The organism is Marinitoga sp. 1135 (assembly GCF_013363245.1).
Classification (GTDB): Bacteria; Thermotogota; Thermotogae; order Petrotogales; family Petrotogaceae; genus Marinitoga; species Marinitoga piezophila.
In genome coordinates, this window is sequence record NZ_LBEZ01000019.1 from 1 (window position 1) to 57,671 (window position 57,671).

53 protein-coding genes, 2 tRNA genes, 1 pseudogene and 1 other annotated feature (1 of these 57 running past the window's edge) are annotated in these 57,671 nt (G+C 30.6%); of the genes and pseudogenes, 42 read left to right on the forward strand and 14 right to left on the reverse strand.

Features of this window, described 5'->3' with window-relative positions:
- Positions 1-282 precede the first annotated feature (282 nt).
- A complete protein-coding gene (locus XO10_RS08260) occupies positions 283-2,154 on the reverse strand; it encodes a DUF1858 domain-containing protein (RefSeq protein ID WP_175421386.1) in 1,872 nt (623 codons plus the stop codon).
- 302 nt (positions 2,155-2,456) lie between these two features.
- Between XO10_RS08260 and rplU the strand changes: the two genes are divergently transcribed.
- The 9 genes from rplU to XO10_RS08305 all read left to right on the forward strand — a co-directional run bounded on the left by rplU (position 2,457) and on the right by XO10_RS08305 (position 9,835).
- Positions 2,457-2,768 carry a 50S ribosomal protein L21 gene (gene rplU, locus XO10_RS08265; protein WP_014297125.1) on the forward strand — a complete coding sequence of 104 codons (312 nt, stop codon included), beginning with the start codon at positions 2,457-2,459 and terminating at the stop codon, positions 2,766-2,768.
- Between the two features lie 8 nt (positions 2,769-2,776).
- Positions 2,777-3,073, forward strand: coding sequence for a ribosomal-processing cysteine protease Prp (locus XO10_RS08270; protein ID WP_014297126.1), 297 nt, complete (start codon positions 2,777-2,779; stop codon positions 3,071-3,073).
- Complete coding sequence (gene rpmA / locus XO10_RS08275) at positions 3,070-3,345, forward strand: 50S ribosomal protein L27 (RefSeq protein WP_014297127.1); 276 nt, start codon at positions 3,070-3,072, stop codon at positions 3,343-3,345. The genes XO10_RS08270 and rpmA overlap by 4 nt, the downstream gene beginning before the upstream one ends.
- Before the next feature lie 12 nt (positions 3,346-3,357).
- On the forward strand, positions 3,358-3,888 hold the full coding sequence (locus XO10_RS08280) for an ECF transporter S component (RefSeq protein ID WP_041638581.1): 531 nt from the start codon (positions 3,358-3,360) through the stop codon (positions 3,886-3,888).
- Positions 3,889-3,905: 17 nt separating this feature from the next.
- The gene (gene rplM / locus XO10_RS08285) at positions 3,906-4,352 is read left to right on the forward strand and encodes a 50S ribosomal protein L13 (RefSeq protein WP_014297129.1); all 447 of its coding nucleotides are present in this window, start codon (positions 3,906-3,908) and stop codon (positions 4,350-4,352) included.
- 14 nt (positions 4,353-4,366) lie between these two features.
- On the forward strand, positions 4,367-4,774 hold the full coding sequence (gene rpsI / locus XO10_RS08290) for a 30S ribosomal protein S9 (RefSeq protein ID WP_175421387.1): 408 nt from the start codon (positions 4,367-4,369) through the stop codon (positions 4,772-4,774).
- A gap of 88 nt (positions 4,775-4,862) precedes the next feature.
- A complete protein-coding gene (gene dnaG, locus XO10_RS08295) occupies positions 4,863-6,587 on the forward strand; it encodes a DNA primase (RefSeq protein ID WP_175421388.1) in 1,725 nt (574 codons plus the stop codon).
- Complete coding sequence (gene rpoD, locus XO10_RS08300; protein ID WP_014297132.1) at positions 6,587-7,846, forward strand: RNA polymerase sigma factor RpoD; 1,260 nt, start codon at positions 6,587-6,589, stop codon at positions 7,844-7,846. Before dnaG ends, rpoD begins: the two co-directional genes overlap by 1 nt.
- Positions 7,847-7,858: 12 nt before the next feature.
- Positions 7,859-9,835, forward strand: a complete 1,977-nt coding sequence (locus XO10_RS08305; RefSeq protein ID WP_175418480.1) for an ATP-dependent helicase — start codon at positions 7,859-7,861, stop codon at positions 9,833-9,835.
- 44 nt (positions 9,836-9,879) lie between these two features.
- On the opposite strand, the gene XO10_RS08310 is transcribed toward XO10_RS08305, so the two are convergent.
- Together XO10_RS08310 and arcA are read right to left on the reverse strand one after the other, a co-directional pair.
- A complete protein-coding gene (locus tag XO10_RS08310) occupies positions 9,880-11,289 on the reverse strand; it encodes a basic amino acid/polyamine antiporter (protein ID WP_075780698.1) in 1,410 nt (469 codons plus the stop codon).
- A gap of 28 nt (positions 11,290-11,317) precedes the next feature.
- Entirely contained in the window at positions 11,318-12,532 is a 1,215-nt protein-coding gene (arcA, locus tag XO10_RS08315; protein WP_041638584.1) for an arginine deiminase, read from the reverse strand.
- A 293-nt stretch (positions 12,533-12,825) separates the two neighbouring features.
- Here arcA and XO10_RS08320 point away from each other — a divergent pair, with 293 nt between their 5' ends.
- The 10 genes from XO10_RS08320 to XO10_RS08365 all read left to right on the forward strand — a co-directional run bounded on the left by XO10_RS08320 (position 12,826) and on the right by XO10_RS08365 (position 25,791).
- Positions 12,826-15,246 carry a hypothetical protein gene (locus tag XO10_RS08320; RefSeq protein WP_175421389.1) on the forward strand — a complete coding sequence of 807 codons (2,421 nt, stop codon included), beginning with the start codon at positions 12,826-12,828 and terminating at the stop codon, positions 15,244-15,246.
- Between the two features lie 287 nt (positions 15,247-15,533).
- Complete coding sequence (locus tag XO10_RS08325) at positions 15,534-16,400, forward strand: xanthine dehydrogenase family protein subunit M (RefSeq protein ID WP_014297137.1); 867 nt, start codon at positions 15,534-15,536, stop codon at positions 16,398-16,400.
- Between the two features lies 1 nt (position 16,401).
- Complete coding sequence (locus tag XO10_RS08330) at positions 16,402-16,872, forward strand: (2Fe-2S)-binding protein (RefSeq protein ID WP_014297138.1); 471 nt, start codon at positions 16,402-16,404, stop codon at positions 16,870-16,872.
- Positions 16,872-19,220 (forward strand): xanthine dehydrogenase family protein molybdopterin-binding subunit, encoded by a 2,349-nt coding sequence (locus XO10_RS08335; RefSeq protein WP_075780699.1) that lies wholly within the window; start codon positions 16,872-16,874, stop codon positions 19,218-19,220. Before XO10_RS08330 ends, XO10_RS08335 begins: the two co-directional genes overlap by 1 nt.
- Positions 19,221-19,319: 99 nt before the next feature.
- Positions 19,320-20,567, forward strand: a complete 1,248-nt coding sequence (locus XO10_RS08340) for a uracil-xanthine permease family protein (RefSeq protein ID WP_041639044.1) — start codon at positions 19,320-19,322, stop codon at positions 20,565-20,567.
- On the forward strand, positions 20,560-21,291 hold the full coding sequence (locus XO10_RS08345; RefSeq protein ID WP_014297141.1) for a DUF2877 domain-containing protein: 732 nt from the start codon (positions 20,560-20,562) through the stop codon (positions 21,289-21,291). The genes XO10_RS08340 and XO10_RS08345 overlap by 8 nt, the downstream gene beginning before the upstream one ends.
- A complete protein-coding gene (gene fdrA, locus XO10_RS08350; RefSeq protein WP_014297142.1) occupies positions 21,254-22,795 on the forward strand; it encodes an acyl-CoA synthetase FdrA in 1,542 nt (513 codons plus the stop codon). Before XO10_RS08345 ends, fdrA begins: the two co-directional genes overlap by 38 nt.
- The gene (locus tag XO10_RS08355; protein ID WP_014297143.1) at positions 22,792-24,195 is read left to right on the forward strand and encodes a DUF1116 domain-containing protein; all 1,404 of its coding nucleotides are present in this window, start codon (positions 22,792-22,794) and stop codon (positions 24,193-24,195) included. The genes fdrA and XO10_RS08355 overlap by 4 nt, the downstream gene beginning before the upstream one ends.
- 12 nt (positions 24,196-24,207) lie before the next feature.
- Positions 24,208-25,002, forward strand: a complete 795-nt coding sequence (locus XO10_RS08360) for a cyclase family protein (RefSeq protein WP_014297144.1) — start codon at positions 24,208-24,210, stop codon at positions 25,000-25,002.
- A 66-nt stretch (positions 25,003-25,068) separates the two neighbouring features.
- The gene (locus XO10_RS08365; RefSeq protein ID WP_014297145.1) at positions 25,069-25,791 is read left to right on the forward strand and encodes an N-acetyltransferase; all 723 of its coding nucleotides are present in this window, start codon (positions 25,069-25,071) and stop codon (positions 25,789-25,791) included.
- A gap of 110 nt (positions 25,792-25,901) precedes the next feature.
- Here XO10_RS08365 and trxB read toward each other — a convergent pair whose 3' ends face one another.
- From trxB to XO10_RS08400, 7 genes are all read right to left on the reverse strand, one after another.
- Positions 25,902-26,855: a thioredoxin-disulfide reductase gene (trxB, locus tag XO10_RS08370; RefSeq protein WP_014297146.1), complete on the reverse strand. Its 954-nt coding sequence runs from the start codon at positions 26,853-26,855 to the stop codon at positions 25,902-25,904.
- A 3-nt stretch (positions 26,856-26,858) separates the two neighbouring features.
- Positions 26,859-27,539 (reverse strand): thioredoxin family protein, encoded by a 681-nt coding sequence (locus XO10_RS08375; RefSeq protein ID WP_014297147.1) that lies wholly within the window; start codon positions 27,537-27,539, stop codon positions 26,859-26,861.
- Between the two features lie 20 nt (positions 27,540-27,559).
- Complete coding sequence (locus XO10_RS08380) at positions 27,560-27,919, reverse strand: PadR family transcriptional regulator (protein WP_014297148.1); 360 nt, start codon at positions 27,917-27,919, stop codon at positions 27,560-27,562.
- Positions 27,920-28,077: 158 nt separating this feature from the next.
- On the reverse strand, positions 28,078-30,510 hold the full coding sequence (locus XO10_RS08385; RefSeq protein WP_175421390.1) for an HD domain-containing phosphohydrolase: 2,433 nt from the start codon (positions 30,508-30,510) through the stop codon (positions 28,078-28,080).
- A 12-nt stretch (positions 30,511-30,522) separates the two neighbouring features.
- Positions 30,523-32,181, reverse strand: coding sequence for a GGDEF domain-containing protein (locus XO10_RS08390; protein ID WP_014297150.1), 1,659 nt, complete (start codon positions 32,179-32,181; stop codon positions 30,523-30,525).
- Positions 32,182-32,191: 10 nt separating this feature from the next.
- Positions 32,192-33,208 carry an alpha/beta hydrolase gene (locus tag XO10_RS08395; RefSeq protein ID WP_014297151.1) on the reverse strand — a complete coding sequence of 339 codons (1,017 nt, stop codon included), beginning with the start codon at positions 33,206-33,208 and terminating at the stop codon, positions 32,192-32,194.
- Positions 33,198-34,181, reverse strand: a complete 984-nt coding sequence (locus XO10_RS08400) for an alpha/beta hydrolase (RefSeq protein ID WP_198029610.1) — start codon at positions 34,179-34,181, stop codon at positions 33,198-33,200. The genes XO10_RS08395 and XO10_RS08400 overlap by 11 nt, the downstream gene beginning before the upstream one ends.
- A 48-nt stretch (positions 34,182-34,229) precedes the next feature.
- Between XO10_RS08400 and XO10_RS08405 the strand changes: the two genes are divergently transcribed.
- From XO10_RS08405 to rpsO, 9 genes are all read left to right on the forward strand, one after another.
- Complete coding sequence (locus XO10_RS08405) at positions 34,230-35,219, forward strand: hypothetical protein (RefSeq protein ID WP_075780701.1); 990 nt, start codon at positions 34,230-34,232, stop codon at positions 35,217-35,219.
- Between the two features lie 30 nt (positions 35,220-35,249).
- The gene (gene pepT / locus XO10_RS08410) at positions 35,250-36,473 is read left to right on the forward strand and encodes a peptidase T (RefSeq protein WP_014297154.1); all 1,224 of its coding nucleotides are present in this window, start codon (positions 35,250-35,252) and stop codon (positions 36,471-36,473) included.
- A gap of 169 nt (positions 36,474-36,642) precedes the next feature.
- Entirely contained in the window at positions 36,643-37,779 is a 1,137-nt protein-coding gene (locus XO10_RS08415) for a sodium ion-translocating decarboxylase subunit beta (protein ID WP_014297155.1), read from the forward strand.
- 28 nt (positions 37,780-37,807) lie between these two features.
- Positions 37,808-38,029 (forward strand): ferredoxin family protein, encoded by a 222-nt coding sequence (locus XO10_RS08420; RefSeq protein ID WP_014297156.1) that lies wholly within the window; start codon positions 37,808-37,810, stop codon positions 38,027-38,029.
- Positions 38,022-39,182 (forward strand): 2-oxoacid:acceptor oxidoreductase subunit alpha, encoded by a 1,161-nt coding sequence (locus XO10_RS08425; RefSeq protein ID WP_014297157.1) that lies wholly within the window; start codon positions 38,022-38,024, stop codon positions 39,180-39,182. The genes XO10_RS08420 and XO10_RS08425 overlap by 8 nt, the downstream gene beginning before the upstream one ends.
- A gap of 134 nt (positions 39,183-39,316) precedes the next feature.
- A complete protein-coding gene (locus tag XO10_RS08430) occupies positions 39,317-39,613 on the forward strand; it encodes a stage V sporulation protein S (protein ID WP_014297158.1) in 297 nt (98 codons plus the stop codon).
- A 17-nt stretch (positions 39,614-39,630) separates the two neighbouring features.
- Entirely contained in the window at positions 39,631-39,885 is a 255-nt protein-coding gene (locus XO10_RS08435; RefSeq protein ID WP_014297159.1) for a hypothetical protein, read from the forward strand.
- Positions 39,863-40,747 carry a DUF1385 domain-containing protein gene (locus XO10_RS08440; RefSeq protein ID WP_014297160.1) on the forward strand — a complete coding sequence of 295 codons (885 nt, stop codon included), beginning with the start codon at positions 39,863-39,865 and terminating at the stop codon, positions 40,745-40,747. The genes XO10_RS08435 and XO10_RS08440 overlap by 23 nt, the downstream gene beginning before the upstream one ends.
- Positions 40,748-40,861: 114 nt before the next feature.
- On the forward strand, positions 40,862-41,137 hold the full coding sequence (rpsO, locus tag XO10_RS08445; protein WP_014297161.1) for a 30S ribosomal protein S15: 276 nt from the start codon (positions 40,862-40,864) through the stop codon (positions 41,135-41,137).
- A 31-nt stretch (positions 41,138-41,168) separates the two neighbouring features.
- On the opposite strand, the gene XO10_RS08450 is transcribed toward rpsO, so the two are convergent.
- The 4 genes from XO10_RS08450 to XO10_RS08465 all read right to left on the reverse strand — a co-directional run bounded on the left by XO10_RS08450 (position 41,169) and on the right by XO10_RS08465 (position 46,041).
- Complete coding sequence (locus tag XO10_RS08450) at positions 41,169-42,458, reverse strand: amidohydrolase family protein (RefSeq protein WP_175421391.1); 1,290 nt, start codon at positions 42,456-42,458, stop codon at positions 41,169-41,171.
- A complete protein-coding gene (locus XO10_RS08455) occupies positions 42,452-43,765 on the reverse strand; it encodes a dihydroorotase family protein (RefSeq protein WP_175421392.1) in 1,314 nt (437 codons plus the stop codon). The genes XO10_RS08450 and XO10_RS08455 overlap by 7 nt, the downstream gene beginning before the upstream one ends.
- A gap of 19 nt (positions 43,766-43,784) precedes the next feature.
- A complete protein-coding gene (locus XO10_RS08460; protein ID WP_014297164.1) occupies positions 43,785-44,780 on the reverse strand; it encodes an ornithine carbamoyltransferase in 996 nt (331 codons plus the stop codon).
- Positions 44,781-44,844: 64 nt separating this feature from the next.
- The gene (locus XO10_RS08465; protein WP_014297165.1) at positions 44,845-46,041 is read right to left on the reverse strand and encodes a YgeY family selenium metabolism-linked hydrolase; all 1,197 of its coding nucleotides are present in this window, start codon (positions 46,039-46,041) and stop codon (positions 44,845-44,847) included.
- A 223-nt stretch (positions 46,042-46,264) separates the two neighbouring features.
- Here XO10_RS08465 and XO10_RS08470 point away from each other — a divergent pair, with 223 nt between their 5' ends.
- The 14 genes and pseudogenes from XO10_RS08470 to XO10_RS08535 form a co-directional block, all read left to right on the forward strand.
- A complete protein-coding gene (locus XO10_RS08470) occupies positions 46,265-46,951 on the forward strand; it encodes a cytochrome c biogenesis CcdA family protein (protein WP_175421393.1) in 687 nt (228 codons plus the stop codon).
- A gap of 5 nt (positions 46,952-46,956) precedes the next feature.
- Entirely contained in the window at positions 46,957-47,628 is a 672-nt protein-coding gene (locus XO10_RS08475; RefSeq protein WP_175418483.1) for a thioredoxin fold domain-containing protein, read from the forward strand.
- Between the two features lie 84 nt (positions 47,629-47,712).
- A pseudogene (locus XO10_RS08480) lies at positions 47,713-49,299 on the forward strand (AAA family ATPase).
- An 18-nt stretch (positions 49,300-49,317) separates the two neighbouring features.
- Complete coding sequence (locus XO10_RS10815) at positions 49,318-52,284, forward strand: DEAD/DEAH box helicase (RefSeq protein ID WP_175421394.1); 2,967 nt, start codon at positions 49,318-49,320, stop codon at positions 52,282-52,284.
- A gap of 120 nt (positions 52,285-52,404) precedes the next feature.
- A tRNA-Thr gene (locus tag XO10_RS08490) sits at positions 52,405-52,480 on the forward strand.
- A gap of 25 nt (positions 52,481-52,505) precedes the next feature.
- Positions 52,506-52,592, forward strand: a tRNA-Tyr gene (locus XO10_RS08495).
- Between the two features lie 36 nt (positions 52,593-52,628).
- Positions 52,629-52,793: a 50S ribosomal protein L33 gene (rpmG, locus tag XO10_RS08500; RefSeq protein ID WP_014297169.1), complete on the forward strand. Its 165-nt coding sequence runs from the start codon at positions 52,629-52,631 to the stop codon at positions 52,791-52,793.
- Positions 52,794-52,863: 70 nt separating this feature from the next.
- Positions 52,864-53,091, forward strand: coding sequence for a preprotein translocase subunit SecE (gene secE, locus XO10_RS08505; protein ID WP_014297170.1), 228 nt, complete (start codon positions 52,864-52,866; stop codon positions 53,089-53,091).
- A gap of 21 nt (positions 53,092-53,112) precedes the next feature.
- A complete protein-coding gene (locus tag XO10_RS08510; RefSeq protein WP_175418485.1) occupies positions 53,113-54,171 on the forward strand; it encodes a transcription termination/antitermination NusG family protein in 1,059 nt (352 codons plus the stop codon).
- A gap of 45 nt (positions 54,172-54,216) precedes the next feature.
- The gene (rplK, locus tag XO10_RS08515; RefSeq protein ID WP_014297172.1) at positions 54,217-54,645 is read left to right on the forward strand and encodes a 50S ribosomal protein L11; all 429 of its coding nucleotides are present in this window, start codon (positions 54,217-54,219) and stop codon (positions 54,643-54,645) included.
- Between the two features lie 14 nt (positions 54,646-54,659).
- Complete coding sequence (gene rplA, locus XO10_RS08520; RefSeq protein WP_014297173.1) at positions 54,660-55,361, forward strand: 50S ribosomal protein L1; 702 nt, start codon at positions 54,660-54,662, stop codon at positions 55,359-55,361.
- 19 nt (positions 55,362-55,380) lie between these two features.
- Positions 55,381-55,524 (forward strand) — a sequence feature (ribosomal protein L10 leader region).
- A gap of 9 nt (positions 55,525-55,533) precedes the next feature.
- On the forward strand, positions 55,534-56,082 hold the full coding sequence (rplJ, locus tag XO10_RS08525) for a 50S ribosomal protein L10 (RefSeq protein WP_014297174.1): 549 nt from the start codon (positions 55,534-55,536) through the stop codon (positions 56,080-56,082).
- A gap of 28 nt (positions 56,083-56,110) precedes the next feature.
- Positions 56,111-56,494, forward strand: a complete 384-nt coding sequence (gene rplL, locus XO10_RS08530; protein ID WP_014297175.1) for a 50S ribosomal protein L7/L12 — start codon at positions 56,111-56,113, stop codon at positions 56,492-56,494.
- Between the two features lie 110 nt (positions 56,495-56,604).
- Positions 56,605-57,671, forward strand: the 5' end (the start) of a protein-coding gene (locus XO10_RS08535) for a DNA-directed RNA polymerase subunit beta (protein ID WP_014297176.1). The gene runs 2,542 nt beyond the window's last position; 1,067 of the gene's 3,609 nt are visible here — the first part of the coding sequence; it begins with the start codon at positions 56,605-56,607; its stop codon lies off the right edge, out of view.

The window sequence follows — 57,671 nt, forward strand, 5'->3', positions numbered from 1 at the left end:
TAAAAGATTGCACTAAATTGTGCAAAAGGAGTGAAAACTCAAAAATTAGCTTCTTAAAAAACAAAAAGATTATTAAAAAAATTATTCAAACAATTTTTAATATCTCATTAAAAATTATAACTCTAATATTTTGATTTCACAAAGTATTGAATTTTCTTGAATTATTAAGAATAAACATCATATTTATTCCTAAATATAAATAATCTCTTATAACCAACTATAATTAATTTACACAGTATTTTGGATAGTCCCTGTCAAAGAAACGGCTCTGTTTTTATAAAATTAAATTCTAAATATCTCCATTAATTCTTCATCGAGTGTAGCGTTTATAATATCGTTTTTTATGAGGATATCGTAGAAATTATATACTTTTTCTTCCAATTCTTTGCCAGAAACATATTTAAAGGTTACCCTTTCAAGGAATTTTTCTACATTCTTTATAGGTGCTCTCATCATGTCAAATGAAAGTTTTGCAGCTTCTTTTCTATTTTCATTTACCCAGTTTATAGCAGCTTCCAATTCTTCCAATAATACCTTTGTAATTTCAGGATAGCTTCTAACTAAATCGCCTTTTAATACCATTCCAGCATTTGGTAACAAACCAAAACCATCATTAATTTCATTCCAGATCTTTCCGTAATCAAGTTCAGAATATTCTATATTACTTTCTTCAAGTGCCTGCATAACAAAACCGGCTTCTGGTTCTCTTAATAATACAGTATCAACTTTCCCTGAAAGGAAATCCATCATAATTTCCTTTGGTCTTCCAAAAGGATTACCGTATGAGAAGTTGAAATCTTCTATATTTAACCCTTTTGCCTGAATTAAGTATTTTGTTATTTTTGCTGGTGGTGCATCTTCAAAAAGAGGTAGATGTATGGTTTTGCCCTTTAAATCTTCAAGGCTTTCAGCCTTATAGCCTCGGGTTATAATAGAAAAATTATCCCATACAAATACAACAGGCATTTTTACATCAACATCTCTTAATTTTGCAGCAGTAATTAAAGCAGAAAAACTAATATCAGCTTTGCCATTTACAATCCAGCCAAGATGTTTTTCTGTTTCTTCCCAGATTTTTAACTCTTTAATGTTCACAACCTTTTTTAATCGTTTTGACTGTAATAATCTCATTATTATTGGATATCCTACAGGTGTTGCGGATTGAATGGTTACTGTTGGTTTTCCATTATCTTCAACATTTTCTTCTTCATCTTCGATTCTTCGCTTGAAATAAACCTTTACTTCATATGGATTTACCTGGTCTATTTCCGCATCAAATCCCATTCCATCAAGCATGTTAATTAATGGCGTTGGAACAAAGGTTTGAACAAGAACAAATCCTTCTCCTGGATTTAACGAATAAGCTTTCTTGATAATTATATCAAATGGATCCTGCTGCATCATTCTAACGTCAAGAACCTCATAATCTTCAATATTTGTGCTTTCTTTTGAAGGATTATACACAGAAACCCTAACTTTAAATGTATTGTATTTTTTTATGTTATATAGGTATTCCATATCTTCGATTATTTTTATAACGGGTTCTAAATCAATATTACCTTCAAAAACAACGGATTCACCGGATTTTAAGTCTTTTAATTGCTCAATTACAACACCAAGATTTTCAATATTACTTTCAGGTATTTTTATAATTTCTTCCGGTTCTTTCCAGGTAATTTCAGAGCTATTAAACTCTTCTTCTGATTCCCTAATACATTCAGGAAAAAGCTTGTATAATTCTTTTTCAAGACCTAATTCCTTATTTACAGTATGTAATATTTCACACAATGAAACGCCTGTCATTTTAGCAGCATTTTTAAATGTTGCAAATTTTGCAACAGTATTCCACATTACAGGATTTTGCATGGTTTTGAATTTTGGCGAAATTTTTACAAGTATTTCTTTTAATTGTGGATATTTTTCTATTGTTTCTTTTACGTTTGAATTTCCTGTAATTGGTTCAGGCTTTTCATATAATATAGCTCCAGTAGGACAGATTTCCATAGCTTTCCTGGATTTGATTAACTCTTCATCATTTTCAGGTTGTTTAAAAACAACAGCCTTTCCATCTTCGATTCTGAAATTTTCAGGTGCTGTTCTAACACAGGCCTTACACGCAATACATTTTTCTTTTATTACCTTATATTTTTCCATAAAGATCACCTCTTATATATTTTTAAATTAATTCCGATAATTTTTATCTAATTATATTATATACCATTTGTATATATATTTGTGTGAAGAAATACTCAGGGAATTGAAATTTATGTTAAGAATTTATTTCTAAAAGTCGAACAACAAAACTGGAATAATATTTTCATTCTTTATTTAAAAATTAACATAACTTTAATTAATTAGGGTGAGAAATATGATAAAATATTTCGGAACGGGTCTAAGGTCTTAAAGCCAGAATGGTACCTTAGCCCACTATTATTATTCCAAGAGGAGGTGACTTTATGTACGCTATTATTGAAGTTGGCGGAAAACAGTACAAGGTAGAAGAAGGAATGGAACTTTACACAGAAAAGCTCGTTGGATACGAACCAGGAGCAGAAGTTGTTCTTGACAAAGTTTTATTTGTAAAGGGAGACTCAGCAAAGATAGGAAAACCTTATGTAGAAAACGCAAAGGTTGTTGCTGAGGTTGTAAAACATGGAAAAGACAAAAAAGTATTAGTTGTAAAGTTCCAGGGTAGAAAAAACTACAGAAGAAAGAAAGGACATCGCCAACACTACACAGCTTTAAAAATTAAAAAGATTGAAGCTTAATACCAAAAATGATTAAAGTAAGTTTTAATCTAAAAAAAAGGGAAATTGAAATCAAAGGACATGCAAACTTTGATGAATATGGAAAAGATATTGTATGTAGTGCTGTAAGCGTATTAACGCAATTTATTGCAGAGATAGTGAAAAGTGAAAAAGTCGGTAAATACATAAAGAAAGACGGATATTTAAAAATCAATTGGTCAAAAGATGAAATGATAGATAAACTCGCTAATTATCTTTATTATGCACTGATTAGCATTGAAGAAAGTTATCCTGATAACTTGAAAGTGGAGGTGAATAGCAAATGAGAATAGATCTTCAACTCTTTTCTTCAAAGAAGAGTGGAGGTACTGCAAAAAATGGAAGAGACAGTAAACCAAAGTACCTCGGAGTTAAAAAAAGTGATGGACAGAAAGTAATTCCAGGAAACATCATTGTAAGACAAAGAGGAACACATTTCCATCCTGGAAATAACGTGGGAATGGGAAAAGATTATACAATTTTTGCTAAAATAGAAGGTTATGTAAAGTTTGAAATGAAGAATAACAGAAAATACATCAGCGTTTATCCAGAAAAGTAAGCTGGTGAGAGAATGAGCCGTGTAAAAATGTTATCCACGGCAGGGATATTGGGAGCGTTATCTGTATTGTTGATGTTTATAGAAATTCCTATATTCCCTTTTGCAAGTTTTTTGAAATACGATCCAAGTGCTCTTTTGATAATTGCATCATTATTGCTTTTTGATTGGAGAACAGCTGTATTCTCATTATTAACCAAAGATATAGTGTTTTATTTTGTGAAGTCCGGAGATATTATAGGAGTTTCGATGGATTTTGTAGCTATTTTAACCTTTATTTCGGTTTTAGCCTTTTTAAAATTAAATATGAACAAATATATTAAATATATAATTAGTTCTATAATGGTTGGAATAGCGATGGTTTTAATGAATATGGTAATAATCCCAATCTATTTTAAGATGTCTTTTAGTGATGCAGCAAAGTATTTTGGATTAAGTACCTGGACATTGATAATTACAATAATCGCTTTTAATATGATAAAGTTTATTGCCAATGGCATTTTAGGAGACTTGTTATATAATAGAATAAAAAATTTCTTTTCCTAAGAAAGGAGGACAGTAAAATGGCTTCAATTATGACTCAAAAGAGTTATTTAGCTAAAAATGAAGAAGTTGAAAGAAAATGGTATGTTGTAGATGCAGAAGGTAAATCTTTAGGTAGATTAGCTGCACAGATTGCTAGAATTTTACAGGGAAAACACAAACCTACATATACACCTCATGTTGATACAGGTGATTATGTAATTGTTATAAATGCTGAAAAGGTGGTTTTAACAGGTAAAAAATTAACACAGAAAAAATACTACAGACATTCTGGATATCCAGGAGGATTAAAAGAACAAACAGCAAAAGAAATTCTTGAAAAATACCCTGAAAGATTAATCGAAAAAGCAGTTAAGGGTATGCTTCCAAAAACAAAATTAGGAAGACATATGTACAAAAAGTTAAAGGTTTATGCTGGTTCTAATCACCCTCATGAAGCACAAAAACCAGAAAAGTTGGAATTATAAGGAGGGATTAATAAATGGCTGAATTTATAGATTATTACGGAACAGGTAGAAGAAAGGCTTCAGTTGCAAGAGTTCACTTAAGACCTGGTGAAGGAAAAATAATAGTAAACAAAAAAGAATACGCAAACTTAACAGAATACTTTAACAATAATCCTGTATGGTCAAAACACGCACTTGAACCATTAACAGTAACAGAAAATGAAGGTAAATTCGATATTGTTATTACAGTTAATGGTGGCGGAATGAATGGACAGGCTGGTGCTATAAGATTGGGTATTGCAAGAGCATTACTTCAATTTGATGAAAATTTAAGACCAGTTTTAAGAAAACACGGATTATTAACAAGAGACCCAAGAGAAGTAGAAAGAAAGAAATACGGTCTCAAGAAAGCAAGAAGAGCACCACAATTCTCAAAGAGATGATTTTGTTCGCTGCTTGAGAAGAATTTTGTATTTAATAAGGGAACGGTTTTTACCGTTCCCATACTTTTGATTATCTGGAGATGGTATTTTGATACCAAGAGAAGTTATTGATGAAATAAATTCAAGATTGGATATAAAGGATATGGTTGGAAGTTATCTTTCCTTAAAAAAGACTGGAAAGAATTATACTGCTTTATGTCCATTCCACCCTGAAGATACTCCATCCTTTTTTGTTTTTCCAGCTACAAATACCTTTCATTGCTTTGGTTGCGGGGTGCATGGAGATCCCATAACATTTATTCAAAAATATGAACATCTTACCTTTATAGAGGCTGTAAAAAAGGCAGCTGTTATGGCAGGTATAGATGTATCTAAATATTTGAAAAAAAGAGAATTGCCTCTTGAATTGCAAATTTTCGAAGATTATCATAAAAGATATCATGAAATCCTGTTAAACCTTCCAGATAACCATGTAGCCTGGAAATATTTAAATAAAAGAGGAATAAATAGAGATAATGCTATAAAGTTTGAACTTGGTTTTTCAAATGGAAGTATTAAATCTTTGATATTAGATAAAATGGATATTTCAAGGGATATAGGAGCATCTCTTGGAATTATCAGAAAAGACGGTAGCGAAGTTTTTTCAAATAGAATAATAATTCCTATAAAAGATGATTACGGTCGCATTGTAGCCTTTGCAGGAAGAAGTATAAACAATGAAAAACCAAAATATTTAAACAGTCCTGAAAATAAGTATTTTCAAAAATCTAATTTGTTGTTTTTATTTGATAAATCCAAAAATATAATAAAAAGAGAAAAATATTCTATTCTTGTTGAAGGATATTTTGATGCAATTCAAATGCATATAAATGGATTTGAGAATACCGTTGCTGTTTTAGGTTCATCTTTTACTCAATTGCATGCAAGAAAATTAATAAAATATACAGATAAAATAATTACCATGTTTGATATGGACGAAGCAGGGAGAAACGCGACATTACGTTCATTGGATTATCTCATATCCTATGGATTTCAGGTTGCTATTGCGCAATATACTGAAAAAGATCCTGATGAATTAATTCAAAAACATGGTGAAAATGGAATTTTAAATACATTGGAACAGTCGAAAAAATTTTATGATTTCATACCTGAATATTTTAAGGATAAATACAACCTTGAAGATGAATTTGGTGTGGAACAATATCTTGAAAAAATGGCAGAATGGTATATAAAATTTCAACGATCAAAACATGTTGCAGTAACAGATGCGTTTATAAAAAGAATAGCTATAATACTTTTGAAACCTGAAAATACAATAAAAAAAGCAATAGAAAATATCTTAAAATATAAAAAGTTCAATAAAAAGGTTATTCCATATATATCTGTTGAAGCTGAAGAAAAAAGCGAAAAAAATTATAATGAACTTGATAAACAGTTAATATGGTTATGGATAAAACATAAAAAATATAGAGATATGTTATTAACGCATTTGAAAGCAGAAGATTTTGAAGGGCTTGGAAAGGAATTTTTTTCTTTTGCCGAAAACGGAGAAGATCTTTCTTATATACTTGAAAATGGAAGTGAAGAGTTAATAGATTTAATCAAAATTTCATGGAATTTTGATTATGATATAGAACCAGATAAAGTTTTTTCAAGTCTAATAGAGACAGTGGAGAGGTTGCGTAAAGAGCGAGAGGTTAAAGCGCTAAGACAAAAACTAAAGAATACCACAGATGACAGAGAAAAAAAAGAAATAATGAAAAGAATCTTTGATTTACTCGCTACGCTCAAAAAGCGAGGAGGTGGTTTTTAGTGGCAGATAAGGATTTGATGAAGACCATTGAGGAAATAGGAAATCTGGAGATTGGCGAAGTTAGCGAAGGGCAGGAATATGTAAAAGCCCGAAAGAGAAAATCCTCAGACAAAAAGCCAAAAACCTTTGAAAAAATGGTAAAGGATCTTGTTAAAAAAGCTAAGAAGAACAATATGGTATTAACGTATGAGGATATTGATAAATCACTTCCTGCTGAACTGGATACAGAATTAATAGAAAAGATATATGAAGCACTTGAAAATGAAGGAATAATGATAGATGATGGTACCCAGCTTGATGATGAAAGTTTAAATGAAATAGAAGAAGTAATGGCAGCTGAAGGAGCTGCTGCAATTGATTTAATGGATTATTTAGGGGATGGAGAAACTCAGATTTTTGACAATATGTCATTAAAAGATCCTATAAAGGTTTATCTAAAAGAAATAGGGAAGATTAAGTTGTTAACACCTCAAAGGGAAAAACGATTGGCAAAAAAAGCTCAAGAAGGTAATAAAAAAGCAAGAGATGAATTGATAAAAGCTAATTTAAGGCTTGTTATATCTATTGCAAAAAAATATATAGGAAGAGGATTATCCTTTCTGGATTTGATTCAGGAAGGAAATATAGGATTAATAAAAGCGGTAAATAAGTTTGATTATAAGAAGGGATTTAAATTCAGTACATATGCAACATGGTGGATTAGACAGGCTATAACAAGAGCTATTGCTGATCAGGCAAGAACTATAAGAATCCCAGTGCATATGGTTGAAACAATAAACAAATTCAATAAAATTATCAGGGAATATTTGCAGGAACATGGTGAATATCCTTCACCAGAAAAACTTGCAGAATTAACAGGAAAACCAGTTGAAAAGGTAAATGAAATCCTTTTAACAGCAAGGGAAACAATATCTGCTGACTCACCGCTTGGAGCATCAGATGAAGATGATTCAACAATAGGTGATTTTATAGCAGATGATACATTGGATAAACCAGCAGAAGTTGCTATGAAAATGTTATTGAGAGAAGAACTTGAAAAAATTCTTGATACATTGCAGCCAAGAGAGGCAATGGTATTGAAAATGAGATATGGCCTTCTTGATGGTAAGGTAAAGACTCTTGAAGAGGTTGGACAGTATTTTAATGTAACAAGAGAAAGAATAAGACAGATTGAAGTTAAGGCATTGAGAAAGTTAAGACATCCAAGCAGAAGCGCTCAATTAAAAGAATTAAGTTCTATGCTTGGAAAAGAGTTATAATGGAGGATTCATATGGACGAAAAAGTGTTTAATATAAAACGTGAATATTCTATACCAGAATTCTTCAAAGAAGAGTTAGATAGTGAACAGCTTGATGCCGTTATAAACTCCACAGGAAGATCATTAATAATTGCAGGCCCGGGTTCAGGAAAGACCCGGGTCATTACATATAAAATCGCATATTTGCTTTCTCAAGGCATAAAACCGGAAAATATTTTATTGGTTACTTTTACAAGAGCTGCTGCTCGTGAAATGGTAGAAAGGGTAAGAAATGTAACCAATGTAGATACATCTTCACTAACTGCAGGTACCTTTCACCATGTGTGTAATATGATTTTAAGGAGATATGCAAAGGTTATTGGATATGAAAATAACTTTACTATTCTCGATTCAGAAGATGCGAAGGATTTAATGAGAATAGCAAAAAATGAATATAAGGAAACATTAACAAAGGAAGAAGCCAAACAAATTCCAGGTGAAGGGGTTATTTTAAAGATTATAGGATATGCCACAAATACGTTAAAATCCATTCGTGAAGCAATATTGGATATGGCTGCATATTTAATTGATTATCAAGAGGATATAGAAAGAATATATATGAATTATCTTGAAATGAAGAAAAAAATAAATGCAATGGATTATGATGATATGCTAATAAATACATTGCATCTTTTAGAAACAAATGAGGATATAAGAAATTATATAGCTTCAAAATATCAATGGGTATTGGTAGATGAATTTCAGGATACCAGTCTTGTTCAATTGAGAATAGTTGAATTTTTATCCAGTGTGCATAAAAATCTTATAGTTGTTGGTGATGATTCGCAAAGTATATATTCATTTAGGGGTTCAAGATTTGAAAATGTTGAAGAGTTTCAGTCACATGAAGATGTAAAATTATTTAAAATTCAAACAAATTATAGAAGTGTTCCTGAAATAGTTGAATTAGAAAATTATCTTATTCCAACACACTCTATTCCAAAAAAATTAAAACCATATAGAAGTTCCTATCATATGAAACCAGTAATAGTGAAAACATATGATGAATTAGAACAGGCAGATTTTATAGTGCAACTTATAGAAAATAAATTTGATGAAGGTGTTTCTCCAGAAGAAATAGCTATATTATACCGTTCCCATAGTTTATCAATGGTACTACAACAAAAATTGGACGTAAAAAAGATTTCATATAAATTATTATCTGGTAAGAGATTTATAGAAACAAGACATATAAAAGATATAATGGCTTTTTTAAAGATATTAGCAAATCCATATGATAATATTTCATGGACACGTGTATTAAAGCTGTTTCCAGGTATAGGTCAAAAAACACTTACAAAAATCGTTAACGAATTTTATGCAAACCTTATGGAATATCCAACACCATATGGAGCATTTGAACAGATTAAATTTAGAAAGTATCCAAAAGCCAAAGAAATAATATTATATTTGTTTGAAAATAGCGATGAAAATCCACAGGATTTAATAGACTATATATATAATGAGTTTTATAGGGAATATCTGGAATTAAATTTTAAAGATGCATATTCAAGAAAACAGGATATAGAAAGATTAGGGGAAATTGCTTCAAGATATAAGTCAGTAGAATCCTTTCTTGAAGAATTGGCATTAAGTGAAAATATAGAAATACAAAGTGCCGAGAAAGATAGAAAAAATGAAAGAATTACATTAACTACAGTTCATGGTGCAAAGGGATTGGAATGGAAGGTTGTAATAATAATTTCTGTAAACCCTGGAGATTTCCCAAACGGAATGGCATTAAAAGAAAAAAAGATAGATGAAGAGGAAAGATTGTTTTATGTTGCTGTAACTCGAGCAAAAGATGAGTTGTATATAGTAAAACAGCTTACTGGAACGACAAAGCCGTATTACGGCAATTCATTTTACATGAGGCAGAAATTACCAGATTTTACAGATAAAATTCCAAAAGAACTTGTGGAACACTGGAAAATTGGATATTCAGATTAAATAAAAAATGCGAGAGAAAGAAATCTCTCGCATTTTATTTATTATTATACAGATAATTTTCCTGTTGCCACGAGGAATATAACAACTATAGAAATAACCCACATTACTCCATATGTAAGTTTTTGCCCACCTGTTAAACCTTCGCCTCTTTCCTTTTTGGCTATAGGATATGCAAATATACCAAATGAATAAATTACCAATGCAGTTATTATATATATCCATCCAACTGCATAAATTACCCATGCTGTATAAATTACAGCAACCCACGCAAAGAATTTATACAATCCGCTATTTTCTTCTTTTGCTACTTTAACTCCAAATACAGCGGAGAAGAAATATGGTAATAATATTGTTGTTGTAGCAATATAGAATATAGTATTATAAACATTTTGTAAAGTATCTGATAATAAAGATAATAAGAAAATCTGAGTGATGATATTTGTAATTGTCAATGAAAATACAGGTGTGGCATTTTCATTTTGCTGAGCAAATTTTTTAGGGAATACATTATCTTTAACTGCGGCAATATACGGTATCTCTGCAGTAAGTAATAACCAGCTTAGCAAAGCACCAAAAACAGAGAATAAAAATCCAAAGTCGAGAATATATTGTCCAGGTTTACCCATAACTTTACTTAAAACAGTACCAAGAGGTGAAGTTGAATTAACCAATTCGCCCGGTGGTACAACACCCATTGTAAAAACAGAAACTGAAATATAAACAATAAGTGTAATAATAAAGCCAATTATAGTAGCTTTTCCGACGTCTTTTTGTGATTTCGCCTTATTTGAAAGAACAACTGCGCCTTCTATACCAATAAATGCCCATAACATAGTTCCAAAACTATCATTTACCTGCTTGAAAATAGATGCTGTTTCTCCAGTTGCAGCAATTTTGGTTGAAAAGAATATATCTTTTACGAGATCAGGATTAAACGCAAAAATTGAAACTATAGCAACAAGAAATAGAGGAATTAATTTTAAAACAGTTAAAATAGCATTTGTGGTACCAGCTGTTCTAATTCCGCTAACAATTAAAAAGTGATAAACCCATAGAATAATACTTGAAAAAACAAGTGCGATAATTTTATTTTGTTCTAAAATTGGGAAATATCCACTTAGAATTTTCATTATTACAGCAAAGAAAGCAATATTCCCGAGCAACGCACTCCACCAATATCCCCACGCAGAATTAAACCCTACAAATTCTCCAAATTGTTCTCTGGCATAAGAGTAAATACCACCTTCTAATTCGGGACGTTTATAGGATAAAAACTGAAATACCATTGCCAGAGAAAAAACACCGAATCCTGTAATTAGCCAACCAATTAAAATTGCTCCAGGGTTTGCAACGCTACCAAGATCAGCTGGTGAGTTGAAAATCCCGGCGCCAATCATTGAACCAATAACCAGCATGGTAAGTGCAAATAACCCTAAAACTTTGTTGTTGCTCATACTTCACCTCCAATATTTATAGGATAAATTAATCCCCCCTATTCATAGGCATTGACATACATCGTGGTCCTCCACGACCTCTTGATAATTCACTTGAAGGTATTTCAATAACGCTAATGCCATTATCTCTTAAAAGAGTGTTTGTAACATAATTTCTATCATATGCGATAACAACACCAGGTTTTACGGCTAAAACATTTGAACCGTCATTCCATTGCTCTCTTTTTGCTGCAATTTCATCTTCTCCACCACATTTTAATATTTTTACCTGACCATTTTCAAGGTATTTTTGTAATATTTCTTCAAGTGATTTGTTCTCTTCAATAACTTCAAGATCACCGTCTTTTCCTTTTTTAATTACATATACCAATAAACTGGATTCTAATTGCGAATGAGCGAGGAATTTATCTGTATCAACCATTGTAAAGATAGTATCAAGATGCATGTATGCTCTTTTCTTTGGGATATTAATAGCAAGAATAGTTTCAAATGATTCATCTGTTTCAAAGAATAGTTTCTTGGCAAGGATTTCTACAGCTTCGGGATCTGTTCTTTGTGAAATACCTATAGCAAGAACTTTTTCGGTAAGAACCAATACATCTCCGCCTTCAATAGCAAAAGGCAATGTCATATCGTAGTAAATAGGAGTATTTTTGAAGTCGTTATTATATTTTACAACATATTTCATAAATAATGATTCTCTTCTTCTTGCTTTTGTTCTCATCCTGTTTATAACAATACCTTTACCAACAAAAGCAACAGGATCTCTCTGGAAATAAAGGTTTGGTAATGGCAATAAATAAAACTGTTTGTTAAGCCTTACCTTTGTTGAAAAATTCTCTTTCTTTAATTTAAATTCATTAATTCTAACTCCACCAACAATTTTATTTATCATTTCCTTTGTTTCAAAGCTTAAAAGATATTCTTCAAGAGCTTCCTTTATATATTCATTTTTAACCTCGCTTAATTCAAGATATTCTTTTACAAATTGCTCTTTTATAGAATCTTCGCTTAAAGATGTAGCCAATAAATCAGTTACATATTCTACATGAACACCATTTGTTCTTAATACATCAGCGAAATAATCGTGTTCCTGCTGAGCTTTCTTTAAAAATGGAATATCTTCAAATAATAATTCTTCAAGTAAATCAGGTTCCATATTTTCAAGTTCTAAACCTGGTCTGTGTAATAACACACGCCTCAATCTTTTAACTTCTGAATATACATTTATTCCCATGATCATACCTCCCGTAGATATTTTATTATCCAGTAATATTATACATTTTTAAAGTATTTTTTAAAAATTCCAATTTTAGCCAAATTTTATTGCTAAGAAAAATTTTTCATGGTTATTATAAAATTTTATCAGTATGCAGGAGTATGCGTGAGTATGCGTAAGTATGCGTGAGTATGCTCCTTTTTAACGTGAAAAAAATTTCACATATTATTATTTACATTCTCTTCTAATATGTGTTATTTAATGTATTTAAAATTTGCTATAATATAATAGAAAAAATATAATTATGGAGGTGTAAAATGGGTAAAAAAATTCTTATTGTAATAATTGCTTTATTAAATGTAATGATTTTTTCGACAAACATTTATAATTTCGAATATTCTTTAAAAAACAATTCAAGAGTTGCAGAAACAAAATATTTTAAATTTATATTTGAGAAAAATTTATCTTATATCTTTCCTGTATTAAATAAAGTAGTTGACAAATTATATGAAAATTATGAAGATTTTTATGAAACGTCACCAGGAAGTATAACAGTATTTGTATATGATGATGTAGACTTTGTAAATTCATTTGCTATTCCGCATTTGAATATTATAAGATTATATGTAAATCAACCAGATTCTTCAATAGGGTTAACTGAAAATGTACGTACATGGCTGCCGTTTGTTTTTTCTCATGAGCTTAATCACGTTTTTTATGGCAATATGAGGAATAAATATATAGACTGGATTCCATATGATTTTATCAAAAAAGGATTATTATCAATGAATTGGCAACCAAGTTATTTGCATGAAGGACTTTCAATATATATGGAAAGCAAATATTTTAAGGGAAGATTTGAGGATAGTATATTTAATATGTATTTAATGGCAGAAATTATTTCAAATAAATATCCAGAATATTATCTTGGTTCTGGTTCAATGACAGATAAATGGTCACCAGCAGGATTTAATTATATGTATGGTGCAATATTTACAAAAGAGATTTCTGAAAAATATGGAGAAGAAACATTAAAAAAAATCATACAGGATATGAATTCAAAATTGTTTTTTAACACGATAAAATATTCTTTTGAAAAGGTCACAGGAGAAAAATGGAAAGACTTTTTATTATATATAAAGGTGAAATATAAAAATCTTTATTTAGGTAGATCTGAAAAAGGATATAAAGATAATTATAAACCTTTAAATAATGCATTTCATTATACCGGAAATCTTAATACAGATGGAGAAAAGCTGTATTATTATGGAGAATTTGAAAATAAAATTAAAGGGGTATATAAAGGTGACGAATATGTAGGCAATTATAGAAAATTTAGCATATCAAAAGATGGAAAGCTATTATACCTTTCAAGCATTACTAATAATAATGAAAATAGAAATATTCTTTATTTAAAATGTGATTGTCCGTTATCTGATAAAATAATTGCAAACAGAGTTAGATCCTTTAATTTTATTGATAATAATAGAGTGGTATATACAACAATAAAAAATGGTTTTACTACTACATATATAATGGATTTAAGAACAGGAAATAAAGAAAAAATAATATCAGAAGGATATTATGTAATAAATAATTTTACATCTAATGGTAAAGAAGTATATTTTTCAGCTAACTTTGACAATACCACTGATATATATAAATATGAAATAGAAACAGGAAATTTATTGAGATTAACAAGAAACCAATATACTGAGAGAGATTTATTTCTGTATAACGATTACTTATATTTCTCAGCGGATTATGAGGATAATATATACAACATATATAGGTATAATATAAAAAATAAAAAATTGGAAAAAATAACAAATCACATATACGGAACATTTAATCCTGTAATCATAAAAGAAAAATTATATTTCATTTTTTACGATGAAAATGGGTATCATATTTCAACATTAAATCTAGATAATTTATCAAAAAAATTAATTGAGACTGTTGAATTTAATGAATATATAGCTGTTTCACCTTTAATTTATCATATGAAACCTGACAAATATAGTAAATATGAGGAAAAAACAAAATATAATTATATAATACCATTAGTTTATAATAATAAAATAGGTGTGGGATATATATCTTTAAGCGAAGGTTTGAATTACGGTTTTGGTGCAGGTGTGTTAACGGATATCAATAATACTTCAATGATTGTTGGAGGATATTTGAATTTATATACTAATAATTTTATTTTATCTACAATAGGAAATGAAGGAATATATACGGACATTTCAATATCCAAAGATTTTCAATTTTATTTAAAATCAAAATATTATCTGACAATTTCAAATAATCTTCAGTTGCATAATATATCCCCTGTATCAAATACCTTTAGTATAAATATAACAAATAATCCGTATTATATAAACAGCATTCAGTTATATAATTATAATGTATCAATGAACATTAATAATGCATATACATCAATAAATATTTCAAAGCCATTCTATGTATTTTCATTTGTTACAACACCATATGGATATTACGATACATCTGGAAATCTTGTTTTAGGAACATCTTTTTCAAAAAAAATATGGAATCCTGATATTTCAATATTTGATGGAAAATTTAGATTTGATAATTTATATTTAACAGGTAATATATCCTATAATATTCCTTTTCACAAAACAACATGTGGAATATCTCTGATATTTAATTTTACAGAATTTTACTGGGCAAATGTTCCAATTCCAATAAAAATAATTGATTTTTCAAATTAATAGATATAAGTATTAATTAGCTATAATCCCCCGATATTGGGGGATTATTTTTATTTTAAAAATTATGAAAATGATTTCTTGGAAAGATTACGGATAATTAACGAGAGTTATGGTTGATTATTGTTAGTAGGTTATTTTTTTTATAACATAATGTTACTTGTAATATTTCGAAAATAAATATATAATATGATTAAAGATATTGAAATTAAGTTAATAATTTTTTGAAGAAAACTTGAAAAAGTTTTAAATATATTATGTATGTCTATTCTTGTAAAAGGAGGGGAATTATGATAACGTTTTCTTATGATTACGCAAAACCCAAAACGCTAGATGAAGCCCTTGAATTATTGCAAAAAGACGGGGCTTATCCTATGTTAGGAGGAACTGATTTAATTGTAAAAATGAGAGCGAATCGAATTAAACCAACAGTTGTAGTAGATTTAAAAGGAATTGATGAATTATTTAAAGTAGATTTTTCCAAAGAAAATGGATTAACCTTTGGTGCTGGAATAAAACTCAATGTATTGGTTGAAGAATTTGATTTTGTAAAAGAATATTATCCAACATTGTATCAGGGGGCAAGAGTAGTTGGAGGGTATCAAACCAGAAACAGAGGAACTGTTGCTGGTAATATTTGTAATGCTTCACCTGCTTCAGATACAGCTCCAGCATTATTAACATATGATGCGGAATTAAATCTTGTAAGCAAGGAAGGCGAAAGAACAGTAAAATTAACAGAATTCTTTGTAGGACCAGGAAAAACTGTATTGAAAAAAGGAGAGATTGTAAAATCAATCCATTTGCCTTTTGAAGGTGAAAGTATAGGAAGATATTACAAGATTTCAAGAATTAAAGCAGTTGACCTTTCAACAATTGGAATGGCATTAACTGTAATTGATCCAGAAGGAAAGAGAGATATAAGAGTTGCATTAGCTTCTGTTGCTCCAACACCAGTTAGAATTTTTGAAGCAGAAGAATTTATAAAGGGTAAAGAATTAACAAAGGAAAATGTTGAGGAGTTTGCAAGAATAATACATGATAGTGTTTCTCCAATAACAGATGCAAGGGGAACAGCTGAATATAGAAAAAGAATGGCTAAAATATTACCTATAAAATTGCTAAGAGAATTAAATTTGTTGAAGGAGGGGATATAATATGAAAATTACATTTACAGTAAATAATGAAAATGTAGAAGTTGATGTAAAGCCAAATGAAACCCTCCTTGATGTATTAAGAGAAAAATTATACCTTACAGGTGCTAAGGAAGGTTGTGGAAATGGCGAATGTGGTGCCTGTACAGTTATATATAATGGAAGACCTGTAAATTCATGTCTTGTTTTAGCACCAGAAGCAGAAGGCGCAGTAATTGAAACAGTAGAAGGCTTAACAAAGGATAATAAATTACATCCTATTCAGGAAGCATTTATTGAAGCTAATGCTTTCCAATGTGGATATTGTACACCAGGATTTATTATGTCTACAAAAGCAATGTTAGAAAAAGTTCCAAATCCAACAAAAGAAGTTATTGTTGAAAGATTGGCAGGTAATTTATGTAGATGTACCGGTTATACAGTAATTATTGATGCTGTGAAATTAGCTGCCCAGAAAATGGGAGGTGCAAAATAATGAAATACGAATATCAACCACCTATTAAATTTGAACATGTAGGAAAACCTATGAATCGTGTAGATGGTTTTGAGAAGGTTACTGGAAACGCTAAATATGTAACAGACATGTTTTTCCCAAATATGTTATATGGTGCAGTAAAAAGAAGTCCAATACCTCATGGAATTATAAAAAAGATAGATACCTCTAAAGCTGAAGCTTTGCAGGGTGTAAGAGCAATAGTTACAGGGAAAGATGTTCCATATAGACAAGGAATTTATCTTGTTGATAGACCTGTAATTACTCCTGATAGAGTTAGATATGTTGGAGAACCAGTGGCAGCTGTAGCAGCAGACTCATTGGAAATTGCAAGAAGAGCTGTTGAATTAATAGAAGTTGAATATGAAGAATTACCTGTAGTTCAGGATCCAAGAGAATCCTTAAAAGGTGAAGTATTAATACATCCTGATCTTGCAAATTATGATAGATTACCTATATATAATATAGAACCTGAAAGAAATGTATTTCATCACCATAAAACAAGAAAAGGTGATGTAGAAAAAGGTTTTAAAGAAGCAGATGTTATAGTTGAAGGTGACTATTACTTACCTCAAATGTATCATGCTCCACTTGAACCACATGCAGCAATAGCTTTCTGGGATTATAACGAAAAGCTTACTGTATGGTCAAGTGCACAATCTCCATTTACATTAAGAAATTTAATAGCTCATGCATTTAAGATTCCAAGACATAAGGTTAGAGTTATAGCTCCTTATGTTGGTGGAGGATTTGGTGGTAAAGCTGGTATAAATATGGAGGGTATAGTAATTGCATTAGCTGAAAAAGTAAAAGGAAGACATATAAAGCTTGTTTATACAAGAGAAGAAGATGTCGCAACAGTTGTTAGACAGGCAATGTATGCTCATATAAAAACAGGTGTTAAAAATGATGGAACAATTGTGGCAATGGAAGCTGAATTAATATTCGATGGAGGAGCATATGCAGAATATGGAACAAATGTTGTAAGAGCTGCTGGATATACACTTCCAGGTCCATATTATGTTCCAAACCTTAAAACAGATTCCTTTGGTGTTTATACAAATCACTTTATTGGTGGTGCATTTAGGGGATTTGGACATGGAGAATTGCATTGGGCAACAGAAAGAAATCTCGATGAAGTTGCACAAAAATTAGGTATAGATCCACTTGAATTAAGATTGAAAAATGTATTAAAGCCAGGATTAACAAATTCAATGGGTCAAACTATACATCATGATACTGGTGATGTAGAAGCATGTTTGAAAAAAGCAGCAGAATTAATAGAATACGATAAAAAACCTGAACAACCTGCAGATCCAAAGAAAAAGAGAGGTAAAGGTATAGCAGGTCTTGTAAAGGCTCCAGCTATGCCGACAAATGCAGCATCAGCCGTTGTAATTAAATTTCATGAAGATGCAACAGTAACATTGCAGGCAAGTATTCAGGAAATTGGTCAGGGATTCAATACAGCAGTTACGCAAATGGCTGCAGATGCATTACATATTTCACCGGATAAAATACACTTTGTAATGCCTGTTGATACTGATGTAAATCCATATGAATGGCAGACAGTTGCAAGTAGGGCATTATGGACTGTAGGTAATGCATTATACAGAGCTGCGGAAGATGCATTAAATCAAATCAAAAATATAGCTTCACAGGTATTGGGCGTTGCACCTCATAATTTAGAAGTAGAAGATGATAGAGTATATGTAAAATATAGACCGGAAAAATATTTATTGTTAAAAGATGTTGTAATGGGATACACCTACCCAGATGGGCATGCCATTGGTGGCCCGGTAATTGGAAGAGGTAGTTTTGTTCCTGAAATGCTTACAAATCTTGATCTTGAAACAGGTCAGGGTAATGCAGCAGCTGAATGGACATTTGGAGCTCAGGCTGCAGAGGTTGAAATTGATACAGAAACAGGTGAAATAAAAGTATTGAGTATGGTTGGGGTGTTTGATGCAGGTACTATTATAAATCCAATTACAGCAGGTGGTCAGGTAGTTGGTGGAATGATTCAGGGTATGGGACCAGCATTATTTGAAGGGGTTAAATATAACGATAAAGGTTATCCATTAACTGTATCGTTTACTGATTATAAGATTCCAACAATAGCCGACATACCAGATGAAATAAAATATGACTTTGTTGAAACCTTTGAAGAATCTTCACCATTTGGTGCTAAAGGTGTAGGAGAACATCCAATGATTTCAATACCACCAGCAATAGCAGCAGCTATTTATGATGCACTTGGAGTAAATATAAATGAATTGCCATTATCACCGGATAAAATATTAAAAGCACTTGATGAAAAGAATAGTTAAAATTTAGATATTGTCTATCCAAATCTTTTTTAGGAGGGGAGAAGCATGGGCGAAAGCGAATATTTGAACATTACGCCTCAAGAAGACAGAAGCGCGAACATGAGTACTGGGGGATTGATTTTGCTTGGATTACAACACACATTTACCATGTTTGGCGCAACAGTATTGGTGCCTTATTTAACGGGTATTCCAGTTAATGTAGCTCTTTTGACAGCTGGGTTAGGAACATTGTTATTCCACTGGATTACCAAATGGAAAGTTCCAGTATTTTTAGGATCAAGTTTTGCTTATATTGCACCAGTAGTAGCAGTAACAACTTATTACATGCAACAGGGAGGACTTGAATACAAGAGTATACAGGATGCAGTTCAAGCGGGGGTAGATCTGAGACCTTATCTGGCATATGCCACAGGTGGTATTGTTCTTGCAGGACTTGTTAAATTTGTATTTGGTTTATTAATAAAATGGATAGGTATTAGAAGATTTGAAAAATTATTCCCACCTGTAATTTCCGGTACAATGATTATTCTTATTGGTTTAATTTTGAGTCCAGTAGCAGTTAATATGGCAAGCGGTAATTGGACAATAGCATTAATCTCATTATTTACTGCAATATTTGTAAGATTATATATGAGAGGATTTAATAGACTTGTTCCAGTTATCTGGGGTATTATAGTAGGTTATGTTGTAGCATTGATTACAGGTAATGTTAACTTTGCAGAATTATCAACAGCAAGCTGGATTGGTATGCCAGAAATGTATTTACCTAAATTCTCATGGTATGCAGCAGCAGCAATTGTACCAGTAGCTATAGCCCCATCAGTAGAACACTTTGGTGATGTATTTGCTATATCAGCAGTTGTTGGTAAAAAGTTCTATGAAGATCCAGGAATGCATAGAACATTAATGGGTGATGGGCTTGCAACATCATTAGGTGGTTTGCTTGGAGGTCCAGCAAATACAACATATAGTGAAAACACAGGTGTTCTTGCATTTACAAAGGCATTTAATCCATGGATAATGAGAATAGCAGCATTTTTTGCAATTTTAATGTCATTAGTACCAAAAGTTGGAGCACTTGTTAGATCAATACCTGTTCCAGTTATGGGCGGAATTGAAATCTTATTATTCGGTATGATTGCAAGTATAGGTGCAAAAACATTAATTAACAATCAGGTTAAAGTAGAAGGTAAAAACCTTGTTATTATGTCATTAATGCTTGTTACAGGTCTTGGTGGAGCAGTATTCCAGGCTGGTAACTTTGCATTACAGGGATTGGGTTTAGCAGCTATAGTTGGTATTTTAGCTAATGCAATATTATCATTAACAGGAGCATCAGATGACTGATATTATTGTTTCAAAAAATGTTTTTGAAAAACATGTAAATGAAGAAGCAAAAATCTTTTTCAAAACAAAACATACAGTATATTATAAATTTAACGATTCGGATATATTGACTCTGACAACTCATTCGAACCGGGTAGGGGCATTGGGGCTAACAGCCCCCTCCCGATTCCTTAAATTCAAAAAAGTATATGTAAACAAAAATAAGGTTTTAGTATTTGATAACGTTTTCTTTTTAAGCAAGTTTAAATTGTATGATCCAACAATAACAAACTTTAGAAAAAACGTAAATATAGATGAAGCTATTAATTATATAAAACAAAATGTTGATAACAGAATATCTTTGAAAATAATAAAAGGTTTATTTGATAAAAAATATGAATCATTAATAGGATTTGGTCCAGGATTAACTCCACTTGGTGATGATATATTATCAGGAGTTCTTTTAATGGAGCATTATTTTAAAAAAGATTTAGTGGATAAAGATCACATTATTTTTATTTCAAGAAAAAAAACAAATGATATTTCTTATTTTCAAATGAAATATGCTGCCGAAGGATTAGCACCATTGCCAGTTAAAGAATATTTAAGTAGCGGTAATAAGGATGATTTATTAAAAATGGGAGCTACATCTGGAAGTGGATGGTTATTGGGGATTACCTATTACTTTGAGTTTGGAGGGATAGCGGATGGTCTATACAATGATAAAACCGAATTCGTATTATGATTCCGTAACCCTTATGTTGATAACCGAAGATATAAAAAAAATGGAAGGTATTGAAGAAGCTTTGGTTGGCATGGGGACGGACACAAATAAGGAATTTTTAAAAGAATTGGATATGATGTCAGAAGAAGTTGAAAATTCTACACCAAATGATCTTTTGATTGTTGTAAAAGGCGAAAATATAGACATGGAAGAAATAGAAAAAACTGTTGAAGAGTTACTAAAAACAGAAACAGAAGAAGATGAAGGGGAAAAATTCTATCCTTCAATGGATTCTGCACTTAACAAAGTAAAAGACGCAAATATGGTATTAATCTCTATTGCAGGTGAATATGCAGGTCTTGAAACTAAAAAGGCTCTTGACAGAGGACTTAATGTAATGTTATTTAGTGATAATGTTTCACTGGAAGATGAAATAAAATTAAAAAAATATGCGCTTAAAAAAGGATTACTTGTTATGGGACCAGATTGTGGAACAGCTATAATCAATGGAGTACCTATGGCATTTTCAAATGTAGTCAACAGGGGGAAGATTGGTATTGTTGCCGCATCCGGAACTGGCGCTCAAGAAGTATCCTCTATCATCTCAAATCTTGGATGCGGCATTTCCCAGCTCATTGGAACTGGCGGAAGAGATGTAAAGAAAGATGTTGGAGGATTAATGTTCCTTGAAGGAATTAAGAGATTAATTGAAGATGATGAAACAGAGATAATAGTACTTGTTTCAAAACCACCATATCCAGAAGTAGTAGAAAAAGCTGTTGAATTATTGAAAAAGACAAATAAAAAACATGTCGTTCATTTTGTAAACGGAAAAGTGGAAGATGACACAATTACAGTTGGACATACTCTGGAAGATGCTGCTATAAAGGCTGCATTGTTGTGTAAAGGCGAAGAAATAAAGAAAGATATTTATACGTATTTTGATTTCCTTGAAGCATTTGATTTTGAAACAAAGGTAAAAGAAGAAGCAGAAAAAATAAAAGAAGGAAAATATATAAGAGGACTATATTCTGGTGGAACATTGGCTGATGAAGCAATGGTATTGCTTGCAAAAGAGATAGGTCCAATATATTCCCCAGCACCATTAGATCCAGAATATAAGCTTGAGAATATAAATGAAAGTAAGGAAAATACAGTAGTGGATATGGGTGAAGACGAGTTTACAGTTGGAAGACCACATCCTATGATTGACTTTACAATGAGAAAGTCCAGACTTGTAAAAGAATATCTCGATAAAGATACGGCAATAATACTGGTTGACGTAGTGTTAGGCTGGGGTTCACATATGGATCCTGCTGGTGAAATTGCAGAAGCAGTAAAGAACGCCAGGGAAGTTTCTGATAAGTATAGATGTGTAATAGCAAATATTTGTGGAACATATGAGGATCCACAAAAATATAATGAACAAAAGAAAAAACTCGAAGATGCTGGTGTTATTGTCTTCCCAAGTAATGCCAGTGCAGTAAAATTCGCAGTTAGCGTTTGGAAGGAGTTGGGAAGATGAGTTTATTTAAAGAAGAATTAAAAATCATAAATATCGGATTGAAATCATTCTATGAAGATTTAAAAAAACAGGGAGCACATGTTGTGCATGTTGATTGGAAACCACCACTTGGCGGTTCAAAGGCTGTAAAAATATTAAATGACTTTTCAAATGTTAAGGTAGATGTTGAAGCAGCAAATGCAAAAGCAGTAGAAAGAATTATGAATTCACAGCCAACCCTTGTTGGAATGGCATTGGCAAAAGATGTAGTTCCAGGAATGAAAGAAAATATGATTTTACATGCAGGTCCTCCAATTACGTGGGATAGAATGTGTGGTCCATTAAAAGGCGCAATAATTGGTGGGCTTATCTATGAAGGAAAAGCAAAAAATGAAAAAGAGGCTATTGAGTTAATAGAATCAGGAGAAATTCAATTTGATCCATGGCATCATCATGATGGTGTAGGCCCTATGGCTGGTGTTGCAACACCTTCCATGCCTGTGTTTATAGTTGAAAACAAGACATATGGTATAAAAGCATATTGTACAATGAATGAAGGTTTAGGAAAGGTTTTAAGATATGGAGCAAATGGACCTGATGTAATTGATAGACTTAAATGGATGGAATCAGTGTTATATCCAGTTTTAAAAGAAGCTATTGAAATAAAAGGCGAAATTAATTTAAAGAATCTTATTGCTCAGGCAGTTCAAATGGGTGATGAATGTCATAATAGAAATAAAGCAGCAACATCTTTGTTTATCAGGGAAATTGCACCTGCAATACTTGATACATCGTTCTCTGATAAAGAAAAGAAAGAAGTAATTGAATTTATTAATTCAAATGATCATTTCTTCCTTAATTTATCAATGCCAGCAGCAAAATCAGCAACATTAGCAGCAGAAGGTATTGAAGGAAGTACAATAGTTACAGTAATGGCAAGAAATGGAACTGATTTTGGTATTAGAGTAGCTGGGTTACCAGGAGAATGGTTTGTTGGTCCAGCACAGGAAGTAGAAGGATTATACTTCCCGGGATTTACAAAGGAAGATGCAAATCCTGATATTGGAGATAGTACTATTACAGAAACAGGCGGATTTGGTGGATTTGCAATGGCTGGTGCTCCGGCTATAGTTAAATTTGTTGGAGGTAGTGTTCAGGAAGCAATTGAAACAACACAGAAGATGTATGAAATTACAGATGCAGAAAATAACACATATAAAATACCATTCTTGAATTTTAGAGGAACGCCAACAGGATTAAATGTTAAAAAAGTTGTTGAAAAGGGTATATTACCAAGAATTAATACAGGTATAGCCCATAAAGAACCAGGTATAGGGCAGGTTGGAGCAGGTTTAACCTATCCACCTATGAATATATTTATAGATGCATTGGAAGCATTTGTAAAAAAATACTCAGATTGAGGGGGGATTATTGTGGCAGGTATTAAAGTGTATGATTTAACTCAGAAGATTGGTATTACAACACCACCATGGCCAGGTTATGAGCCAATGAAATTGTGGTATTTCAAGAGAATGATGCTTCAGAAGGTTAACGGACAGATAGTTCAAACAAGTATGCATAATGGTACACATCTTGATGGTCAAAGACATTTTATGACTGGCGGAAGAGATATAGCTTCATTGCCACTTGATGGTTATTTGTTCGGTGAAGGGGTTATTTTAGATATTTCTAAAGAAGTTGGAGATTTTGATATTTATACACCAGAAACATTATTAAAGGTTGCAAAAGAAAATAATCTCGAGATTAAAAAGGGCGATATTATAATTATTAACACTGGTTATCACAAATATGCATGGGATCAACCAGAAGCAAATGAAAATAAATATTATTACTTCCACCCTGGACCAGATCAAAGATTTGCTGATTGGTTAAAAGAAATGGAAATTAAATGGGTTGGTGTTGATTGTGGTTCTGCAGATCACCCAATGAATACAATATTAAGAGAATACAGACCTGAATTTGCTAAAATGGCAGACGAACACTTTAGAAAAAAATACGGAAAACCATTAGATGAATACTTTACAGATGAAACGTATCAATTAATGCATATTGATTTATTCCCACACTTGATTTTACACGCTGAAAATCTTGGTGGAGAAATTGATAAAGTATTAAATAGAAGAATGTACATAGGTATATTCCCATGGAAACTTGTTGATGGTGAATCAAGTATAGCTCGTGTAGCTGCATTTGAAATTGAAGGATAATTGAAACGATAAAATTGATTAATAATAACAGAAAACGATAAAAGATAAAAATGGAGGGGAAAGATTATGTGGAAAGAAATACCGGAAAAAGTATCACAGGAAAAAATTACATTTGATGTTAGAGAAATAGAACCAATGTTAGCAGGACCGTCATTGAAATTAGAACCATATGAACCAGAAATGGCAAAATTAAAAGATGGAAATTATTTATATATCAGACCATTGAAAAAAGAAGAAGTACCTCAATTATTACCATTTATAAAGAAATTATTAGATGTAGATCATGACTTTTATGATATTGTTGGTGTAAGAGTATATGGCGAATTATTAGGATGGTATAGAGATAGATTAAAGGATCCATATTTCATGATTGGTACAATTAATGGGAAATTAGCAGGTTTTGCAAATGCAAGAGTTATGAATAATGGAATTCATATTAGTTTACACTCAATGGCATATGTAAGAGGATTAAAAGTAGGAGCTATTATGTATTATGCAAAAGCTAAATATGCATTTGAAAAACTGGGAGCAAAAGAATGGTGGTCAACATTTGAAAGTTATAATGGTTGGAAGAGATGGGGTTTAGGTATGGCACAACCATCATATCCATGGCCAGATGTACAGCATGAATTAGGTGGAGCAAAAGTATATTACATTACAAGAGAATATTGGGATTTATCAGTAAAACAATATTTACTCGATTATATAAAGACAGATCTTGTACCTGCAACACCAGAAGTTGCAGAAGCAAACAAAGAATTAATAATCCCCGAAAGTCCTCTCGTTTAAATAGGGCTGGCAGGCCGAAAAGGCCTGCTCTTTTTTTAAAAAAGATAATATAAATAAAAAATAAATAAAAAAAGGAGCTTCCTTATGGAAAGCTCCTTTTTGATTGCTAATTAATTAAAGTATTCTCTTACAGCAAAAGATGCTGCAATAGCACCATCAGCTGCTGCTGTGATAATCTGTCTTAATTCCTTTTGAATAACATCTCCTGCAGCAAATACACCTTTCACATTTGTTTCTCTGTGTTCATCTACAGGGATATATCCATAATCATCAAGTTCTATTTTTCCTTTAAATAATTCTGTTACAGGAGTAAGTCCTACAAAAACGAATACTCCGTCTACATCGAAGTTTGTAATTTCACCAGTTTCTCTGTTTTCAAGTACAAGCTGAGTTACTTTCTTATCACCTTTGATTTCCTTTACTACAGAATTCCAGATGAATTTAATATTTTCTGTATTAAATGCTTTGTCCTGATATCTTTTATCAGCTCTTAACTTATCTCTTCTATGAATAATATAAACTTCTTTTGCTATTTTTGAAAGATAAAGAGCTTCTTCAACAGCTGTATTGCCACCGCCAATAACAGCAACTTTCTGGTTTTTGAAGAAATGTCCATCGCAGGTAGCACAGTATGAAACACCTCTACCAGCAAATTCCATTTCACCAGGAACACCTAATTTTCTTGGTGTTGCACCTGTTGCGATAACAACTGTTTTTGCTTTTACAATACTTCCATTATCAAGTGATATTATCTTTTCATCTTTACTGAAATCAACATTAATAACTTCACCATCGTAAAATTCTACGCCAAATTCTCTTGCGTGTTCTCCAAGTTTTGTTGCTAATTCTTCTCCTGTAATAGATTTAAATCCAGGATAGTTTTCAACATATTCTGTTAAGTTAATCTGACCGCCTTCTAAATCTTTTTCTATAATTAATGGCTGGATTCCGCCCTGAACAGCATAAATCCCTGCTGCAACACCTGCTGGACCACCGCCAATAATTACCATATCATAATATTCTTTTAAATCATGTTTTTTTGATGATCCAAGATCAAAGAACATGGCTTATCCCTCCACAGCTTTTAATACTTCTTCAACGAAGTTTGGTTCAGGATATGCACCAATAAATTCACCTTTAACTACCCATTCACCATTTTCAAATGCTTCAATAACTGTGTGTGGTACAGAACTTACATTGTGTTTCATTGAAATTTCGTAAAATTCGTTAGCTTCTACCATTTCACCGTTTATATTTTCATTAATCATTGCAGCCATCTGTGCTGATAAAACAGCTCTTGGACAGTATGGACATGTTGGAGTTACAAATACTCTTAATCTTATTTTTTTGTTTATACCCTTTAATTTTTCAATTGTGTCTTCTGAGAAATCTACTTCTTCGCCATTTTTGGACATGAGAATTAAATCCTGTAATAATGTGCTGAATTCATGTCCTGAAGGAATTCCGTAAAATCTTACACCTAAATCTGAACCATTTGATGCAAGAATAACTGTTGCTGGAGCTAATGTTTTATCAATTTCATATTCTTCTGCAAGTGGAGAGTCAATATTTTCAACTTCTAAATCAACATTATCTACACCTTCTGATAATTCTGTGTATAATTGTTTTGTTACTTCACAGTATTCGCAATCATCTTTTTCGAATAAAATTATTTTTACTCTACCTTTCATTTCCCCTAATAAATCCTTTACCTGTTCTAATGTTTTGTCATCTAATAATCTTTCCATTTTACTACACCTCCGAAGTTTTATATATTTTCTTTTGCTTTATTAATAAAGTTTTTTAAAACTATTATCTGTTCTTCCATTTCAGAAATAAATCTTTTCATTCTTTCTTTTCCTTTTTCTGTCACCTTATAAATTTTTCTTGGTGGACTTGATGTTGTATCCCAATCAAACTCTATTTCGCCACGTTTTTCAAGATCTGAAAGAGCCCTGTATACTCTTCCTTTTTGTCCAATTCCTTCAGGAATTGTTATACCCATTTCGCATAGCCTATTGGATAGTTCATAGCCATAACTGGGCTTTTCGGCTATTAATATCAATAATAAATCGCATATTAACTTTCCGCTCTTTTGAAATATTTTACACTTATTTGCCGAATTCATTTATTACCCTCCAAATAGTACTAAAAAAGTCAATTTTTCCATCCATGATTATATTATATACATTATGTATATATTTGTCAAGTAAAAAATATAAAGGTTCTATTGTTATTTTTTTAAAATTTGAAGTCAAAAAATTAAAGCACCCATGAAAAGGTGCTTTAATCAGAAAATTTATTATATATATTATTGATTTCATCTGAGTATTGTTTAAATATCTCAAGGATTTTTGGATTAAAATCTTTTGGCGAAGTTCTATTATCACCCTCAATGATTATTTTCATCACTTTTTCGTGTGGAATAGCCGGTTTATATGGACGTTTAGAACGTAAAGCATCGTATACATCTACAATAGATACAATCTGAGCTTCAATAGGTATTTCATCGCCTTTTAAATTATATGGATATCCTCCACCATTATATTTTTCATGGTGATATAATGCAATTTTTAATGCAGTTTCAAAGTATGGGTCATCACCCAATAACCGTTCTGCATAAATGGTATGTTTTTTCATAATTTCATATTCTTCATCTGTTAATTTACCGGGTTTATTTAAAATTTCAAGTGGAATAAAGATTTTTCCAATATCATGTAATGTCGAAAATTCCTTTATTTCAATTATTTTGTCTTCTGTAAGATTTAATTTTTGAGCTATAAAATACGAAAGCTCTCCAACTCTATATATATGTTGTCCTGTAATATCATCATGTGCTTCTGCAATTAAAGCGAGTTTATTGGCAAAATTAAGATAGGCACTTTTAACTCTATCTATGGTATATTTTGAATTAATTACAGTTTTAGCAATATTCATTAAAGCCTGTATAATTGTTTTATCGTATTCAGTAAATGATTTAGGATTACTGGCGTCTATATCCAGTGCAAGATTAAGTATTTTTCCTTTTTCTAATTCTGAGGTTATAATCATTATTTCCTTTATATTTTTTACAGCATTTATAAATTTATTAAATGTTTTTTCATCCATTCCTTTTTTGTCAATTTTAATTAATTCATCTGATTTAAATATTTTTATTTCATCATTTGTTTGAACCATCCAATCTTTTTTAAGATTAAGTTGTTTTAATTTTTCTATATCATGACCTATTGCTGCAATGAAATTCCATTTATCATTTTCAGCAAGTGAAATACTTCCGTAATCACATGCATCAACAAGTTCATTGGCAAATTTTAAAAGATTTGTATAATAATTTTCAATATCCTGTGTTTCAAAATTGGAAATCAGTTCAATCATCTTAAATAATTTTTTGTTTGTGGAATCAAGTATTTTATTTTTTTTCTCAAGTTCAAGTTTTTGCTCTACTTTATCTGTAACATCTATATATAAAACAAGAATTTTATCTTCACCATTTTGTTGCCTTATAGGTGTTTTGAAAACTCTGAAATAACGTATTTTTCCGTCTTTTTTCATTTTAACTTCTAAAACAGTTTTTTCAATATGATTTAATATAATCTGTATATCTTTTATAACAGCATTTTCTTTGGTTTTTTCATCAATAGTATTGCCGATAATATCGTTTAAATTTTTTCCAATAATTTCATCTTTTTCCATATTAAAAAATTCAGCAAAAGCTTTATTAGAAAAAATAATAGTTTGATCTACAGTTTTTATATAAATAGGATTTGGTGAAAGATTAACAATTTTTTCAATTAAATCTGTAGAATTTTTTAATTCTGAAAGTGTTTTTTCGAGATCATTTAAAGCATCTGTTAATTCTGAATTTTTTTTCTGTAATTTTCTTTTAAGTTGATTGGAATTTATATATAGCACAATAATTATAAAAATAAGTATAGTTTCTAAAATAGCAATTGCAGGAACAAGCCAGTCAGGTATTTTTTCAAGAGTTTTTGTATTAAAATATTTATCAAAAATACTATAATAGTATGAATCTGGATCTGATTTTAATTTTTTCAATAATTGATCAAACCTCTGAAAAAATTCATCCAGACTTTTATCTTTTTTATACATCATATAAATACTTATAGGCGTAAAAATAATGGAAGTTTTTTTAATGTTATGCTTGTTCTCAAGATATAAACCAAGAAATTTTGGCATTACACCAGCATCTATTTCATGTTTTTCGAGGGCATCAAGTATTTCCATATAATCATTCATTTCAACAAAATCTACTTTTATATTAAAAGATTTAAGAATTTCTTTTATGCCTCCAGGTCCATCGTAAAATATATCTGTTTTCATTACGCCAATTTTTTTATTTTTTAAATCAACTATATTATCGACATTTTCTTTTCCTGAAACATATATTACTCCCCAGTCGAAAAATAAAGCTTCGCTGTTAAAATTAAAGAATTTTTTTCTTTCAGGGGTTATTGCCAGGTCAGCAACAATATCAATTTCATTATTTTTAAGTTTTTCAATAAGGTTTGCCTGTGTATCAAAAACAAATTTATAGTCAACATTTAAATCTTCAAACATATTCCGTGCTAATTCAACAAAAAAGCCTCTTTTTTCATCAAATACAATAGGTATATCTTTGTATATACCTATTTTAAGTGTTTTTGAAAAAGAAAGGGATATAGAAACGATTATAAGTACAAAAATCAAGAGCCTTTTCATATTTTCGCCCCGCTATAATATAATTTTATTTTTTCCGCTGTTCTTAGCTTCATAAGCTTTTTTGTCTGCTATTTTTATTAAATTTGAGATATCAGTTTCATATGTATCTTCAATACCAACGCTGAAACTTAAACCAGTTTCAATTAATTTTCTTTTTATTCTTTCCAGAATCTTTTTAGCCTGTTTTTTATTTAAATTTTCAAAAATTATTACAAATTCATCTCCACCATATCTATAAACTTTGTCAATATCTCTAACGGAGCTTTTTAAGGTAAATGCAAACTCTTTTAATTTTTCATCTCCAATTACATGGCCGTATGTATCATTTATTTTCTTAAAATCATCAAGGTCAATAAAAGCCAGAGAAATAGGAATATTAGAAATATTATAGAATTTAATATCTTTATTTAACTTTGAAGAATTATATAAAGATGTCAGGTAATCTGTTTCACTTAATTTTTTAATATATTTAAATTGTTTACTGTGTATCAATATTATAGAAACTATTTTTGAAAGAACAGATAGTATTTTCATATCTTCTTCAGTAGGTCTTAAACCATTTTTAGGCTGGTCACATGAGATATATCCAATGATTTCATTTTCTTTATCTCTTATTGTTATAAGCAATAAATCATTTGGATGCCATTGGTTTTTCTTTTGTGTATATGTATTTAAAGTTATATTTGATTCAAACTGAAAATAATAATTCTGTTCGTCAAAATCCCCTTTTTCTGCAGGGATAAAATATACTTCTCCATATCTATATTCATTAGCAAAAAGTTTTAAAATATCTGAAGCCTTAACTTTTGTTTCCTTTAATTTATTGAATTCAATTTCTGATAATCCAGCATATGTAATTCTATTAATCTTATCGTTTTCATAGTCTATTTCTGAGATTAAGACATATTTATATCCAAACTGTTTATTTAAAATGTTGGCAACATCTTTTGAAATCTTTTCTTTTGAAACATTCATAGAATATGAATATAAAATGTTTGAAAATTGAAGCATTATATCATTGAAACGTTTAAGCCTTTCATTTTTGATTTTTTCTTCTTCTCTTTCAGTTAGATGTTTCATTATAAAATAATATAAAATAATAAAAATCAAATTTTGAAAGATAAAATAAATTTTTAAGACATGGTTCTGGCATAAAAGGTAGAAATACATACTTGGCAACAAAGTTAAGAAAAATACATATTCTGTAAGCAGCATATTGAAATCAAAACGATCTAAATCTGTATGTAATGTGTTAATTAGCTTTGAAAAGGTTACAAACAAAAATAGTTTTAAATAAATATTGTCAGTAATTAAATCGGCAAGTACATATCCTCCATAATTCATGAAAAAATAGCCCAGAAATTTACTAACTCTTTTATTTAATCCAAGTCTTTCAAGCCTGAATAAAGTGGTTATTGCAGCAACTAAAATATATTGTCTTCCATAAAGAGAAGCAACTAAAAATCCTGTCATATTTGTAACAAGTCTAATATTGTTTTTCCATTTTACATCAATATTATCGGATATAAATGTAATCAACAATACAGCCAATAATTTTTTTATTTCAAATGAAAAATTAATAGGAAAAAAATAGATTAATACAATTGAAAAGAACAAAGAAATGAAATTCTGTTTATTGAAAAACTTTCCGTTAAATAAGAAATTTTCCATAAAATCACCCCTAAAAATTTTCATCTAAAACTTCATCTATTTCATCAAAACCATATAATCTTGCTCTGATCTTTAGATCTTCTATATCCATTAATTTAATAACATAATTAGCTAACATAAATTCAAATGGTAGCCATATTACATGTCCTGTAAGAGCGTGAATATGTTTTGCACCTTTCTTAAATTCTTTCCATAAAATCTTTCTGCTTCTTACAGAAAGTGTTTTATCAAATATTGCTTCAATAAAAGTAACCTTTTTTGGATTAATTAAATGAGCATAAGAAAGAGGATCTATTCTAAATAATGGATGTATTTTTTTGCTATTTAATATTTCTTCAAGTTTCATATTTTTTACTATCTGGAATTGATCCTCGTATATGTTATAAATCTTTTCTATATTATGCATATCAAAATCTGTTTTAAAACCTTTATCTATCATTCTTCGAACAAATTTTGTTGCAGGAGAATTATATAAAATTTCCGGTAAGTATCCTCCTGTTGTCATTAACAATAATTTATCTAATTGTGGGTTTAAAGCTTCTACAATAGTTCCTATCATTCCTCCTAAACAATATCCAATCAGGATATTGTGTTTTTTCCACAATTTTTTTTGTTTTAAAAAATCAATTGTACTTAATGTATCAACAACCCCATGTTCCCAAAATCTATACATTACACTTATTTCAGGCCAGAGATAATTTCTTCCACTAACAGATTTTTCATCAACACGGGTATAATTACCGGGTAAGATTAAAATAGAGGTATTTATTCCAACAGATGCAAGACGTTTTGCAAGCCATATCATATACTTTACATTTGCACTACCAAGACCGTGTAAAATTAATGCAGAAGCAAGAGTTTCTTCTTTGGGTTCAAAATTATATAATTCTACAGTTTCAGTACCTCTGGCAGGATTCCTGTATAATGTTTTAAATCGAATATAATTACATCTATAATGTTTTCCTTTAAAAATATATCCAGAAATATAATCAAAATCTTTCTTTTCATATGTAAAATCAACCTTCATTTTTAATCAAACCCCTCATGAATTTTATTGTTTCATTTAGAATTTTAATTGTTTGTATATCATTATTTTCAAATTCAAATCCATGATCACCATATTTGTGGACAAAAAACTTAACCTTTACACCTTTTTCTTTTAATTTTTTATACAATTTTACAGAAGACGAAAAAGGAACAACTTTATCTTCTTTTCCGTGAACCAATAATACAGGATTCATATTTTCATTTATCCAGAATATAGGAGAATAATATAAATATTTTCCTGTTTTTTCTTTTACCGGTAATCCTTTTAAAGTTGCAGTAACTGCAACCTTTGCAAAAACCGATTTTACATTTTTATCAAAAAGATCCATTAAATCGGACGGTGCATAGTATGCAATCACGCCTTTAATACCAGAAATTTTATCTTTCTTTTTTAAAAATGTGTTATAAGAATAGTATAATAACGAAAGATGGCCTCCGGCGGATAGTCCCATTAAAATAATATTATTTTTATCAAAATACAGTTTTTGGGCGTTTTTTTTGATAAAATTTAAAGCGTCTGTATAATCTGATAATATTTCATCCATTGTATGTGAAATTCCAAATCTATAGTCAATAGATACTACAGCAAAACCTTTTGAAGCAATAAATTTACACCATGAAACATTATTGGGTTGATTTCTGAACCCGGAAACCCATCCACCACCATGCGCAAAAAATATAACAGGTAATTTTTCCTTATTGTGATTTTTGGGATAATAAATATCCATCTTTAATTGTAATTTTCCTTCAGTTTTATATGTATATGTATAAGGACCTCTAAAATCATAAGCGTCAATGGGCAATTTTTTTCTTAGAAGGTTTATAATATATAATGATGCCCATAAAAAGAATGTAAATACAATTACAATTCCACCCCAGGTTAACGTTCCAATAATTACAAAAAAAGCCAGAATTTTTTTTAAAATATTTTTATTTATAGTACCACCTCGCAACCTCTTTATAATATTATACACCAAATTTTAAAAAAGGAGAAATATTAAATGGGTTTTGGAGAAATAAAGCATATTATAGAAGAAAAAGACTACAAAGAACATAGCGATAGAATTAGAAAAGACGTATTGAAAATGAGAAAATATCTATTGTCTCCAAGAACATTAAATCAGAGAAAATTAATATCTCTATTTAGATTTTTAAGTAAAAATGCAGAAAGAAAAATACTGACAAAACACATTAATGATTTGCAATTTTTATTAATTCATATTGTAGAAAAACCAAAAGAAAATAGATTTAACGATTTGAAAAAATATTATGGATTAAAAGATGAAGATATAGAAATGATAAAATTTATAATGTTTCCCGATAAATTTCCTCCAGGTGGTTATGAAGAAAAATTGAAAAAATATGGTATAGAATTATACACACCAAAAGTTATTTTTAAAAAACTTCCATTTAAGGATTATATAGATCTTTACGCATTAATGACTTATATTCCTCTTGACGAAAAAAATATTTTTATTCAGAATTTGTTAGATGAAATATTAAAATTAAATCCACTTGAAGATAAAAATGCAACCTTAAAAAGATTTTTGGAAATTTATAAAAGTCTTAGTGATTTTGAACAACATTTACTTAATCTACAGTTAAGGAGTTTTTCATATTATCATTATAGACTATTCAATGTTTCGGGAATAAAAGGGATGGTTATTGATGGAAGCAATGTTGTAAGATATGAAAATAAAAATTCCTTACAGTTTTTGCTGGGAATAATAGAAAATCTGTATACAGAAAAATATGTATTTTATCCTGTTCATATTGTTTTTGATAAAAATATCGAATACATTTTAGAAGAAGAAGAAAGGAAAATATTAAAAAATTTTCTGTTGAAAAAAAGAGTATATTTATATTCTCCGGCAGATGAAAAAATAATAGAAATAGCAAAAAAATATGGATATTTTGTATTATCAAATGATAAATTTAAAGAATATGATTTTGATAAAGAAAAGATATTGGAAATCAAAAGGTTTATATAAATATAGAATACCAAAGAAAGGGGCATTACTATGAAAAAAGTACAGGAAAGATTTTTGGAATATGTAAAATTTTATACCACGTCTGATGAAAATTCTGAAACATGTCCTTCAACACCAGAACAGCTTGTTTTTGCAAATTATTTAAAAAAAGAATTAGAAGAAATAGGGTTGAGTGAAGTTGAAGTAGATGAAAATGGATATGTATATGCAACTTTACCGGCAAATTCAGAAGAAGATATTCCTGTAATAGGTTTTATTGCTCATATGGATACAGCACCTGCATTAACAGGCAAAGGTGTAAAACCAAAGATTATAAAATATGAGGGCGGAGATATTGTATTAAATGAAGAAAAGAATATTGTATTAAGTCCTGAGGAATTTCCAAAATTAAATAATTATATTGGACAGGAAATAATAGTTACAGATGGAAATACATTGTTGGGTGCAGACGACAAAGCCGGTATTGCTGAAATTATCACAGCTATGGAATACTTAATTCAGCATCCAGAAATAAAACATGGAAAGATAAGAATAGGATTTACTCCTGATGAAGAAATAGGTAGAGGAGCCGATAGATTTAATGTGGAAAAATTTGGCGCAAAATTTGCATATACAATAGATGGGGGAGAAATTGGAGAGCTTGAAGCAGAAAATTTTAATGCTGCCACAGCACATTTTAAAATAAATGGAAAAAGTATACATCCAGGAACAGCTAAAAATAAAATGATAAATGCAGCTGAAATAGCAGCAGAATTAATAATGATGTTTCCTCAGGCACAAACTCCACAGAATACAGAAAAATACGAAGGATTTTTTCATGTAGTAGGCATTAAAGGTGATTGTGATTCAGCAGAAGTTGTAATGATAGTTAGAGATCATGATAAAAAATTATTTGAAAATAAAAAATGGTTATGTGAAAAAAATGCGGAGCTTTTAAACAAAAAGTATGGTGGAAATACAGTTGAATTAAACCTAAAAGATTCTTATTACAACATGAAAGAAATAATAGATAAAAATCCAGAAATAATTGAAATAGCTAAAAAAGCCATGGAAAATGTAGGTGTAACACCAATTATAAAAGCTATAAGAGGCGGAACAGATGGTGCAAGACTATCTTATATGGGATTGCCATGTCCAAATATCTTTACAGGTGGTCACAATTTCCATGGCAGATACGAATACATTCCAATTCCTTCAATGGAAAAGGCTGTGGAAGTTATTATAGAAATTTCTAAATTGGTTGCAAGAAACTAAAAGATAAAATCTTCCTGTTAAATCTAATCAGTTAGGATTAGCAGTAAAGTAATCCAAAATCCTGTGCTTTTTAAACTTTAAGTTGTTAATCTTATAAAAAATGATGGTTGAATTAATTAACATAAAGGGTTATAATTAAATTTGAAAATATTTACAAGGAGGATTTGAAATGGATTTGTCTAATTTTGTCGCATTCTTTGCAAACAGTGGTTTTGCCTATTTTACCTGGCAGCATCTATTGATGATTGCTATTGGATCCGTGTTAATTTACATTGCTATTGTTAAACATGCCGAACCGTTATTATTAATACCTATTGGATTTGGAATTATTCTTGCGAATATTCCACCGGAAGTTACCGGTATTTTAAATCCACCTATGGATGGCCAGGTTGGAGGATTATTATGGTATATACAAAGGGGAATGTTTTTAGGAATATATCCACCATTGATATTTTTAGGAATAGGTGCATTAACAGATTTCTCATACCTTATTGCAGATCCGAGATTAATCTTTTTAGGTGCTGCAGCTCAGGTTGGAATATTTGGAACATTTATAGTTGCAAATATGATGGGATTCGATATTCATAGCGCTGCATCTATAGCTATAATTGGTGGTGCAGATGGACCTACTTCAATCTATCTTGCTTCAAGATTTTCACCTGATTTATTGGCAATAATCGCAATTGCTGCATATTCGTATATAGCTTTAATACCGATATTGCAGCCACCTGTCTCGAAATTATTGACAACCAAAGAAGAAAGATTAATAAGAATGAAAAAAATGAGACATGTTACACAAAAAGAAAAGATTATATTCCCAATTGCTACAACAATAGTTGTTGCGTTACTTGTACCTAAGGCTATATCACTTGTGGGAATGTTAATGCTTGGTAATTTGTTAAAAGAATCTGGAGTTACAAAAAGGCTTGCTGAAGCTGCTTCAAGATATATACTTGATTCAGTTACCATATTATTAATGCTTTCTGTTGGAAGTACAGCAAGGGCAGATGTATTTTTAAAGCCAACAAGTTTAAAAATATTCTTACTTGGTGCTGTTGCATTTATTATTGCAATGATGTCAGGGATATTCTTTGCAAAACTCATGAATTTATTTACAAAAGATAAAATAAATCCTTTAATAGGTGCTGCTGGAGTTTCAGCTGTTCCTGATTCAGCAAGGGTTGCACAAACTGTTGCTCAGTCAGAAGATCCAGGAAACTTTATTCTTATGCATGCAATGGGTCCAAATGTTGCAGGTGTAATTGGTTCAGCTGTAGCAGCAGGTGTATTTTTATCAATACTCTAATCCTTTTATAAAGAGGTGAAAATCCTAAATGGCAAAAAAAAGCTATGAGATTACCATTAACTATTCTTACTGTAAAAACTGTGGTATATGTTATCATGTTTGTCCAACAAAAGCCCTTGGCTCAGCAGAAATGGGAAAACCTATAATAGTTGATGAAAGCAAATGTATAGGTTGTTTAATGTGTGAAAGATTATGTCCTGATATTGCTATTGATATATCAGAGAAAAAGGTGGTTGAGGCCAATGGGTAAAATAGTATTCATGCAGGGAAATGAAGCATGTGCATTAGCAGCAGTAAAAGCAGGTTGTAGATTTTTTGCAGGATATCCTATTACACCTTCTTCAGAAGTAGCAGAGGTTATGGCAAGAGAATTACCAAAAGTTGGAGGAAAATTCATACAAATGGAAGATGAAATTGCCAGTGCTGCAGCCATTATTGGTGCATCATTAGCAGGCGTAAAGTCAATGACAGCTACAAGTGGTCCAGGCTTTAGTTTAATGCAGGAAGCTCTTGGATACGCAACGATGACTGAAACGCCATGTGTAATAGTGGATGTTATGAGGGGAGGACCAAGTACAGGTTTGCCAACAAAGCCATCACAGGGAGATATAATGCAGATAAGATGGGGAAGGCATGGCGATCAGCAGATAATAGCTCTTTATCCTTCAACAGTAGAAGAGGTTTATAAATATACAATTACGGCATTTAATTATGCTGAAAAATATAGAACACCAGTTGTGCTTGTAATGGATGAAACATTAGGACATATGAGAGAGAGTTTTTACTTAAGTGATGAATACGAAAATCCTGAAATAGTGGCAAGAATGAGTGAAGAAGAAATAGAAGAAGAAGATTTATTCCATCCTTTTGGATTCCAGGAAGAAAATTATCCTGTAAATCCTTTAATAGAAATGGGAAAGGCAAGATTTCATGTTTCAGGTTTAGTTCATGATGAAACAGGATTCCCGGTGGGGTCTTCTTCAGTAGCAGATAAAGTAATTAAACATCTTGATTCCAAAATCAGATTATATACAGAAGAAATTGCTATTTATGATGAATATATGACAGAAGACGCTGAAATTATAGTTGTAGCTTATGGTTCAGTTGCTAGAAGTGCAATGAAGGCTGTAAAAATGGCACGTGAAGATAGAATACCTGTAGGGTTATTTAAACCCATTACAATCTGGCCATTCTCAGTATCAAAAATGAAAAATCTTTTGAAGAAATCACAGGCTATAATTGTGGCTGAAATGAATTTAGGGCAACTTGCACTTGAAATATCAAGGGTAAATAAATTTGGAAAACATATAGCACTTGTAAATAGAGTAGATGGTGATTTAATTTCACCAAAAGAAATATTGGATTCAATAACACAGGTATGGAGACATATAATAGAATTTTAATAAATCCCCCTTTTCAAAAGGGGGATTTGTTTTTTGGTATATGTATATTAACAATTAAAAATTGTATTTGAAAAAAAAGAAATTTTATGGTAAAATAAAATGTGATAATGATAATAAAGGGGGCTGAGCTATTCATGGAAGTTTTAAAAGTTGGTCATAATTCATCTCCAAACAAAGTTGCTGGAGCTATCGCAGGAGTTCTCAGCAAAACAGACGAAGTTGAAATCCAGGCTATAGGAGCGGGGGCTGTTAATCAGGCAGTAAAAGCTATTGCTATTGCCAGAAGATTCGTTGAAACAAGAGGAAAAAAGATTTTTGTAGTACCAGGATTTGTTGAAGTTACTGTTGGTGACGAAAAGAGAACAGGTATAAAATTCAGAGTTTTTGCAGAAATAACAGAAGAAGAAACAGACGAAGCTACAGAAGAATAATACGAGGAGAATTGTAAGTGATAGATGATAAAATCATCAATGAAATAGTGACCGCGTGTATAAATGACGCGCGGCTTTTTTCTATAGTTGAAGAAATTTCTAAATTAAATATAAATGAAAGATTAAAAATACGAAGAAAGGCTTCCATGGTATTGAAAAAAGAAAAAACTGTTGATAAGGAAGCTCTAACCTTTTATTTTGTAATTACAGAAAATGGTGTAGCAGAGGAAATATTGAGGAGGATAAATAATGAACGAAAAGAAAATGCCTAAATATGTTGGAGGTCAGGCAGTTATTGAAGGCGTAATGATGAAGGGAATACATACTGTAGTTGCTGTAAAAAGGCCAGATGGAAAGGTTCAGATAAAAAAATTAAATGAATTTTCTTTCGGTTTTCTTGAAAAGATACCCTTTATACGGGGTTTTTTTGTATTATTAAAAGCGATGATAATAGGAATGGGAGCTTTAACTTATTCGGCTAATGTATCAGATGAAGAGGAAATAACAAAAAAAGATATGATTATATCAATATTATTAGCTATACTTTTTTCTGTTGGGGGATTTGGATTGGCACCGATGTATTTGACAAAATTATTCAATATAAACAATGAATTCTGGTTTTCATTTGCTGAAGGTGTAATAAGGGCAATATTTGTTATACTTTATATATGGGTAATTTCATTATTTAAGGATGTTAAAAGAGTTTTTGAATATCATGGTGCAGAACATAAAGCAGTTTATACTTACGAAAACAAAGAACAATTAATTGTTGAGAACGCAAAAAAATATACAACATTACATCCCAGATGTGGAACGAGTTTTCTTATAATAACTGTTTTTGCCTCGATAATAGTTTTTTCCATTACAGGAGCTATGGGTTATACAACATTGTTAGAAAAAACAATAACAAGAATAGTTTTATTGCCGTTGGTAGCTGGAGTTGCATATGAATTTCAAAGATTTACAGCAAAAATAATAGATACATCTCTTGGTAAGATTTTAGCTTCTCCAGGATTAATGCTTCAAAAAATAACTACATCAGAACCTGATGAAGAACAATTAAAGGTAGCATTAATATCCCTTGAATATGCTTTAAAGGAAGACTTTGATGGAGAAGAAGTTGTTGAAATTTAAATAAAATATCAATTGACATTTAACATAACTTATAATATAATATAAATACCCTGACTCAGATAATGGCATAGACCTTATCTTGGTCAGAGGAATATATAAACGGAGGGAAAGAAGATGTCAAGAGGATTAGATCCAGAAGTAAAAAAGAACGTTATTGAAGAATTCAAAATTAACGACAAAGACACAGGTTCAGTAGAAGTTCAGGTTGCTTTATTAACAGCAAGAATCAGACACTTAACAGAACACTTAAAAACACATCCAAAGGATTTCCACTCAAGAAGAGGTCTTATGAAAATGGTTGGTAAAAGAAGAAAAATGTTAAAATACCTCAAGAAAGAAAGACCAGAAGTTTATAAAGAATTAATTTCAAAATTAGGAATCAGAGGATAATATCAAACTCCCGCTCAATAGCGGGAGTTTTTTAAATGATATTCCATAAATTTTCAGCAACATCTTTTGCTTCGCTATAAATTTTTTCAACTTCAAAATTTACTTTCCTATTTTCCATTAAAAATTCACCGTCAATAATTGTATCAACAACATCGAGATTATCCCAGATACCAAAAAACACATGCCCAAAAATGTTATTTTCATTTAAAGGTGTAAATGGTGCATATTCAAAAGAAATCATATCGGCTTTGTATCCTTTTTCTATTCTACCAACCTTTATATTCAACATTTTTCCAAACAGGTTATATACATTATCAATATTATTCTTTAAATCATCAAAATTGAAGAATGTTGGATCTTCATATCTATATTTCTGGGTGAAATAAAGGTTTAAATATTCTCTTGTTATATTAAATCCTAAGCCGTCATTGCCTATTATTGTTTTTATATTTTTATCTTTGAGTAATTTATAATTTGGCATTCCTATGGCATTATTCATATTTGAAGTAGGATTAAGTGCAACATATACATTGTAATTTGAAATTATATCAGCTTCATTTTCATCAATATGGACACAATGGGATAATATGGAATTATCAGTTAACAAATTGAATTCTTCTAATCTTTCAACAACACGTTTTCCATATTTTTTTATTGAATCTTCCTCATCCTCTAAACTTTCAGCTACATGAATGTGTATGGGAGCACCATTTAAATTTTCTGATACCTTTTTTAATGTTTCGTTGGATAAAGAGAGTGAAGCGTGTAAACCAAACATTCCGGCAAATTTTTCAGAATTATTCTTTAAAAATTCTGTATTTTCTTCAATACATTCGTCAATATTAAATCTATCACTGGTTTCAAAACAAAAAACACCTCTTACACCAATTTCTTCTGTAACGCTTTCCTTTAATTTGTTCAATGTTCCTTTTATTGCTTGCCCGCTTGCATGATGGTCTATAATTCCTGTAATTCCATTTTTTATAAATTCTATACCGCTCACAAGACCACTATAATATGTAGTTTCAAGATCAATTTTTGAATCCATTCGCCACCATAACTGTTTTAAGATATCAGAAAAACTTTTTGGATTAAATTCAACAGCCATTCCCCTTGCAAAAGTGGAATAAATATGTGTATGTCCGTTGACAAATCCTGGCATAACGAGTTTTCCTTTAAAATCAATAATTTCTTCATTTCCTTTTTTTTTGAAATTATCCATTGAACCTGTTTCAATTATTTCTTTATCAAATCTAATATATTGATTTTCTCTATATGTTTCATAATCAAAGATATTACAATTAACAATAACCTTTACCATCTTATCTCTTCCCTTCTCAGGAATCTTCCCTTTTTCCTTGAACCGATAAATTTTCCATTGTTAATTATTATTTTACCATTTGATATTGTTGTTATAACTTTGCCTTTAACAGGGAGACCTTTATAAACTGTGTAATCTGCTGCAGAATGATGTTTTTCTATTATCCAGTCAACTTCTGGATCGAAGATTACAATATCTGCATCAGCGCCCGGTAAAAGGTTACCTTTACATGGATATAATCCATAATACTTAGCAACATTAGAGGTGAATTTATCAATAACTTTTTCTCCAAAAAGTGTAAACATTAATGAGAATGAAAATTCCACTCCACCTATTCCCATAGGCATAATATTTGTATATCGTTTATTTTTATCCTTTGAATTAAATGGGCAATGATCCGTTCCTATTGTTTGCAAATAATCAAAATTTTCGACGAGCAAATCCTTTTCCTTTTCGCTTCTCAAAGGTGGTGTCATTGAGAATAAATATCCGTGTTTTTTTCCATATAAACTGTCATCAAAATAAAAATAATGCGGACAGCTTTCAAGAACCATATTTTTTCCTATGATATCAGAAAATTTTTTCTTTAAGACATCAAGGGAATATCCACTTGATAAATGGACTATATACAGTTGTCCTTCATAATATTCTGCCATTTCAGCTAATTTTACAACTTCTGTAGTTTCAGAAAGAGTAGATCTAACGCTAGAATGCTCCTTCATTTTTATTTTTTCCTTCTTTTCTATTAGCTCATCATTTTCAGCATGTACTGTAACGACAATTCCTTCTTCAGAAGATAATGAAAGCAATTCCGATATATATTTATCCTTTGTCATTCGCGGTCCATATGTGGTAAATAATTTAATACTTGCTACACCTAATTCTTTGCATTTTTTGATTAATTTATGGGGTTCTATAGTTGGGTTTGCTATAGTGGCATGAAATGCAAAGTCGGTATGACTTTTTTGGGCTAAATTCATACGAGTTTCAAAAGCTTTTTTCAGTTCTTCCATTGTAGTTATTGGATCGAGAAAATCGATATATGAAGTAATTCCGCCATATGCTGCAGAAATTGAGCCTGTTTTAAAATTATCGACAGAAGTATATTTTCCAACGGTTAGTTCAAAATGAACATGTGGATCTATAAAACCGGGAAGTATAAACTTCCCGGAAGCATTGATTTCTTTCTTTGATTCTAAATATGATGTAGTAATATCAAATATCTTTCCATTTTTAACATAAAGGTTTCCTTCTATAAACTCACCATTTATGTATATTTCGCCATTTAATATCCCAAGATCAAACATGGCAATCACATCCCGATTATTATCTTCCACCCATTAATAATGTCATTACAGCCTTTGCTGTATGCAATCTATTTTCTGCTTCATCAAATATTATTGAATGTGGTCCGTCAATAACAGAATCTACAACTTCTTTTCCTCTATCTGCAGGTAATGCATGCATATAAACTGAATCCGGTCTTGTTAATTTCATTTTTTCTTCATCGCAGATCCAATCTTTATGTTTTGCGGTTTCAGCTTTAATTTCTTCTGGATCATCTGACACAAAGAATCCTCCCCAGTTCTTTGGTATAACAACATGTGCATCAACAAATGCATCTTCCATTTTATGTGAAATATTCAATTTTCCACCATATTTTTCTGCATTTTCCTGTGCCTGTTTTACAATATCAGGCATTAAATCGAATTTTTCTGGATAAGCAAGAGTTACGTCCATACCCAATCTGGTGAACAGTAATATTTGTGATTGAGGAACTGATAAAGGTTTTAAATGACTTTCAGCATATGCCCAGCTGATACCAACCTTTAAGCCTCTTAAATTCTTTCCAAATCTTTCCTGCATTGTCATTACATCGGCCAATACCTGGAACGGATGATAAACATCATCCTGTAAATTCATAACAGGTACCTGTGAAACAGAAGCCATTCCTCTTAAATATTTATTACCTTTTCCGAATTCACATGCTCTAACTGCAATTCCGTGTCCCATTCTTGCTAAAACTCTTGCAGTATCTTCAGGTGTTTCTCCATGAGATAATTGCATTGTACTTGGGTTTAAGAAATTAGCATGACCTCCTAATTGTGCAATACCAGCTTCCATAGAGTTTCTTGTTCTTGTAGATTGATCAAAGAATATTAAGAATAAAGTTTTATATAATAAATATGGTGTTGGTATGTTGGATGCCATTTTGATTTTTAAATCCCTTGCAAGATCTAACATCATTTCTATTTCTTCATTTGTAAAATCCTGTGTTGTAATGAAATGTCTACTTTTTTCTGTCTTAAAAAATGCTGACATAAATATCTCCCCCTTAGTTTTAATTTTTTAATTTGAAAACGTTCTCTTTTTTACTGAAAAAAATTTACTTTTTAAGTTTCTCTACCAATGTTTTTGGGAAATTAGCGTAAAATGCTGCAGCTTTAACAAGATGTTCAATCTTTACCTTTTCGTTTGGAGCATGAGCATATTTTTCATCACCAGGTCCAAATCCAACTGTAGGTATTCCATAAACACCAGCTGTTGCAATTCCATTAGTACTAAATGTCCATTTATCAATAAATGGTTCATCATTAAATGTTTTTTCAAACGTTTCTTTTGCAGCTTGAACTACAGTAGAGTCCTCTTCAACAACCCATGTTGGAAAATATTTTTCAACTGGATATTCTACTCCTGTATAAGCAGGTTTTGAATAGGTTAATTCTACAATTTCAGCATCTATACCGGTCTTTTTAAATATTTCCCTTATCTCTTCAAATGCGCTTTCCTTTGTTTCTCCAGCTGTTAATCTTCTATCAATGTGAATAACACATTCATCAGGTACAGCGTTATGTGAAGGTGATTTAAAGAATATTTGAGAAACAACTATTGTGCCTTTACCTAAAAACGGATCATAATGCAAGTTTTCATTTAATTTTTCTATTTCATTTATAATCTTTGCCATTTTATATATAGCATTATCGCCTCTTTCTGGAGCGCTTGCATGTGCTGAAAGCCCCACTGTTTTTACTCTAAATTCTATTCTTCCTCTATGGCCTCTATAGACATTTAAACTTGTAGGTTCTGTAATAACTACAAAATCAGGTTTTAACTTGTCTTCTTCTACAATATATCTCCAACATAATCCGTCACAGTCTTCTTCCATAACTGTACCAGTTACATATACTGTAAAATCATCAAGTAAATTTAAATCCTTAAGTATTTTCATACCATATACCATAGAACACATACCGGCTTTTTGATCAGAAGCACCACGACCATAAACCCATTCTTCATCCCAATCACCACTAAATGGATCCTTATCCCACAAATCAGGATTTCCTACTTCAACTGTATCAATGTGTGCGTCCATAGCTATAACAGTTTTTCCACTGCCAATCCTTCCGAGAATATTTCCCAGACCATCGATTTTTACTTCGTCAAATCCAACCTTTTCCATCTCTTCTTTAATTACCTGAATTACTTCTTTTTCATCACCAGAATAACTTCTTGCTTTTATGAGTTTGCTCATAAATTTAACTATGTCTTCTCGGTATTTTTCTGCCAATTCTAAAGTTGTCAATCCTATCCCTCCCATATGAAAATTCTTTATATAACATTATATAACTTTAATATTAAAATTTAAAATCCATAAAAACTAAATTAACATTACTTTAGCAATTGGAATTTTTAAATATTTTTAATTATCTCAATTATTCAAAGATTTTTGAGGGAGTATAATTTATAATTGTAATTATGATATAATTAATCTACTATTAGTTATAATCAATAGAAAGGAGATGGATATGGAGAATTTAGCTGTTGCTGTTCAACCAACAATAGGATATTTTGGTGCCTTTTTAGGTGGGATAATCTCATTTTTTAGTCCCTGTATATTGCCGTTAGTTCCATTGTTTTTTGGAATTCTAATGCCAGATTTGAAGGATTTTAAACTTACCTTGAAACGTGGATTAGCTTTTTTTCTTGGTTTATCGATATTCTTCTCGATGCTGGGTGTTTTAGCAGGAAGTTTGGGAACTTTTATCTCAAAATATCAAGACGTCTTTAATCTGGTTGCAGGAATATTTATTATAATAATGGGTATTTATTATCTCCTTGATAAAGAGATCTTCAAAGGATTTAAGCTGGATTTATCAAAATATAAGGGAACAACTTTTTTAGGTGCTTTTATAATGGGAATTTTAATTTCATTTATATGGATTCCATGTTCAGGACCTGTTCTCGCAGCAGTATTGACCTTTGCATCTACAACAACAAACATATTTAAAGGTGGATTTATGCTTTTCTTATATTCATTGGGGATTTCTATTCCATTTTTATTTTTCAGCAGTGTAGTAAGTAAATTATTATCCAGAATTACATTTGGGACACCAAAATGGCAAAAGATTTTAAAGGTTTCAGGGAGTTTATTATTGGTTTTAATGGGGATTCTGGTAATACTTGGAAAGTTCAATAATTTACAGGGAGTGTGAGGATAATGAAAAAAATAAGTCTTTTTATTTTATTAATAATATCAGGTGTAATTATGTATGGTTCAATCCTTCCAGATAAATTTATTGTTCATGATTTTAATGTGGCATTGAAAATTGGTGAAATAACAGGGAAAAAGGTTATAATTATGTTTTCTTCAGGAAGTTGTTATTACTGTAATAAGTTTAAAAAAGAAACTTTATATGATGAAGAGGTACAAAAGTGGTTAAGAACTGAATATATCTTTGCAGAGATATATGCTGATAAGAAAAAGATTGCCAATTATAAAGGGAAAACATTAAATTACAGGGATTTATTTGGAGCGTTTGGAGTAAGAGGGACACCAACATTTTTCTTCTTTGATAGCAAAGGAGAAGCAAAGGCTCAATTGCCAGGATATGTAGATCCTACAACTTTTATTTCTATCTTAAAATACTTTAAATACTCTTCAAATCACAATATAGATTATAGTACATTTGTAAAAAAGAATATAAAAGTTTCAATAGAAAAAAGAGTTTTGAACTTAACAGATGAAGAGATAAAATATTTGCTTGAAAATGATCCAAATACAGTGGAATATCAAAAAGGTGATTCTCTAGATAATTTTGTAAATGTTATTGTTAAAGAAAAATCAAAGGAAATAGAAAGTAAATTTTATGTAGTAATTTATAGTAAGTAGAATCAAAACGCTTCAGCAATAGCTAATATGCTGGAGCGTTTTATATTATAAATATGATATAATTTTGATATGGAGGTGGAAGTGATGAAAAAATTACCGGTAGGAATATCAGATTATAAGGAGTTAATAGAAGAAAATTATATATATGTAGATAAAACAAAGTATCTATATGATTTAATAAATAGTGGAAAGTTTTATTTTATGTCAAGACCTCGAAGATTCGGAAAGAGTTTAACTATATCGGCATTCTATTATTTATTTAAAGGGGAAAGAGAATTATTTAAAGATACATATATATACGACAAATTGGAGTTTAAAGAATATCCAATAATAAGATTAAATCTATTAAAAGCAAAATCAGAAAGTATAGAGAAACTTAAAGAAAGCCTCACAAAAATGATAGTTCAGGAAGGAAAAAGAAATGGAGTAAAGATAGAAGAAACAGATTATAGTTTCGCATTTGATGAATTAATAATGAAGCTATCAGAAAAAGGAAAGGTAGTAATACTGGTAGACGAATATGAAAAACCAATATTGGATAATATAACAAACAAAAAAATGGCAGAAAAATGCAGAGAAGTATTAAGAAATTTCTATTTAAATATAAAAGCAAATGACGAGCATATAAAATTTGTATTCATAACCGGAATAACAAAATTCACAAAAACAGGAGTATTCTCAGCATTAAATAATTTAAGCGATATATCTTTAAACAGGAAATATGCACAGATGTTTGGATATACGCAGGAAGAATTGGAATATTATTTCAAAGATTACATAAAAGAATTATCAGAAGAAATGGGAATAACAGAAAAAGAATTGCTTGAAGAAATGAAGAGATATTATAATGGATTTTCATTTGACGGAGAACATACAGTATATAATCCATATTCAATATTGAGATTTTTTTCAGAAAAAGAATTCCAAAACTTCTGGTTTGAAAGCGGATCACCAAGTTTTCTGTATGAATACATAAAAGGCAAAAAGATAGAATATGAGGATTTAGTAAAAACACCAGTAAGTGCAGAAGATTTCTCAACACGAGAAATAGAAGATGCAAAAGCAAATATCTTCTTTACGCAGGCAGGGTATTTAACCTTTAAAGGAATAAAAAAATATGGATTAAAGAAAAAATATATACTGGACTATCCAAATTTTGAAGTGAAAGAAAGTCTTCTTAAAATACTTGAAGAGATAAATAAAGATAATAAAAAAGCAAATGAGTGAAAACTTGAAAATTCCTGAAAAAATTCGAAGTGGAGCCGGACAAAATCACACGGATGTGATTTTGAGTGAAGACGAACATGGATGTGAGTCTGCAACGGCCGGCGGGAACAAGAATTTTTGAGGATTAGAATTTTCTACTTGTTTGAACGAATTTGCTTTTTTATTATCTGAAATGTATTGATATTTACAATAATAGCCTCAGCAGGAATAGATGTAAAAGCAGAAGAATTGACAAACTTAGGAAGAAGTGATTTAGTAATAGATTTTGACGACAGGATATATTTATTTGAGATAAAACTGGATCAAAGTAGCGACGAAGCATTAAAACAGATAAAAGAAATGAAGTATTATGAAAAATACAGCGGAAAAGAAGTATATCTCATAGGAATAAATATAAATTCAGAAAAAAGGAATATTGAGGAATATATAATTGAGAAGTTGTAAATTAAAAAAGGTGATAAGGTGAGAAATATATATAAAATAATAGATAAATTAAATGAAAAGATATTAGAAGCTAATGATTTTGAATATAGAACGGGAAAAGACTTTTATGAAAATAATTTAGTAGAAGAGTTTTCTGTTTTTAAAAGCAATAATAAAACAAATTTTACCGCCATTATCAATGATGGCGGAAAATTTTTTAGACCTATAATTAGTATTGATGAGGAAACAGAAGAAATATATTTTTCCTGTTCATGCAATTATGGAAAAAGCACATCATGTATGCATCTTGTATCATTAAGCTTAAAAGTAATAGATTATTTAAATAATGAAAGTAAAACACAGAGTAATATTCATGTGGAAAGCGATATTGCGGAATTTCTTGGAATTTATGATTATGGAGAAACCTATTATCTTGTATATCCTGATGAACAATATACAAAAATAAAATTAGCAGAAAAAATTGACGGTAAAATAAAATTGAGAAAAGATATTGAAACATATAATGATATATTGAAATTTCTAAAAACAGCTGTACCGGAAGATGAATATGAGATAAAAAAACTAATAGTGCCTGTAAAAATAGATAATTACTATGGAAAACACGATTATGAATTAAGATTAATGAGTTTTAGAGAATTAAAAAAAATAAGAAGCAGTAAAATACTTCTTCCAAATAAAAAAGAATTAAAATGGGGAGAAGATATAAAAATAAAGATAATTTTAGAAGGTGATTTAGAAAGTAAAAAAGGTAAAATGAAATTATTTCCCATACCAGAAAAGGAAAGAATTGTGAAAACATATAGCGATATGGCATATTTTAATAAACAAAGTATATCAATAATTGATATAAAGACTCAATTAAATATCCCCTTTTATTTAAAGAATATAGAAAGTGAATTTTCATTTGAAAATAAAAGTGATCTTGAAAATTATATAAAAGATGTTCTTTTACCTTATGAAAGATTTGGATTTGAAATAGATATAGACGAGAGATTTGGGATAAAAAAAGAGATATTTATTCCAAAATTAAATTTATATATTAATTTTCTTCAAGATAGATTTACATTTAGAGGAAGGTTTTTGTATGGAAAGGAAATTAATTTTTATGATGAATATAAATATAGAAATTATGATTTAGAAAGAAAGTTATTAAAAAATCTTGAAGAGGTTAATGTTTTTCTCGATGAAAAAGGGCAATATTCAATGGAGATAAATGATTTCTTTGAATTCCTTGAAAATGGCATGAAAAAGCTGGATAAAAATATTATTATAAAAATGAACAAGAACATAAAGTTCCATGAAGTTGAAAATATAAAGATGCAATTAAATATGAAAAATAGTTGGTTTGATGTGGAAGGTAGTCTTGAATTAAAAGGAAATAAACGTATAGATATAAGTTATTTGAGAAACAGAAAGAATAACTTTATAGTCCTTAAAGATGAAACCTTTATTAAAATTCCAGAATATATACTGGAAAAGCTTGATGATTTAAAGGTAAAAAAGGAAAAAATCACAGTTGAAAGTTATAACATATATTCATTATTAAATTCTGAAAATATAGAAATAGATACTCTCGATGAAAAAACAAAGAAATATATAGAAAAAGTAAAGAGTTTTGAAAAAATAAAAGAGTATGAAATTCCTGAATTGAAAATTCCCATGAGAAAATATCAAATTGAAGGTTATAGATTTTTAAGATATCTTCAGGAATATAATTTCAATGGTATTCTTGCTGACGATATGGGGCTTGGTAAAACGCTTCAAACTATAGCTTTAATTCTATCATTAAAAAGAAAAGACAGAAAATTCCTTATAATTGCTCCGCGTTCAGTTATATACAATTGGGCAAATGAAATAGATAAATTTACATCGAATATAAAATATTACATTTATCATAATTCTCAAAAGGATATACCTGAGGATACAGATGTAATTATAACCACTTATAATACATTGAGAAATTCCATAAAAGAATTAAAGAAAACAAAATATTTTTATATTATCCTTGATGAAGCACAATTTATCAAAAATGACGAAACTAAATTATATAAGGCAATAAGAAAACTCAAATCAAATCATAAACTCGCACTTACAGGAACGCCGCTTGAAAATTCATTGACGGATTTATATAACATATTTGAGTTTTTAATGCCGGGATTTTTTGGAAATAAAAAGGATTTTTTGAGAAAATACAACTATGCAAATAAAGAAAGTATTGAAAGATTAAAAAAGAAAATCCATCCATTTATTCTAAGAAGAACAAAAGAAAATGTACTCAAAGAATTACCGCCAAAAACAGAAGAGTATATTTTCAATGAAATGACACAACATCAAAAAAAGATTTATCATCAAATAGCAGAAGAATACAGGCAAAAAATTGCAATGTCACAGGGGACCATAAACTTTAGCGTCCTTGAAGGACTTCTAAGACTAAGACAAATTGTAAATCATCCTAAATTGCTTGGTGTAAATATAGAATCCTCAAAATTTAATATGTTTAAAAATTTTATAAAAGAAGTATTGGAAGAAAATCATAAAATAGTGATATTTTCACAATTTGTGAAAATGATTGAAATAATGGAAGAATGGCTGGAAAAGGAAAAAATTCAGTATCTTAAAATAATTGGAAAAACCAAAAAACGTGTGGAAATAGTGGAAAAATTTAATAATACAAATAATATAAAAATACTTCTTGTAAGTCTAAAAGCCGGTGGAACAGGATTAAATATTACCGGTGCAGATTATGTTATTCATTACGATCCGTGGTGGAATCCGGCGGTTGAAAACCAGGCCACCGATAGAGTCTATAGAATTGGTCAGAATAAACCTGTATTTGTATACAAGTTTATAACAAGAGAATCAATAGAAGAAAAAATAATGAAATTAAAGGAAGCAAAGGAAGATTTATACAATCTTGCAATATCCACAGAAAAAGGTGTTCTAAAGAATTTGAGTCGGGAAGATATTTATCAGTTATTCGAATAATTTATCAAACATAAAAGGGTAACCACCGGATGATGTTTCAAAGGAGTAATAACTTCTTAATCATTAGGTAATTGACAGAAGGTTGATTATCTGTTATAATAAACTCCGGAAAGTTGAGATGCCGACGTAGCTCAACTGGCAGAGCGGCTGACTTGTAATCAGCAGGTTGGGGGTTCGAGTCCCTTCGTCGGCTCCAAATTTTTTTTCTTTTTTTTATCGGTGGTGAGGTGCCCGAGCGGCCAAAGGGGGCGGACTGTAAATCCGCTGGCGGATTGCCTTCGAAGGTTCGAATCCTTCCCTCACCACCATTTTATCAATTATAATGGCATGTGAGGTGAAATAAAATGGCAGCTAAAAGTCCTGTTTTAACTGTATCATTAAAATGTACAGAATGTAATAGAAGAAATTACTACAAAACAAGAAAAAGAACATTTAAAAAGAAATTGGAATTCAGAAAATACTGTCCACACTGTAACAAGCACACATTACATGTTGAATCAAAGATATAAACTAAAAGAAATTTCGAAGAAAATTAACCCCCTTAACAGGGGGTCATGATTAAATTCTGGGGGTGTTTTGATGTCAAAGTTCTGGATATTCCTTAGCTCAGTATGGCAGGAAGCAAAAAAAGTAAAATGGCCAAATAAAAAAGAAGCATTAACATCAACATTAATAGTTGTTGCGATATTGATATTTGTATCAGTTTATTTGTTCTTAATTGATTATGGGTTCTTAAACTTATTTACTAAATTCATATATCCCTTAATTGGTATAAAGACAGGAATGGGAACCGGATCAACTCAATGATAAAAAAGCAGGTGGATAATAATGCGTAAAAAATGGTATATTTTGCAAACTTTTTCAGGAATGGAGAATAAAGTAAAAGAATTAATTGAAGAAAAAGCCAGATTGTTTGAAAAGGAAAAGTTCTTTGGTAAAATTCTTATTCCTGAAGAAAGTGAAATAGACTTAACAAATAAAAAAGTTGATAGAATTGTTGTTGAAAAAGATGCGATAATTTATGTAAAAAATGGCGATAATGTCAAAAAAGGTGATATTATTGCTGAAGAGCCGGAAGTAATAGTAAAAAGATCAGGAGTTATTTCTGAAATAAAAAATTTTAGAAGAATAATTATTGAAACAAAAGATAGAAAGTATTTAAAAGATTATACAATACCAGAAAGTGCAAAAATAATGGGAGGATTAAAAATTAATACTCCTGTAGAGATAGGAATGCCTCTTGCAGCAGAGGGAGGATATGAATCAGCTTTTGATGGTACTGTTGTAGCTGTTGAAAAATTAAAAAGAATAGTTGTAAGTACTGATGATCATGGTGAAGATTTATACTATATATATAAAGATAATTTTGATTCAGCTGCTTTTAGAAAAGGGACATATGTAGAAAAAGGTCAAATGTTATCAAATAAAAAAGAATTTAAAGCAAAATCTTCTGGTAAGGTTGAAATTAGAGATTTTGGATCATGGAAACAGATAATTATATTAAAAACAAGAATATCCAGGTTATTTCCGGGTTATATGTTTATTGAAATGATTTTAAACAAAGAAACACAGGAAATGGTAAAAAATATTCCATATGTAATAAACTTTATAAATATAGGCGGAACGCCTGTGCAATTGAAAAATAAAGAAGTAAAAGCTTTATTAAGATTAACAGGTGAAGAATCATATGAAGTAAAAGAAAGTAAAATAAGAGTTGATTATGAAGTTGGAGAACATGTAAGAATAATAAATGGTCCATTTGAATTCTTTACAGGTAAAATTACAGAAATTGATTTACATAAACAAACTGTTAAAGTAACAATTAATATGTTTGGTAGAGAAACAGATGTAGAATTAGGTTTAACTGAAATAGAAAAAATTAGCTAATAAGTGGGAGGGTTATCCCGCTAATACCACGAAGGAGGGAACATTATGGCAAAAAAAGTTGCAAGGGTAGTTAAATTGCAATTACCTGCAGGTAAAGCCACACCTGCGCCACCAGTTGGTCCTGCATTAGGTCAGCATGGTGTAAACTTGATGGAATTCTGTAAAAAATTCAACGCAGCAACAGCTGATAAAGCTGGAATGATTATTCCTGTTGAAATTACAGTATTTGAAGACAGATCATTTACATTTACATTGAAAACCCCCCCAGCTTCCTTCTTGATCTTACAGGCAGCTGGACTTAAAAAAGGTGCAAACAACCCAGGAAGAGAAATTGTTGGAAAGATCACAACAACACAGGTAAAAGAAATCGCAGAAATCAAGATGCCCGACTTAAACGCAAGAACAATTGAAGCTGCAATGGAAATAATAAAAGGTACAGCAAGAAACATGGGCATCGAAGTAGTAGAAGGTTAAGGGGGTGTATGTGAATGTCAAGACATGGTAAAAGATACTTAGAAGCAAGAAAATTAATTGATAGAGAAAAATTCTATTCACTTGATGAAGCATTAGAATTATTACCAAAAATTGCAACTGCAAAATTCGATGAAAGTGTTGAATTACATATAATTCTTGGAATTGATCCAAGAAAAAGTGATCAGCAGGTAAGAGGTAACATCTCATTACCACATGGAACAGGTAAAAATGTAAGAGTTCTTGTTTTCGCTAAAGGTGAAAAAGTTAAGGAAGCATTAGATGCTGGTGCTGATTATGCAGGATCAGACGAATTAATTCAGAAAATCAACGAAGGTTGGACAGACTTTGATGTTGCAATTGCAACACCTGATATGATGAGAGAAATTGGAAGATTAGGTAAAGTATTAGGTCCAAGAGGATTAATGCCATCACCAAAAGGTGGAACAGTAACAAATGATGTTGCTGATGCAGTAAAAGAATTTAAAGCTGGTAAAATTGAAGTTAGAAACGATAAAACAGGTAACTTACATGTTGCTGTAGGTAAAAAATCATTTGAACCAGCAAAATTAAAAGAAAATATCGTTGAAGCATTACAACAAATAGAAAAAATGAGACCATCAGCAGCTAAAGGTAAATTTATCAGAAAAGTTTCTTTAGCACCTACAATGGGTCCTGGAATGAAAATAAACGTTTCAGAGTTTTTAACTGAAAAGTAATAATTATTGGTTATAATACCTCAGGAAATAAATAGTACTGAAGACAGCAGGTAATATTATAATGTGGTGAAAACCCGCCTGCCGAGGTACGCTGAAGATAAAACAATAAATGTTTTAGTCCTTCTGCGGTCCTCGTCAGGACCGCAGATTTTTTTGGAGGAGGTGCGATTCGGTGTTAACAAGAGCTCAAAAAGCAGAAATGCTCAAAGAATTAGAAAGTGCATTTAAAGATTCTTCAATAGTTGTTTTCGTAGATTTTAAAGGTATGTCTGTTGCTGAATCAAATGATTTCAGAACAGATTTGTTCAAAAAATTCGAAGACAAGGTTGTATTCAGGGTTTATAGAAATGCATTGATAAAAACAGCTATTAAAAATGCAGGTTTAAACCTTGAAGACTATGAAGAATTCTTAAATGGTAACACAGCTTTACTTTACACAAAGGAAGCTGATCCAATTGAAACATTAAAAGTATTGGTAGAATTCAAGAAAAAATTAAAGAAGGATACACCAGCTATTAAAGCAGGTATTCTTGAAGGAAAACTCTTCACACCAGAAGAAGCAGAAGAATTGGCAAAACTTCCATCAAAGGAACAGTTGCTTGCTATGCTTGTTGGTGGCTTAAATGCTCCTATTTCAGGTTTGGTTGGTGCATTAAGCGGTATCTTGAGAAAGTTCGTATATGCTTTAAACGCTATTAAAGAAGAAAAAGAAAAACAATAATTTAAATATTTTCAGGAGGTGTTTTGGAATGACAAGAGAAGAATTAATTCAAGCAATTAAAGAAATGACAGTAGCAGAATTAGCAGAATTGGTAAAGGCATTAGAAGATGAATTTGGAGTATCAGCAGCAGCACCAGTTGCAGTTGCAGCAGCACCAGTAGCAGGTGGAGCAGCTCCAGCAGCAGAAGAAAAAGATTCATTTGATGTTGTATTAAAGAGCTTCGGTGCAAAGAAAATAAACGTAATTAAAGTAGTTAGAGAAATTACAGGATTAGGTCTTAAAGAAGCAAAAGACTTAGTAGAAAAAGCAGGAACACCAGACGCAGTAGTTAAAGAAGGAGCTTCAAAAGACGAAGCAGAAGAATTAAAGAAAAAATTAGAAGAAGCTGGCGCAGAAGTAGAATTGAAGTAATTTCTTAAAGAAAAATAAACTTTTATATGATATAATTGTTCCGCATCAGACTAACGTCTGATGCGGTATTGTTTTGCTAATAAAATTTCAGGAAGACGAGGTGATTCTTTGTGAACACCCGGGTGTTAAAAGTGGGTAAAAGAGAAAGGCATTTTTTTGGTAAGGTAAAGGAAGATTTAAACCTTTATCATGATTTGTTGGAGATTCAGCTTAACTCCTATGAATGGTTTATTAAACATGGAGTTAAAGAGGTGCTTGATAAATATGCACCAATTACCGTTGAATTAAAAGGGAAGAGAAAAGCAAAAATCTCGCTTGAATTTACAGATGTATGGATTGAAGATCCGCTTTTTGAGGAAATGGAATGTAAGGAAAAAGGACTTTCTTACGTAGTTCCTCTAAAAGCAAAAATAAGAATAACAGATCACAGTACTGGGGAAATCATTGAACCCAGTGATTCGTTATTTTTTGGGAATATTCCAAAGATTACAGATAGAAGCACCTTTATTATCAATGGTGCGGAGAGGGTAGTAGTTAACCAGCTTGTTAGATCGCCTGGTGTATACTTTGTTAGTGAAGAACAAAAAAGCGTGAAACAAACAAGACCACATTTTGTAGCTCATTTCCTTCCTGTAAAAGGGGCATGGCTTGAAATAATATACAATCCAAATCCAGGTAAAGATTTCTTACAAATTAGAATCGATAGAAAAAGAAAATTCAATTACTTCCTATTCTTAAGGGCTTTGGGTTACGACTCAGATTTAGCTTTGTTAGATCTCTATCCAGAAACAATTAGTTTAAATTATGATCTAACAGAATATATTGAAAGAGGCGTAACAATCCTTTCAGACATAAAAGTTCCAGAAGGCTCAGAATTATACAAAGAAACAAAAACATTTAGAGGAGTAAAATTAACAGAAAAAATAGTTGAAATGCTCTTAGATTTAAATGTAACAGAAATAAAAGTTGCACATATTGTAGCGCAAAATACACTTGAAATGTTTAAAAAATCATATGAATCAGATGGAAATCTATTAACTCCTGAAGAAGCTTATAAAGAATTATTCAAAAAACTCAGACCTGGTGAAATTCCAAGAGTTAATATAGCTACAGATTACATAAATAATCTCTACTTTAATCCTAATACATTCGATTTCTCATTAATTGGTAGAAAGAA

Excerpts from the sequence above, each read along its gene's own strand:
- XO10_RS08260 (WP_175421386.1), bottom strand. The coding sequence starts at position 2,154 with ATGGAAAAATATAAGGTAATAAAAGAAAAATGTATTGCGTGTAAGGCC.
- rplU (WP_014297125.1), top strand. The coding sequence starts at position 2,457 with ATGTACGCTATTATTGAAGTTGGCGGAAAACAGTACAAGGTAGAAGAA.
- XO10_RS08270 (WP_014297126.1), top strand. The coding sequence starts at position 2,777 with ATGATTAAAGTAAGTTTTAATCTAAAAAAAAGGGAAATTGAAATCAAA.
- rpmA (WP_014297127.1), top strand. The coding sequence starts at position 3,070 with ATGAGAATAGATCTTCAACTCTTTTCTTCAAAGAAGAGTGGAGGTACT.
- XO10_RS08280 (WP_041638581.1), top strand. The coding sequence starts at position 3,358 with ATGAGCCGTGTAAAAATGTTATCCACGGCAGGGATATTGGGAGCGTTA.
- rplM (WP_014297129.1), top strand. The coding sequence starts at position 3,906 with ATGGCTTCAATTATGACTCAAAAGAGTTATTTAGCTAAAAATGAAGAA.
- rpsI (WP_175421387.1), top strand. The coding sequence starts at position 4,367 with ATGGCTGAATTTATAGATTATTACGGAACAGGTAGAAGAAAGGCTTCA.
- XO10_RS08305 (WP_175418480.1), top strand. The coding sequence starts at position 7,859 with ATGGACGAAAAAGTGTTTAATATAAAACGTGAATATTCTATACCAGAA.
- XO10_RS08310 (WP_075780698.1), bottom strand. The coding sequence starts at position 11,289 with ATGAGCAACAACAAAGTTTTAGGGTTATTTGCACTTACCATGCTGGTT.
- arcA (WP_041638584.1), bottom strand. The coding sequence starts at position 12,532 with ATGATCATGGGAATAAATGTATATTCAGAAGTTAAAAGATTGAGGCGT.
- XO10_RS08320 (WP_175421389.1), top strand. The coding sequence starts at position 12,826 with ATGGGTAAAAAAATTCTTATTGTAATAATTGCTTTATTAAATGTAATG.
- XO10_RS08325 (WP_014297137.1), top strand. The coding sequence starts at position 15,534 with ATGATAACGTTTTCTTATGATTACGCAAAACCCAAAACGCTAGATGAA.
- XO10_RS08330 (WP_014297138.1), top strand. The coding sequence starts at position 16,402 with ATGAAAATTACATTTACAGTAAATAATGAAAATGTAGAAGTTGATGTA.
- XO10_RS08335 (WP_075780699.1), top strand. The coding sequence starts at position 16,872 with ATGAAATACGAATATCAACCACCTATTAAATTTGAACATGTAGGAAAA.
- XO10_RS08340 (WP_041639044.1), top strand. The coding sequence starts at position 19,320 with ATGAGTACTGGGGGATTGATTTTGCTTGGATTACAACACACATTTACC.
- XO10_RS08345 (WP_014297141.1), top strand. The coding sequence starts at position 20,560 with ATGACTGATATTATTGTTTCAAAAAATGTTTTTGAAAAACATGTAAAT.
- fdrA (WP_014297142.1), top strand. The coding sequence starts at position 21,254 with ATGGTCTATACAATGATAAAACCGAATTCGTATTATGATTCCGTAACC.
- XO10_RS08355 (WP_014297143.1), top strand. The coding sequence starts at position 22,792 with ATGAGTTTATTTAAAGAAGAATTAAAAATCATAAATATCGGATTGAAA.
- XO10_RS08365 (WP_014297145.1), top strand. The coding sequence starts at position 25,069 with ATGTGGAAAGAAATACCGGAAAAAGTATCACAGGAAAAAATTACATTT.
- trxB (WP_014297146.1), bottom strand. The coding sequence starts at position 26,855 with ATGTTCTTTGATCTTGGATCATCAAAAAAACATGATTTAAAAGAATAT.
- XO10_RS08375 (WP_014297147.1), bottom strand. The coding sequence starts at position 27,539 with ATGGAAAGATTATTAGATGACAAAACATTAGAACAGGTAAAGGATTTA.
- XO10_RS08380 (WP_014297148.1), bottom strand. The coding sequence starts at position 27,919 with ATGAATTCGGCAAATAAGTGTAAAATATTTCAAAAGAGCGGAAAGTTA.
- XO10_RS08385 (WP_175421390.1), bottom strand. The coding sequence starts at position 30,510 with ATGAAAAGGCTCTTGATTTTTGTACTTATAATCGTTTCTATATCCCTT.
- XO10_RS08390 (WP_014297150.1), bottom strand. The coding sequence starts at position 32,181 with ATGGAAAATTTCTTATTTAACGGAAAGTTTTTCAATAAACAGAATTTC.
- XO10_RS08395 (WP_014297151.1), bottom strand. The coding sequence starts at position 33,208 with ATGAAGGTTGATTTTACATATGAAAAGAAAGATTTTGATTATATTTCT.
- XO10_RS08405 (WP_075780701.1), top strand. The coding sequence starts at position 34,230 with ATGGGTTTTGGAGAAATAAAGCATATTATAGAAGAAAAAGACTACAAA.
- pepT (WP_014297154.1), top strand. The coding sequence starts at position 35,250 with ATGAAAAAAGTACAGGAAAGATTTTTGGAATATGTAAAATTTTATACC.
- XO10_RS08415 (WP_014297155.1), top strand. The coding sequence starts at position 36,643 with ATGGATTTGTCTAATTTTGTCGCATTCTTTGCAAACAGTGGTTTTGCC.
- XO10_RS08420 (WP_014297156.1), top strand. The coding sequence starts at position 37,808 with ATGGCAAAAAAAAGCTATGAGATTACCATTAACTATTCTTACTGTAAA.
- XO10_RS08425 (WP_014297157.1), top strand. The coding sequence starts at position 38,022 with ATGGGTAAAATAGTATTCATGCAGGGAAATGAAGCATGTGCATTAGCA.
- XO10_RS08430 (WP_014297158.1), top strand. The coding sequence starts at position 39,317 with ATGGAAGTTTTAAAAGTTGGTCATAATTCATCTCCAAACAAAGTTGCT.
- XO10_RS08440 (WP_014297160.1), top strand. The coding sequence starts at position 39,863 with ATGAACGAAAAGAAAATGCCTAAATATGTTGGAGGTCAGGCAGTTATT.
- rpsO (WP_014297161.1), top strand. The coding sequence starts at position 40,862 with ATGTCAAGAGGATTAGATCCAGAAGTAAAAAAGAACGTTATTGAAGAA.
- XO10_RS08450 (WP_175421391.1), bottom strand. The coding sequence starts at position 42,458 with ATGGTAAAGGTTATTGTTAATTGTAATATCTTTGATTATGAAACATAT.
- XO10_RS08455 (WP_175421392.1), bottom strand. The coding sequence starts at position 43,765 with ATGTTTGATCTTGGGATATTAAATGGCGAAATATACATAAATGGTGAG.
- XO10_RS08460 (WP_014297164.1), bottom strand. The coding sequence starts at position 44,780 with ATGTCAGCATTTTTTAAGACAGAAAAAAGTAGACATTTCATTACAACA.
- XO10_RS08470 (WP_175421393.1), top strand. The coding sequence starts at position 46,265 with ATGGAGAATTTAGCTGTTGCTGTTCAACCAACAATAGGATATTTTGGT.
- XO10_RS08475 (WP_175418483.1), top strand. The coding sequence starts at position 46,957 with ATGAAAAAAATAAGTCTTTTTATTTTATTAATAATATCAGGTGTAATT.
- rpmG (WP_014297169.1), top strand. The coding sequence starts at position 52,629 with ATGGCAGCTAAAAGTCCTGTTTTAACTGTATCATTAAAATGTACAGAA.
- secE (WP_014297170.1), top strand. The coding sequence starts at position 52,864 with ATGTCAAAGTTCTGGATATTCCTTAGCTCAGTATGGCAGGAAGCAAAA.
- XO10_RS08510 (WP_175418485.1), top strand. The coding sequence starts at position 53,113 with ATGCGTAAAAAATGGTATATTTTGCAAACTTTTTCAGGAATGGAGAAT.
- rplK (WP_014297172.1), top strand. The coding sequence starts at position 54,217 with ATGGCAAAAAAAGTTGCAAGGGTAGTTAAATTGCAATTACCTGCAGGT.
- rplA (WP_014297173.1), top strand. The coding sequence starts at position 54,660 with ATGTCAAGACATGGTAAAAGATACTTAGAAGCAAGAAAATTAATTGAT.
- rplL (WP_014297175.1), top strand. The coding sequence starts at position 56,111 with ATGACAAGAGAAGAATTAATTCAAGCAATTAAAGAAATGACAGTAGCA.